Origin of the sequence: Vibrio sp. M250220, assembly GCF_036533795.1 — a bacterium.
Classification (GTDB): Bacteria; Pseudomonadota; Gammaproteobacteria; order Enterobacterales; family Vibrionaceae; genus Vibrio.
Genome location: NZ_JATABI010000001.1, coordinates 115,344 through 172,094, shown reverse-complemented (window position 1 = coordinate 172,094; position 56,751 = coordinate 115,344). Strand labels below are relative to the sequence as shown.

At 45.0% G+C, this 56,751-nt stretch carries 56 protein-coding genes, 2 tRNA genes and 4 pseudogenes (1 of these 62 cut by a window edge); 28 read left to right on the top strand and 34 right to left on the bottom strand.

Features of this window, described 5'->3' with window-relative positions; genetic code table 11:
- The coding region (locus tag QTN94_RS00810) for a hypothetical protein (RefSeq protein WP_331426555.1) at positions 1-221 on the top strand (221 nt) is incomplete at its 5' end.
- Between the two features lie 90 nt (positions 222-311).
- Here QTN94_RS00810 and QTN94_RS00805 read toward each other — a convergent pair.
- On the bottom strand, positions 312-1,616 hold the full coding sequence (locus QTN94_RS00805) for a hemolysin family protein (RefSeq protein ID WP_331426554.1): 1,305 nt from the start codon (positions 1,614-1,616) through the stop codon (positions 312-314).
- Between the two features lie 397 nt (positions 1,617-2,013).
- Between QTN94_RS00805 and QTN94_RS00800 the strand changes: the two are divergent.
- Positions 2,014-2,508, top strand: a pseudogene (locus QTN94_RS00800) (glycyl radical enzyme domain-containing protein).
- A gap of 34 nt (positions 2,509-2,542) precedes the next feature.
- Positions 2,543-3,046 carry a hypothetical protein gene (locus QTN94_RS00795; protein ID WP_331426553.1) on the top strand — a complete coding sequence of 168 codons (504 nt, stop codon included), beginning with the start codon at positions 2,543-2,545 and terminating at the stop codon, positions 3,044-3,046.
- Between the two features lie 65 nt (positions 3,047-3,111).
- Here QTN94_RS00795 and QTN94_RS00790 read toward each other — a convergent pair whose 3' ends face one another.
- The 3 genes from QTN94_RS00790 to QTN94_RS00780 form a co-directional block, all read right to left on the bottom strand.
- Positions 3,112-4,215: a phosphoribosylaminoimidazolesuccinocarboxamide synthase gene (locus QTN94_RS00790; protein WP_331426552.1), complete on the bottom strand. Its 1,104-nt coding sequence runs from the start codon at positions 4,213-4,215 to the stop codon at positions 3,112-3,114.
- 190 nt (positions 4,216-4,405) lie between these two features.
- Positions 4,406-4,801, bottom strand: coding sequence for a hypothetical protein (locus QTN94_RS00785; protein WP_331418276.1), 396 nt, complete (start codon positions 4,799-4,801; stop codon positions 4,406-4,408).
- Between the two features lie 255 nt (positions 4,802-5,056).
- Positions 5,057-5,773: a glycerophosphodiester phosphodiesterase family protein gene (locus QTN94_RS00780; RefSeq protein ID WP_138970891.1), complete on the bottom strand. Its 717-nt coding sequence runs from the start codon at positions 5,771-5,773 to the stop codon at positions 5,057-5,059.
- Between the two features lie 131 nt (positions 5,774-5,904).
- Here QTN94_RS00780 and QTN94_RS00775 point away from each other — a divergent pair, with 131 nt between their 5' ends.
- The 10 genes and pseudogenes from QTN94_RS00775 to QTN94_RS00730 all read left to right on the top strand — a co-directional run bounded on the left by QTN94_RS00775 (position 5,905) and on the right by QTN94_RS00730 (position 14,847).
- Positions 5,905-6,777, top strand: coding sequence for a DMT family transporter (locus tag QTN94_RS00775; RefSeq protein ID WP_331426551.1), 873 nt, complete (start codon positions 5,905-5,907; stop codon positions 6,775-6,777).
- 123 nt (positions 6,778-6,900) lie between these two features.
- Positions 6,901-7,866, top strand: coding sequence for a lactate/malate family dehydrogenase (locus QTN94_RS00770; RefSeq protein ID WP_331426550.1), 966 nt, complete (start codon positions 6,901-6,903; stop codon positions 7,864-7,866).
- A 172-nt stretch (positions 7,867-8,038) separates the two neighbouring features.
- On the top strand, positions 8,039-8,800 hold the full coding sequence (locus QTN94_RS00765; protein WP_331426549.1) for an MBL fold metallo-hydrolase: 762 nt from the start codon (positions 8,039-8,041) through the stop codon (positions 8,798-8,800).
- Between the two features lie 147 nt (positions 8,801-8,947).
- A pseudogene (locus QTN94_RS00760) lies at positions 8,948-9,817 on the top strand (TonB-dependent receptor); the annotation flags it as partial.
- 169 nt (positions 9,818-9,986) lie between these two features.
- Complete coding sequence (locus QTN94_RS00755) at positions 9,987-10,754, top strand: DUF3450 domain-containing protein (RefSeq protein WP_331418271.1); 768 nt, start codon at positions 9,987-9,989, stop codon at positions 10,752-10,754.
- Complete coding sequence (locus tag QTN94_RS00750) at positions 10,751-12,106, top strand: MotA/TolQ/ExbB proton channel family protein (protein ID WP_331426548.1); 1,356 nt, start codon at positions 10,751-10,753, stop codon at positions 12,104-12,106. Before QTN94_RS00755 ends, QTN94_RS00750 begins: the two co-directional genes overlap by 4 nt.
- Positions 12,106-12,663, top strand: coding sequence for a MotA/TolQ/ExbB proton channel family protein (locus QTN94_RS00745; protein ID WP_331426547.1), 558 nt, complete (start codon positions 12,106-12,108; stop codon positions 12,661-12,663). The genes QTN94_RS00750 and QTN94_RS00745 overlap by 1 nt, the downstream gene beginning before the upstream one ends.
- Positions 12,660-13,064, top strand: a complete 405-nt coding sequence (locus QTN94_RS00740) for an ExbD/TolR family protein (protein WP_138970901.1) — start codon at positions 12,660-12,662, stop codon at positions 13,062-13,064. The genes QTN94_RS00745 and QTN94_RS00740 overlap by 4 nt, the downstream gene beginning before the upstream one ends.
- Positions 13,064-13,681, top strand: coding sequence for an energy transducer TonB (locus tag QTN94_RS00735; protein WP_331426546.1), 618 nt, complete (start codon positions 13,064-13,066; stop codon positions 13,679-13,681). The genes QTN94_RS00740 and QTN94_RS00735 overlap by 1 nt, the downstream gene beginning before the upstream one ends.
- Positions 13,678-14,847, top strand: a complete 1,170-nt coding sequence (locus QTN94_RS00730) for a tetratricopeptide repeat protein (protein ID WP_331426545.1) — start codon at positions 13,678-13,680, stop codon at positions 14,845-14,847. Before QTN94_RS00735 ends, QTN94_RS00730 begins: the two co-directional genes overlap by 4 nt.
- 54 nt (positions 14,848-14,901) lie before the next feature.
- Here QTN94_RS00730 and QTN94_RS00725 read toward each other — a convergent pair whose 3' ends face one another.
- Complete coding sequence (locus tag QTN94_RS00725; RefSeq protein WP_138970904.1) at positions 14,902-15,126, bottom strand: hypothetical protein; 225 nt, start codon at positions 15,124-15,126, stop codon at positions 14,902-14,904.
- 346 nt (positions 15,127-15,472) lie between these two features.
- On the opposite strand from QTN94_RS00725, the gene QTN94_RS00720 reads away from it, so the two are divergent.
- From QTN94_RS00720 to QTN94_RS00700, 5 genes are all read left to right on the top strand, one after another.
- Positions 15,473-17,092: a sensor histidine kinase gene (locus QTN94_RS00720; protein WP_331426544.1), complete on the top strand. Its 1,620-nt coding sequence runs from the start codon at positions 15,473-15,475 to the stop codon at positions 17,090-17,092.
- Positions 17,089-17,772 carry a response regulator gene (locus QTN94_RS00715; RefSeq protein ID WP_138970906.1) on the top strand — a complete coding sequence of 228 codons (684 nt, stop codon included), beginning with the start codon at positions 17,089-17,091 and terminating at the stop codon, positions 17,770-17,772. The genes QTN94_RS00720 and QTN94_RS00715 overlap by 4 nt, the downstream gene beginning before the upstream one ends.
- Before the next feature lie 90 nt (positions 17,773-17,862).
- The gene (locus QTN94_RS00710) at positions 17,863-18,624 is read left to right on the top strand and encodes a substrate-binding periplasmic protein (RefSeq protein ID WP_331426543.1); all 762 of its coding nucleotides are present in this window, start codon (positions 17,863-17,865) and stop codon (positions 18,622-18,624) included.
- 8 nt (positions 18,625-18,632) lie between these two features.
- Positions 18,633-19,439, top strand: coding sequence for a hypothetical protein (locus tag QTN94_RS00705; protein ID WP_331426542.1), 807 nt, complete (start codon positions 18,633-18,635; stop codon positions 19,437-19,439).
- An 84-nt stretch (positions 19,440-19,523) separates the two neighbouring features.
- The gene (locus QTN94_RS00700) at positions 19,524-20,186 is read left to right on the top strand and encodes a DUF2726 domain-containing protein (protein WP_331418261.1); all 663 of its coding nucleotides are present in this window, start codon (positions 19,524-19,526) and stop codon (positions 20,184-20,186) included.
- Here the strand turns inward: QTN94_RS00700 and QTN94_RS00695 are convergent.
- Positions 20,183-21,166: a GGDEF domain-containing protein gene (locus tag QTN94_RS00695; protein ID WP_331426541.1), complete on the bottom strand. Its 984-nt coding sequence runs from the start codon at positions 21,164-21,166 to the stop codon at positions 20,183-20,185. The two genes, QTN94_RS00700 and QTN94_RS00695, sit on opposite strands and share 4 nt — an antisense overlap.
- Before the next feature lie 23 nt (positions 21,167-21,189).
- Between QTN94_RS00695 and QTN94_RS00690 the strand changes: the two are divergent.
- From QTN94_RS00690 to QTN94_RS00680, 3 genes and pseudogenes are all read left to right on the top strand, one after another.
- Positions 21,190-21,396: pseudogene (locus QTN94_RS00690) on the top strand (uroporphyrinogen-III C-methyltransferase); the annotation flags it as partial.
- 71 nt (positions 21,397-21,467) lie between these two features.
- Positions 21,468-21,950: a LabA-like NYN domain-containing protein gene (locus tag QTN94_RS00685; RefSeq protein ID WP_138970915.1), complete on the top strand. Its 483-nt coding sequence runs from the start codon at positions 21,468-21,470 to the stop codon at positions 21,948-21,950.
- 151 nt (positions 21,951-22,101) lie between these two features.
- Positions 22,102-22,998 (top strand): hypothetical protein, encoded by an 897-nt coding sequence (locus QTN94_RS00680; protein ID WP_331426540.1) that lies wholly within the window; start codon positions 22,102-22,104, stop codon positions 22,996-22,998.
- A gap of 88 nt (positions 22,999-23,086) precedes the next feature.
- On the opposite strand, the gene QTN94_RS00675 is transcribed toward QTN94_RS00680, so the two are convergent.
- Positions 23,087-23,923 (bottom strand): alpha/beta fold hydrolase, encoded by an 837-nt coding sequence (locus QTN94_RS00675; RefSeq protein WP_331426539.1) that lies wholly within the window; start codon positions 23,921-23,923, stop codon positions 23,087-23,089.
- A 70-nt stretch (positions 23,924-23,993) separates the two neighbouring features.
- On the opposite strand from QTN94_RS00675, the gene QTN94_RS00670 reads away from it, so the two are divergent.
- Entirely contained in the window at positions 23,994-24,188 is a 195-nt protein-coding gene (locus tag QTN94_RS00670) for a hypothetical protein (RefSeq protein WP_138970917.1), read from the top strand.
- Positions 24,189-24,247: 59 nt separating this feature from the next.
- Here QTN94_RS00670 and QTN94_RS00665 read toward each other — a convergent pair whose 3' ends face one another.
- The 21 genes from QTN94_RS00665 to QTN94_RS00565 form a co-directional block, all read right to left on the bottom strand.
- On the bottom strand, positions 24,248-24,448 hold the full coding sequence (locus QTN94_RS00665; RefSeq protein WP_331426538.1) for a DUF2986 domain-containing protein: 201 nt from the start codon (positions 24,446-24,448) through the stop codon (positions 24,248-24,250).
- A gap of 260 nt (positions 24,449-24,708) precedes the next feature.
- Positions 24,709-24,785 (bottom strand) — tRNA-Val (locus QTN94_RS00660).
- A 46-nt stretch (positions 24,786-24,831) separates the two neighbouring features.
- Positions 24,832-24,908, bottom strand: a tRNA-Val gene (locus QTN94_RS00655).
- A 156-nt stretch (positions 24,909-25,064) separates the two neighbouring features.
- Positions 25,065-25,703 (bottom strand): sugar transferase, encoded by a 639-nt coding sequence (locus tag QTN94_RS00650; RefSeq protein WP_331416334.1) that lies wholly within the window; start codon positions 25,701-25,703, stop codon positions 25,065-25,067.
- Positions 25,704-25,712: 9 nt separating this feature from the next.
- The gene (locus QTN94_RS00645) at positions 25,713-26,900 is read right to left on the bottom strand and encodes a glycosyltransferase family 2 protein (RefSeq protein ID WP_331426537.1); all 1,188 of its coding nucleotides are present in this window, start codon (positions 26,898-26,900) and stop codon (positions 25,713-25,715) included.
- Positions 26,897-27,991, bottom strand: a complete 1,095-nt coding sequence (locus QTN94_RS00640; protein ID WP_331426536.1) for a glycosyltransferase — start codon at positions 27,989-27,991, stop codon at positions 26,897-26,899. Before QTN94_RS00640 ends, QTN94_RS00645 begins: the two co-directional genes overlap by 4 nt.
- Positions 27,992-28,124: 133 nt before the next feature.
- Positions 28,125-29,561, bottom strand: a complete 1,437-nt coding sequence (locus tag QTN94_RS00635; RefSeq protein ID WP_331426535.1) for a GumC family protein — start codon at positions 29,559-29,561, stop codon at positions 28,125-28,127.
- Complete coding sequence (locus QTN94_RS00630) at positions 29,558-30,673, bottom strand: glycosyltransferase (protein ID WP_331426534.1); 1,116 nt, start codon at positions 30,671-30,673, stop codon at positions 29,558-29,560. The genes QTN94_RS00635 and QTN94_RS00630 overlap by 4 nt, the downstream gene beginning before the upstream one ends.
- Positions 30,666-31,397, bottom strand: coding sequence for an acyltransferase (locus QTN94_RS00625; protein ID WP_331426533.1), 732 nt, complete (start codon positions 31,395-31,397; stop codon positions 30,666-30,668). Before QTN94_RS00625 ends, QTN94_RS00630 begins: the two co-directional genes overlap by 8 nt.
- 73 nt (positions 31,398-31,470) lie before the next feature.
- Positions 31,471-32,835 carry an O-antigen ligase family protein gene (locus QTN94_RS00620; protein WP_443088772.1) on the bottom strand — a complete coding sequence of 455 codons (1,365 nt, stop codon included), beginning with the start codon at positions 32,833-32,835 and terminating at the stop codon, positions 31,471-31,473.
- Positions 32,836-32,867: 32 nt separating this feature from the next.
- Positions 32,868-34,295 carry a lipopolysaccharide biosynthesis protein gene (locus QTN94_RS00615; protein WP_331426531.1) on the bottom strand — a complete coding sequence of 476 codons (1,428 nt, stop codon included), beginning with the start codon at positions 34,293-34,295 and terminating at the stop codon, positions 32,868-32,870.
- 23 nt (positions 34,296-34,318) lie between these two features.
- Complete coding sequence (locus QTN94_RS00610; RefSeq protein WP_331426530.1) at positions 34,319-35,503, bottom strand: glycosyltransferase family 4 protein; 1,185 nt, start codon at positions 35,501-35,503, stop codon at positions 34,319-34,321.
- Positions 35,496-36,701 (bottom strand): glycosyltransferase, encoded by a 1,206-nt coding sequence (locus QTN94_RS00605; RefSeq protein ID WP_331426529.1) that lies wholly within the window; start codon positions 36,699-36,701, stop codon positions 35,496-35,498. Before QTN94_RS00605 ends, QTN94_RS00610 begins: the two co-directional genes overlap by 8 nt.
- 130 nt (positions 36,702-36,831) lie before the next feature.
- Positions 36,832-37,884, bottom strand: coding sequence for a glycosyltransferase family 4 protein (locus QTN94_RS00600; protein ID WP_331426528.1), 1,053 nt, complete (start codon positions 37,882-37,884; stop codon positions 36,832-36,834).
- Positions 37,865-39,319: a sigma-54-dependent transcriptional regulator gene (locus QTN94_RS00595; RefSeq protein ID WP_331426527.1), complete on the bottom strand. Its 1,455-nt coding sequence runs from the start codon at positions 39,317-39,319 to the stop codon at positions 37,865-37,867. Before QTN94_RS00595 ends, QTN94_RS00600 begins: the two co-directional genes overlap by 20 nt.
- A gap of 24 nt (positions 39,320-39,343) precedes the next feature.
- Positions 39,344-41,656: a HAMP domain-containing hybrid sensor histidine kinase/response regulator gene (locus tag QTN94_RS00590; protein ID WP_331426526.1), complete on the bottom strand. Its 2,313-nt coding sequence runs from the start codon at positions 41,654-41,656 to the stop codon at positions 39,344-39,346.
- Positions 41,657-41,667: 11 nt separating this feature from the next.
- Positions 41,668-42,468: a phosphate/phosphite/phosphonate ABC transporter substrate-binding protein gene (locus tag QTN94_RS00585; protein ID WP_331426525.1), complete on the bottom strand. Its 801-nt coding sequence runs from the start codon at positions 42,466-42,468 to the stop codon at positions 41,668-41,670.
- Between the two features lie 8 nt (positions 42,469-42,476).
- Positions 42,477-43,172 carry a CpsD/CapB family tyrosine-protein kinase gene (locus QTN94_RS00580; RefSeq protein ID WP_138970933.1) on the bottom strand — a complete coding sequence of 232 codons (696 nt, stop codon included), beginning with the start codon at positions 43,170-43,172 and terminating at the stop codon, positions 42,477-42,479.
- Entirely contained in the window at positions 43,172-45,265 is a 2,094-nt protein-coding gene (locus QTN94_RS00575; RefSeq protein ID WP_331426524.1) for an SLBB domain-containing protein, read from the bottom strand. Before QTN94_RS00575 ends, QTN94_RS00580 begins: the two co-directional genes overlap by 1 nt.
- The gene (locus QTN94_RS00570) at positions 45,252-46,091 is read right to left on the bottom strand and encodes an OmpA family protein (RefSeq protein WP_331426523.1); all 840 of its coding nucleotides are present in this window, start codon (positions 46,089-46,091) and stop codon (positions 45,252-45,254) included. The genes QTN94_RS00575 and QTN94_RS00570 overlap by 14 nt, the downstream gene beginning before the upstream one ends.
- A 34-nt stretch (positions 46,092-46,125) precedes the next feature.
- Positions 46,126-46,446 carry an STAS domain-containing protein gene (locus tag QTN94_RS00565; RefSeq protein ID WP_138970935.1) on the bottom strand — a complete coding sequence of 107 codons (321 nt, stop codon included), beginning with the start codon at positions 46,444-46,446 and terminating at the stop codon, positions 46,126-46,128.
- Between the two features lie 310 nt (positions 46,447-46,756).
- Here QTN94_RS00565 and QTN94_RS00560 point away from each other — a divergent pair, with 310 nt between their 5' ends.
- Positions 46,757-47,611: a DNA ligase gene (locus tag QTN94_RS00560; RefSeq protein WP_331426522.1), complete on the top strand. Its 855-nt coding sequence runs from the start codon at positions 46,757-46,759 to the stop codon at positions 47,609-47,611.
- A 33-nt stretch (positions 47,612-47,644) separates the two neighbouring features.
- On the opposite strand, the gene QTN94_RS00555 is transcribed toward QTN94_RS00560, so the two are convergent.
- A complete protein-coding gene (locus QTN94_RS00555) occupies positions 47,645-49,015 on the bottom strand; it encodes an MATE family efflux transporter (protein WP_331426521.1) in 1,371 nt (456 codons plus the stop codon).
- Between the two features lie 142 nt (positions 49,016-49,157).
- Between QTN94_RS00555 and QTN94_RS00550 the strand changes: the two genes are divergently transcribed.
- Positions 49,158-49,769: a riboflavin synthase subunit alpha gene (locus QTN94_RS00550; protein ID WP_331426559.1), complete on the top strand. Its 612-nt coding sequence runs from the start codon at positions 49,158-49,160 to the stop codon at positions 49,767-49,769.
- A 24-nt stretch (positions 49,770-49,793) separates the two neighbouring features.
- On the opposite strand, the gene QTN94_RS00545 is transcribed toward QTN94_RS00550, so the two are convergent.
- Together QTN94_RS00545 and QTN94_RS00540 are read right to left on the bottom strand one after the other, a co-directional pair.
- Positions 49,794-49,997 (bottom strand): CPXCG motif-containing cysteine-rich protein, encoded by a 204-nt coding sequence (locus tag QTN94_RS00545; protein ID WP_138970938.1) that lies wholly within the window; start codon positions 49,995-49,997, stop codon positions 49,794-49,796.
- Positions 49,998-50,245: 248 nt separating this feature from the next.
- Complete coding sequence (locus tag QTN94_RS00540) at positions 50,246-51,112, bottom strand: fructosamine kinase family protein (protein ID WP_331426520.1); 867 nt, start codon at positions 51,110-51,112, stop codon at positions 50,246-50,248.
- A gap of 357 nt (positions 51,113-51,469) precedes the next feature.
- On the opposite strand from QTN94_RS00540, the gene QTN94_RS00535 reads away from it, so the two are divergent.
- The gene (locus QTN94_RS00535; RefSeq protein WP_138970940.1) at positions 51,470-51,814 is read left to right on the top strand and encodes a DUF3802 family protein; all 345 of its coding nucleotides are present in this window, start codon (positions 51,470-51,472) and stop codon (positions 51,812-51,814) included.
- Between the two features lie 18 nt (positions 51,815-51,832).
- Here QTN94_RS00535 and QTN94_RS00530 read toward each other — a convergent pair whose 3' ends face one another.
- Positions 51,833-52,351, bottom strand: a complete 519-nt coding sequence (locus QTN94_RS00530; protein WP_331426519.1) for an NlpC/P60 family protein — start codon at positions 52,349-52,351, stop codon at positions 51,833-51,835.
- Between the two features lie 88 nt (positions 52,352-52,439).
- On the opposite strand from QTN94_RS00530, the pseudogene QTN94_RS00525 reads away from it, so the two are divergent.
- Positions 52,440-52,697 (top strand): annotated as a pseudogene (locus QTN94_RS00525) (methyl-accepting chemotaxis protein); the annotation flags it as partial.
- A gap of 45 nt (positions 52,698-52,742) precedes the next feature.
- On the opposite strand, the gene QTN94_RS00520 reads toward QTN94_RS00525, so the two are convergent.
- The gene (locus QTN94_RS00520) at positions 52,743-53,534 is read right to left on the bottom strand and encodes a sterol desaturase family protein (RefSeq protein ID WP_331416315.1); all 792 of its coding nucleotides are present in this window, start codon (positions 53,532-53,534) and stop codon (positions 52,743-52,745) included.
- A 71-nt stretch (positions 53,535-53,605) separates the two neighbouring features.
- On the opposite strand from QTN94_RS00520, the gene QTN94_RS00515 reads away from it, so the two are divergent.
- Positions 53,606-54,343 carry a tRNA-uridine aminocarboxypropyltransferase gene (locus tag QTN94_RS00515; RefSeq protein WP_331426518.1) on the top strand — a complete coding sequence of 246 codons (738 nt, stop codon included), beginning with the start codon at positions 53,606-53,608 and terminating at the stop codon, positions 54,341-54,343.
- Between the two features lie 144 nt (positions 54,344-54,487).
- Positions 54,488-55,396, top strand: coding sequence for an N-acetylglucosamine kinase (gene nagK, locus QTN94_RS00510; protein WP_331426517.1), 909 nt, complete (start codon positions 54,488-54,490; stop codon positions 55,394-55,396).
- A 30-nt stretch (positions 55,397-55,426) separates the two neighbouring features.
- Here the strand turns inward: nagK and QTN94_RS00505 are convergent, their stop codons facing one another.
- A protein-coding gene (locus tag QTN94_RS00505) for a sensor domain-containing phosphodiesterase (protein ID WP_331426516.1) crosses the window boundary here: on the bottom strand, positions 55,427-56,751 show its 3' portion. The gene runs 1,168 nt beyond the window's last position; 1,325 of the gene's 2,493 nt are visible here — the last part of the coding sequence; its start codon lies off the right edge, out of view; its stop codon occupies positions 55,427-55,429.

The window sequence follows — 56,751 nt, the reverse complement described above, 5'->3', positions numbered from 1 at the left end:
GGAGAAGTCCGGGCAATTACTCACTGATGAAGAGCTTGACTTCATCAGTGAGCTTTATAAGGATGAAGATTACTGTTAATCGTACGTTTGACTGGGGGAGAAGAAACCCACACCAAACCAAAAATGTTTTTGGTGAGTCACTCATTGTTCAAAAAAGCCTCAATAGACTCATTCACGCCAACAGCGGCTCACAGAACGCCATTCTCTCCCCAGTTGGGTAAACTATACCGATTTCACAGTTAAATTATGTCAAGGGTATTAGTACTACCTAACGGTGCCGTGCCTGTCCTTTTTACTTGCTCTTAACTTTGTTACTTCTCATCATCTTTCTGTTCCACACGAGTGACCAGCAGTTGGTCTACTTTATAGTCATCAATGTCAACGACCTCAAATTTGTAGCCTGAGAAGGTGACCGAGTCGGTACGACGAGGAATTTTTTTCAGCATAAACATCATAAAACCAGCGATGGTTTCGTAGTTTTGAGAGTGTGGTAATTCGTCAATTTGCAGCGTGCGCATCACATCGGTGATAGGCGTTACACCATCAACCAGCCAAGAGTGCTCATCGCGAGCGACAATTTGCTCTTCACCTTCGGCCAACACCCAGCTACCCATTACTGCGCTTTGTAAATCATTAAACGTCACGACGCCAAGCACTAGCGCGTATTCGTTCATCACCACAGAGAAGTCGACGCGATTGGTTTTAAAGTAATCCAATGCTTCGGATAAGCTCAACGTATCAGGGATGATAGGGCAGGTTTGCACCACGCTGCTGTTTTTTAAGTCCAAAGTTTGCTCGTTAATAAGGCGAATCAACAGCTCGGTTGAATTGACGAAGCCCTTAATCGCATCAAGTTGTCCATCACAAACAAGGAACTTGTGATGGGGGTTGTCGGCGATTTTACGTTTGAGCATGCTTTCATCGTCATCAAGAGAGAGAAAAGCGATGTTTTCGCGTGGCGTCATGGCTGAAGTAACAGCAATGGATTGCATCTGGAACACGCTTTCCATCATCTGTTGCTCATTTGTATCGAGTACGCCCGCTTCTGCGCCTGCATCCATAACCGCGTAAATATCATCACTGGTGATGTCGTCATTACGCTCCGCGGGAACGCGTAACAAGCGAAAAATCAGTGTCGCCAATCCGTTAAAGACTAATACGATAGGCTTGAGGATTAGAATGCACACCATTAGCGGCTTTACTAGGGTTAAAGCAACGGTTTCTGGCATGGCCATAGCGATACGTTTAGGCATCAGGTCGGCAAATAAAATAAACAGACTGGTAACTAAGGTAAAAGAGAGTACAAAGCTGGTCTGTGCGATCCACGCAGTAGGGATCCAACTGCTCAGCATGGCAGCGATATAGGGAGTGAACGCTGATTCACCGACGATGCCGCCCATGATGGCAACAGCGTTCAAGCCAATTTGCACCACGGTAAAAAAGTTACCTGGGTGCGTTTGTAGCCCAAGGATCAAAGTGGCTCGATGATCGCCATCGTCCGCAAGTTGGCGCAAGCGAATTTTTCGCGCTGCGGCCAAAGAGATTTCTGACATCGAAAAAAAACAGCTGATTAAGATCAGCGCCATAATAATGAAGAGGTTTTCAAGTAGACTCATGGAGGCTATCCGAATAGAAAGGTTGCGCCATTCTAGCCACAATTGACTACGAGATTGAGAAAACTTCCACGAATTCATTTTGTCGTGACGATAGGCAACTCAGTGCGTTATCCACATAGACTTATCCAACAGCAGTGAATGCTGGTGGAGCCTGAGAACTCCGCATAAAACCTCCTATTGGTATACAATGACTCATCCGACTATGATCGAAACTGTCGCAAAATCGAGTAATGACAATCTGGTTCTAAATTATGAGGGGATGACGAGTACGGAAGTTCAATGGAGGTGTGTTACTTACATTAATTTCCAAAATGGAAATATGTGATCAACGTGGTTTCAATAGTGGACATTCAACCGATTGAGATAAAATCCTTAAAAACAATAAGGATTTGCTAACATGTCAGATAGCTATAATGAGTTCCAAACACGTATCTACAACATAGTCACAGATGCGACTCTTTCCCCTAAACAGAAAAACCAGTTTCTCGCGCTTGAGGCCGAAGCGAGTTTGCCTTATATGGAAATCTCGCAGCAAGTAAGAGATGCAATGAAAGAGGGAGCATTGTGTGACATGTTTGAAGGGCATGCTCCATTCAAACCTCGCTATGTACTGCCTGATTAGGCCAAGTTCCTCCAACAGGGTTCACAATATCTAGAGCTAGAACCTGCAAGCGACTTTGATGATGCGCTAAACCTACTCACTATTGTTTATCATCATGTGCCATCAGTGACCAATATTCCCGTTTATCTTGGTCAGTTGGACGATGTGTTGTTGCCGTACGTTAGTGATCTAGACCCACTGCAAGTGTACACAAAGCTAAAACGCTTCTGGATAATGATGCCAATTGATAGGGAAGTAAGAAAATCATGCACAATAGTATCAGTAAACTAAAATGTTAACAGGGAAGTACAGAGGAGATAGAGGCATGTTTAAAGGACTAAGGTGGTTAGTGATATTAGTGACACTGGTAAGTTTTAATCTTTTTGCCGAAGAAGAGGTTGAAAACGGCGATGATAACAATCGCACCAAAACACCTCCAGAACTGAGTGTGATGGACACAGACGGTGATGGCAAAGTGTCAGCAGAAGAATTTAACCAGTACCGTGGAACTCGAGATGATGATGAGGTGGAAGAAGAGGAATCTGAAGACGATGGTACTGATGGTAGAAACAAACTCAGTGCCTTTGCATCGTTTGATAAAGACAAGGATGGGTTCGTCACCCAAGAAGAGCTAAATGCTCACGCTAAGTACTCTAACCCAGGAAATGGGACGGGAACGCTGAAAGGCAGCGACGATGAGTCAGAACAAGCGAGCCCAACATCTGGTAAAGGAAAAAGTGGCGATAAGGGCAACCACAATAGTGGTAAAGATAAGGGTGGCAAAGATAAAGGCAGTAAAGATAAAGGTGACAAAGGCAAAGACAAATAGTGTTTGCGCTGTGATCAAAAAGCCCCGCTCATTGCTGAGCGGGGCTTTTGTGTATGATGGCTTACCTAGTCGATCAGCCCGTAATCACGAGAAAGGATATCGATGATTTCCTGCTTCGGATTGTCACTTAGTTTGATCTCTTGACCAGTAATTTTAGCGGCAATGCTTAGATAAGTCGTTGAAATATCGATCAGTGATTCTAATGGTAACGCATTGTCACGAGCCAGAGCCTCACGTTCATCCATTCGCTCTTTGTTGAGCAAAATGTCTGGATCTGGGAAGTAATTAAGTAGGAATTGGCGGAAACCTTCTTTTGAGTTCTCGACGATTCGACCCTGATTGTACTCTTCCTCATCCCAAATTCGTGATGAATCGGGTGTACCAACTTCATCCATGTATATGAGCTTTTCGTTACCTGCTGCGTCAGTCACGTAGCCAAATTCGAATTTAGTGTCGACAAAAATCTGGTCGACTTCGGCAAGTGCATTGCTAATAACCACGAAACCTTCACGAAGTAACTTTTCGTAAAGTGCGATGTCTTCTGCTTTAGAGAAGTTAAAGGCAGCGAAGTTATCCTCGATATTTTTACGAGTAATATTAACATCGTCAGCTTCAGGTACACCTGAGATGCCTTTAAGAATGCCTTTTGTCGACGGTGTCATGAGCAAGTCAGGAAGCGGCTTATCTTTTTTTAGCCCCTCTGGTAGTTGAATTCCACAGAATTCACGCTCGCCTTTTTCGTATGCACGCCACATTGAGCCAGTGATATATTGGCGACAGATCGCCTCAATCATGATCGGTTTGGCTTTTTGGACAATCCAAACAAATGGGTGCGGAATATCAAGAATATGGCTGTCAGCAAGACCGTTGTCTTTAAACAACTTAAACCAGTGGTTGGAGATAGCGTTTAGAGCCGCTCCTTTACCAGGAACACCTTTTAATCCACCTTCAGCATGCCAGATACAATCAAAAGCAGAAATACGGTCACTGATCACCATGATAGCCAATGGTGCATCTGGGGCAACATCGTAGCCTTTCTCTTTAATAAGGCGTTTACTGTCTTCTTCCGTCAGCCAATAGACTGAACGGACTTTGCCACTGTGAACGGGTTTATCAGTACGAATTGGGAGATCATCGTTTACGGCAAGAACTTGATCAGCGAGACTCATTTCGACATTCCTATCTTTAGCAAGGTGGGCGACTGCCATTCGCGACAGCCGATATCCAACGCATCATACCAGAACTATTCTGTGCTGCCAGAGAAAAAGCAAACGTTTGCTTATTTTTTTATGTTGAAAGCAAAATGAGCTGAGATTAACAAAAAACAACCCCTCAGAGAGGGGCGATTGGCAGTGTTGATTAGTGAAAATGGTTCACTCTTCCTTCGACGAAGAAGACTTCACATTGATACTGACGAGCATGTTCACAAAGTAGGCTTTGCTCAACAGTAGAAAGATTGTTAGAGGCAACGACAGCACTGGCATTACCGGATTGGATCGCCTTAATGACGATTTCGAATTCAGACTGGGTCTGTGAAGGTTTCATCTGAATAATCTTTTTGCAGCTCACATGGCAAGAAGCGAACTGATCATAATTCGGGCGAGGGCACTCAGCAGTAAACAGAATCCATTGCTTTTGATTGGAAAGACCCGCTAGACGATTTAACGTCGTGTCATCAATGTTCATCGGCTGAGTCGGTTGAGCAAGAACATTATATTTTGAAAACGCTGAAGTCTGAGTTTGTGCCTGAATCATAATTACTGTTCCTTTATACATGCTGTATGCGTATACAGTAGTTTTAATCCGAATAAGAAGCAAGCATTTTTGTGGGATTTTTATACGATAAAAACAAAGCCATAGAGGGTGATTTTAGTTTATGTGATTGATATTTAATGGTTTTATTTGTTTTTTGGAATGCTTTTGGGCGTGAGGGCTAAAATGAAAATTGTGAGCTGACGCACTCACATAGCCAGTGTTATCCAGTGGTGGTGGATAACACTGTACAGGTTACTACTGAGGATTATGCGTGAGAAAGCGTTGAGGAAAGTCGCTAAAAATGGCGTCGAGCTTCGATAGATGACGCAATGATTTTGGATTGTTGACGGTATAGCTCCACACCTGAAATCCCTCTGCTTGGAGCCGATAAATCTTGCTGTTGTTAAGGAATTTATAGTTAACGTTGCAGCTAAAAGCAGAGACTTGCTTAAGTAAACGTTCCACTTTAGTCGTTACTCGATCACACAACACGGCGAGTCTGTACTCGGGAATAAGTTGGTGCAGACAACGCACAATGTCGTGGTTAAAGCTCGATAGGACAATGTCTTCAGTTGTGGCTTGGCTGCTGCCTAGCTCTTTAGCGAGGAGCTGACAAACTAGCATTGGATCGTGACGATCGATTTTGACCTCTAAATTAAGTTTTAGCTTGTTCTCTACAGCTAAATTGAGCAGTTCATTGAGTGTCATAATTGTCTGGTTGGCAAACTTGCGGTCGAACCAACGACCAAAATCAAATTGTTTGAGTTCATCCAATGTATAGCGATCAACGCGGCCACGACCGTTACTGCAACGGTTGATGGTGTGGTCATGACAGACAACTAGCTGGTTATCTTTGGTTGGTTGAATATCGACTTCTACCCATTTCAAACCAAGCGCGATGGCGGCTTCAATACTGCAACGTGTATTTTCAGGGAAATGTCCGGCGACACCTCGGTGTCCAACAATGATCATATCGAATAATCCTCAAATAGTTCAGAGTGATAGCTTAGTATGAAGTGGTGAAGATGAGTAGATAATTAATAGCTTCTGTTCAATAAATCTGACACTATCAAAACGATAATAACGAGAAAGAGAACTTGAATTTGAACGCTGAAAACAAAGCTGGCTGGATACTATTTGCAACAACAGCACTCGCAGGGCTGGGGTGGATTTTTTCCAAAGAGACGATTCAAGGTTTGCCGCCTTTTGGGTTCGTTGGCTTGCGTTTTCTCGTCGCGTCGGTTTGCTTACTTCCTCTATGTGTTAAGCGTTTTCGCCAATTGACGCTTGCTCTTATTGGGCAGGCGGTTGGAGGAGGGGTGATACTGTCTTTCGCGTTGCTGAGTTGGGTCTATGCGATTTCAATCAGTGAGACATTGGGCGAAGGGGCGTTTATCGTCAGCCTATCGATGATTATTGTCCCTATTATTGCTTGGGTTCTTTACCAAGATAGACCGAAACGAGCATTTTGGATTTCTATGCCTATAGCAGTAGCTGGCTTGGCGATGTTGTCGTTAACCAATGGTTGGAATAGCTCTGCGGGTCAGCTTTGGTTTTTGGCCAATGCGTGTTTACTTGCTCTGCATTTCAACGTTAACAGTCAGCTCGCCCACAAGGTGCCAGTGTTGTTGCTGACCTGTATCCAGCTATTTGTTACTGGCGTGATTGCACTGCTTATGTCGATGATGTTCGAAACTTTCCCTGAAAGTGTGGACGCTTCCATTTGGGGATGGTTTGCACTGAGCGCCTTGTTAGCAACCAGTTTGAGATACGTGATGCAAACTTTAGGTCAGAAAGGTTGTAATCCAGCCAACGCGGCGTTGATCATGCTCTTTGAGCCAATCTGGACTGTGGTTCTCAGTATTGTTTGGTATGGTGAGCAGTTGTCTGGGAATAAGTTGATCGGTTGTGGGCTGATCTTGACGTCGCTGATATTCTATCGCACAGATGGGCGGCTATTTAAGAGACGTGTCTAGTCTTTACGCGATATTTAGATTAAACATCTGATATTTATTTCATAGATAAAATTAAATTAGCATCATTGATGAAATTGTTAGTACAATCCAAAGTTATAGGACAGATCTAACAAGGAAAGATAAATGAAAATCGGTGTGATTGGTGCTGGTTCTGTAGGGGTAGGCGTATGTAACTACCTTCTGACACTAGGAAGTATCAGTGAGCTTGTACTGCTGGATAAAGACTTACAACGCGCAGAAGGCGAGGTCTTTGATTTTAGGCATACAGCCGCTTTGACGTTTTCAAAAAACACCCATTTAGTTCCGACGGATAACTACCTGACTCTCATTGGCGCTGATATCGTCGTGATTACCGCAGGTGCTCAGATCAAACAAGGACAAACACGTATCGATCTGGCTGAAATCAATACCCGCATTGGTGTTGAGATTGCCAAAGAAGTTGAACGCGTAGCGCCTAACGCGACTTTAATCGTGGTCAGTAATCCATGTGATGTCGTGGCTCACTTTATCGCCACCAATACCCATTTCCCGCGTTCTAAAGTGATCAGTAGTGGCTGTGTTATTGATACCGCCCGTTTGATGAGTATTGTCGGCAATCGTGTCAATCTCGATCCCAAGAACGTATTTGGCTATGTGCTGGGTGAGCATGGTAGCCACTGTTTTACACCCAAAAGTCTCATTTCTATCGCTGGTCAGCCCGCGGATTACTATTGTGATACCCACCATATTGAGCGGATCTGTGCTGACGAACTGCTAGAGTCGGTCAAGCAGGCAGGGTATGAGATTTTCAAACGTAAGCAAAATACCACTCACGGTATCTCCGCCAGCGTATTTCGAATCATACAAGCGTTGATGATTAACGAACGCTCTGTCTTGCCTGTTGCTACCTTGCTCAAGGGAGAATATGGCCTGAAAGACGTCGTGCTGAGTTTGCCAACGGTGGTGGGTAAAAATGGTGCAGAAGCGATCTTGCAACATCCGTTTAGTGACGAAGAGATGGAGACACTCAAGCAGATTGCCCAGCAAGTGAATACCGTCGTAGAGCAGGTGGCGAAGATGACTGCCTTATCAACCAGCAAAGCACACTGAGTCAAGGGCATTGATATGAGAGCGCGGTGTGAATGCCGCGCTTTTGTGTTTGTATTGTTCTAATTTGTTGGTCAAAGGCATCTGTGACGTCACATATTAGAGCTAATACTCTTTGCAATAGTGATAAGCCTGATAAGTTGAATGTAAATGCAATGTTAAATGTTTAGCGGCTATGAAGATCCATGCTTTAGATGGCTATATCCAAAAAATTTATCTGGTGGAGTATGAAAAAAAGCTGATGTTACTAGATGGTGCATCAAGAGCTGATATTTCGTATCTCAAACATTTTATTACTCATGAGTTGCAACGCCCGTTTAGTGATCTAGCCGCAGTGGTAGTGACACACATGCACCCAGACCATGCGGGCGCAGCGCATAAGCTACGATCGATTACAGGGTGTAAGATAGTGTCGGCAAAACGAGATCATCATTGGTATGGCGGGGTGAGCGGATTTGCAATGCATTTGACCGATATTATGCTGGCGCGTTGGGTTGCGCGACGTAAAAACAAACCGCGGAGAAATTTGTGGTATTCACGAAAGCTGATCGCCGATATTGAGCTTTCAGATGGTGAAATGATTCCTGGCTTTGAAGATTGGACCGTGCTCGAAACACCGGGGCACACCGATAGAGACCTTTCGCTGCATCACCAAGAGAAAGGAATTTTGTATGTCGCCGATCTGATGGTCGAAGTCAAAAAACATCTTATCTCACCGTTTCCCGTCTTCCATCCAAATAAATATCGGGCTTCGATTAAGCGTATCTACAATCTCCAGCCGAAAGTATTGCTGGTTGCGCATGGAGGGCAGGTCGAATTTACTGAGCCTGTCTATCAGCACTTGCTGAGTACGGCACCGAGAACGCCAACGACTCATTGGCGCACGACCAAAATTAAGCTTAGGAGCCTATTCTCGTCAGTCTTGAACCTTGGTTGACGTTAGATCCGACTATTCGCACAGCACTTCGCAACTAAGTGCCATTGTCTTCAATATGGCCTTAGTTTAGAATGCGAACCCTTTTCAATTGTACTGCTATTCTCATGTCGCGAATTTTAGTTGTCGATGATGATATCGAACTGTGTCACTTGCGGCTTTTATGCACAAGACCTGATGACGTTAAACGAGCAGTGGCAGTTACTTGCAGGCGTTCGTTTTGATCGTAAGGTTGCGGATGGCGTTGCTGAAGAGAATATTTCGCCTAAGTTTGCTGTTATCTATCATCCCGCAGACAACGGCAGTGTTTACACTTCATATGCCGAAAGCTTTGAACCACAAGGCGCGGTGGCAAGTGGTCGCCGCACTTACACCAACGATGGCGCTCTTTTAGACGCAGCAACGGGTGTCTCTTATGAAGTGGGTACTAAGTGGGAATTACTCGATAAGCGTCTATATCTATCTGGCGCGCTATTTGATATCACGCAACAGAATGTTGCTATGGATGTCGAAGATACTATCAATGCCGGCAATTACATCAAAACTCAAGACGGTGAACAGCAACACCGAGGCGCTGAATTGACGGCGCAGGGTATGGTAACAGAGCGAGTGTCACTGTTTGGCTCTGCCATGTATTTGGATGCTGAAATCAGTCAGCACGAGACCTATGCAGGTAACAAACCGAAAGATGTCCCTGAGTTTGCCGCTAGTTTATGGTCTAGCTATGCAGCTACTAACGAGCTAGATGTGAATTTGGGTATTATCTATCAAGGCGCTCGATATGGTGATGATGCCAATACTTTTAAGAAAGAGGGGTATACTCGAGTCGATATGGGGCTTGCCTACACCTATAAGTATGATGCAAACCTTGATATGGTGGCTCGTCTTAGCGTAGAAAACCTGTTTGACACCGATTATTTGGCCGGAGGTGGTGCAACCTCATCGAGCCATAACTACGCGGAAGATGTAGTGATTGGAGAAGGCCGAAACTATATGGCAACACTGCAAATTAAATACTAATCACAGCTGAGTATAATTCTGTGAACGAATCAGGGAGAGGGTAGTACCTTTCCCTATTCCTGTTTAAGTGCAACGATCATTGCAATTTTGCTTAATGACGCTACTATGAGCATCACCCTAAATGAGATTGCTTCTCAATTATATAATGACATCAGTAAAAACAGACGTTATGAATTCAGTTACGACAAGTTTGGTACTTAGTCTTACCCTCGCAGCAACAAGTACATTGGCTAGCGGTTTAGATACCGCGCAAGGCATTCAAAGCAAGACCAATTCGGCTTCTGCCAGCAGCCAAAAACGCATTGATAGCAGTGCTGAAAAAACACTGTTGCTTAAGGCAGAGATTGAGCAGTTGCAAGAAGAGGTCAAGAACCTCGAAGTCTATCGTCAGCATTTGACATCTTTGGTGAATAGCCAGCATCAAGAGGCAAGTAGCTTAGAGCGCCAGATTGAAGAAATTAAGGCGACACGTCAGGGGATTGTACCTTTGATGTATCAGATGATTGATGGACTGAAACAGATTGTCGCTCAAGATGTCCCAATAAAGTTAGATCAACGCAATGAGCGTCTCGCTAAGCTTGAATCTTTGATGACCCGGGCGGATGTCAGTGATGCTGAGAAGTATCGTCGTATTCTGGAAGCTTATCAAATCGAGATGGACTACGGAACAAAGCTGGGGCTTTATCAGGGGCAAGTGATTATCGATGGCGAAAAACGCCAGGCAGATGTGCTCTATGTTGGTCGTGTGTCTCTTGTTGCACGCAGCCTGAATGGCAAAAAATTCTGGTCTTGGAATCAAAATGACTCGAAGTGGTATGAAGTAGACGCTTCCCTAAAATCTGAACTAGATAGCGCGTTTAGTATGGCGGCGAAACAGGTTGCGCCAAGTTTGATCACTTTGCCGATATCACTGAAAGTTGCGGAGGCGAAGCAATGAGATTCCCAGCCCTAATAACTTTGCTGACCTTAACGGCCTTGCCAATCTATTCTTCGGCGAGTGATTTAGTCTCCGTCGCGAAGAATGAAGCGAAAGTTCAGCAACAGCACAATCAATTACGTGAATCTGGCTTTAAACAAACCGAGCAAGAACTGGCGCAGTTAAAGCAACAACTTTCAAAGCAGAAACAGGCACTGCAAGCGCATAACGACCAGTTAGCCGCTGATTTCAGTCGAAATGAACAGCAGTTAGCAGAATTGGAAGAGAAACTGCGTCTAGAAACAGGTAGCTTGGGCGAGGTGTTTGGTGTCGTGCGACAAAATGCCAAACAACTGCAATCGGAGTTATCTCAATCGGTCACTGGTGCAGGCGCACAGACGCATACCGCGGCAGTGAATGAGATCGTCGCTGCAATGCAGCTCCCTTCCTTACCGCAGTTGACCGAACTGTGGCTCGCGTTTAGTGAGCAGGTTGATGCTAGCCGAGAGATCGAATCTACGCTTGTGGCCTTTATCGACGGTGAAGGGATATCTCAGCAAACACAGGCGCTGCGCTTAGGGGCTTTTGGACTTGTTGGTCAGCAAGGCTACCTCAACTGGAACGGCAGTAAGCAGGTTGCGACAGCGTATATTCAACAACCGGAAAATGGGCCAACGCTAGATACGTTAGCAAACTTGAATAAAGGTCTACCGACAGCGCTAGTCATAGATCCTTCCCGTGGCGTGATGCTAGAGCAACTCGCATTGACCCCAAGTCTTATGGACAGACTTCAAGCGGGCGGTGCTGTGGGTAAAGTGATTCTCGGCTTGCTTGCTATTGGTTTGTTGATTGCTTTGGTTCGTGGTGTAAGTTTGTCTGTTGCTCGCCAAAAAATTCGAATTCAGTTTAAAAATCCTAACATGCCCACGGATAACCCACTTGGTCGTGTGTTGGCGGTTTATGGAAATGGCAAACACAAGACTGTTGAAGCTTTAGAGTTACGCTTGCTAGAAGCGGTGGTTGATGAACAGGCCAGTTTAGAGAAAGGCCTCTCAATGCTTAAATTGCTGGCGGCGTTGGCACCCATGCTCGGTCTATTAGGCACGGTGACAGGTATGATTGAAACCTTCCAAGTGATTACACAATTCGGCAATGGTGATCCAAAAGTAATGGCTGGCGGAATATCAATGGCATTGGTAACGACAGTGCTAGGCCTCATCGTAGCCATGCCGTTGTTGTTGGCACACAATATTTTGAGTGCTCAAGCGGAAGCCATCCGTAACATTCTTGAGAAGCAAGGGATCGCTTTAGTGGCCGAGCAGGCGGAACAGGATAATGTCGTGGTTGACGACAAGTTGGGGAATGCAGCGTAATGGACGCGCTATTTGCTCTATTGTCGGAGTTGATCACGACGCAATCTTGGCTAAGTGCTCTGCAACAATTTATGCAGCAGGGCGGCCAAGTGCTTTGGTGGTTAGCCTCAGTGGTGTTATTGAGCTGGATTTTACTGATAGAGCGTGTGGTGTTTTTGTGGTTTCAGTTTCCCAAGTTAAAAAAACAGTGGGTGGCTAAATGGCAATTGAGAACCGACCACGACTCTTGGTATGCGCGGTCTATCCGTGATGGTTGGTTATCTGAAGCGCATCGTCAGCTCCACCAACACCTAAATATCATCAAGGTGCTGGTGGCGATTTGCCCAATGTTGGGGTTGTTAGGCACCGTAACAGGAATGATTTCAGTATTTGATGTCATGGCCAATCAGGGCAGCAGTAATCCCAAATTGATGGCGTCTGGTATTTCACTAGCGACCTTGCCAACGATGGCGGGTATGGTTGCGGCTTTAACTGGCATGTTTGCTTACGCCCGTTTACAAAAAGCGTGTCAGATGAACGAAATTAAATTAGAAAAATCATTAAGGAGTCAACGATGAGACTCGGTCGACGTCAACAGAGACAAGAAGAAGCGCAGGTCGATCTGACATCAATGCTTGATATTGTATTTATCATGTTGATCTTCTTTATCGTTACCAGTTCATTTGTACGAGAATCAGGTGTAGAGGTCAATCGACCGACTGCATCAAACGTGGTGAGTCAGAAAGAAGTGGGGATCTTTGTCGCTATTACCTCGGCAAACGATATATATATCGACAAACGTGTTGTTGATGTAGAGCGAGTGCAGGCGACGCTTGAACACTTGATGTTGGACAAGCCGGACGCGTCACTGGTTATTCAGGCTGACGAACACGCGTACAGTGGTACCGTGGTTAAGGTCATGGATGCAGCCAAGAGCGCAGGTGTACGCAATATCGCATTAGCAGCGGAGAAGATCTAGTGATGCGATTGCTATTAGCGATACCGCTTGCGTTCGCGTGTGTGCTCGCGATATTCAGCGTGATGGCACTGATGGTAGACAGTGGTCAACGATCTGTCCCCGACACAAGCCAATCGCTCAGTTTTAACATGATCATGCTGGAGAATGAGCAAGACGTGCAGAGACGTCAACGCAGTGTCCCAGAACCGCCTAAAGCACCGCAGGTGCCGCAGCATATGCCGACTTCTCAAGCGAATGCCGAACAGACTCAATTATCTCCGGTTTCTCAACCTTCACTAGGTCTCAGTACCGCGATCGAAGGATTGGCGATTAGCGCCCCGAGTTTTGGCGATTTTGGGGTTAATCAACAGGCGATGCCACTCTATCGAGTTGAGCCTAGATATCCAAGCCAGGCGGCAAAGCGCCGCATTGAAGGTTATGTTGTGATTAAATTTACCATTGACCCAACAGGTAGACCGACGGATTTAGAGGTGCTAGATGCTAAGCCCAAGCGCATCTTTGAGCGAGTAGCTATCTCAGCACTAAAAAAATGGAAGTATCAGCCGAAGATTGTCGATGGCAAAGCCATATCGCAATTCGGTCAGACGGCTACAGTGGAGTTTAAAATAGCGCCATGATTAGACATCTATTCGTCGTTTTTCTTGTGTTGTTTTCCGTGAAGGGAACCGCCCAAGAGTTGAGTCAATATAGTGCAATTCGTGTACAAAAGGCGCACCAGTTGGCGCAAAATGACCAGCTCAAAGAGGCGATTAACGAACTTCAGCAGATCGACACATCAAGAGCTTATGACCAAGCATTTATCGCTCGTATGCAGGGTGTTTTTTTGTGGCAGGATGGTCAAGTGGATGCCGCGATTGGGCAGTTAACCAAGGCGGTAATGAGTGGACTGCTACAAGATGAACAGGCTTGGAAGACCCAGAAAATACTGGCAGATCTGCATCTTAGCCAGCAAAACTATCAACTGGCTCTCAAGCATTACTATTCGTTGGTTAAATCCGCTGCCGAGAAAACACCAATAGAAGATGTGTGGCTACGTATTGCTCAGTCTCATTATCAACTTGAACAGTGGAATAAGGTAATTCCGGCAGCGAATCACTATCTGAAGGCATCGGTCAGCGACCGAATTCAGCCACTATCACTCATTTTGGGCGCACAATTGCAGTTAAAACAGTGGTCACAGGCGATTCCAACGCTAAAACAGTTGATTGCTTTGCAACCTGAGAAGCTTAATTGGTGGCGACAGTTAGCGAGCTTGCAGATGCGAGTAGGGCAAGACAAAGAGGCTCTGGATACGCTCTCTCTGGCCAAGCTGAATCAGCTAGCATTAACGGAAAATGATCGCCGTATTCTCGCCCAGCTCTACGCTAAACGAGGTGTGCCGGAGCGTGCAGCGTTGGAAATTAGTGAGCTCGAAAACGCATCTATTGACGTAAAACTGTTGGCGGAACAGGCCGTCTATTGGCAATTGGCAAAGGAATGGAACAAAGCGATAGAGGTGTGGATGCAGGCCGCGCAGTTAGATAAAGACTATCATTGGAATGTTGCCCAGTTAATGGTACAGCAGGGATACTATCAACAAGCTCTGCCAGTACTAAACAAAGTCGAGGGGCATAAAGAACAAGTGGCGTTGGCTAAGACGCGTGTACTGTTCAAGTTAAATCGAGTCGAAGATGCCCTTATTGAGGCAAAACGCGCTGAGCAGATAGAGCCTTCATCGCAGGCAAAAAGTTGGATTCGATACCTCACTCAGGTGAGAAAAATGGCGGATTCGCCTTCGAGTTAAAGCAAACAAAAAAGGGAAGCGCAATGCTTCCCTTTTCCTTATCAACGAATGAGGCTATTTGTTGTTGGAGCAGACAAACTCAGCACGCCACAATAAGCGTTCGGACTGTTTCAAATTGGTCAATAGCTCCTGCCCGGACATTTGTGGATAAGCATGCATCACCGTCACATCCTCGCCTTGATCTGACTTTTGGTAAGCCCTGACATGAGTAAACGTGCTCGCTAGGTTGTTGGAGAGCATACTTCTTGATAAACAAATGCCGAAAATATCCCTTTTCATCGCCTTTTCCTCTGTCATACCTTCAGCCAAAATAGTTGTAGTATTTATGTGAAATTTGGCTGCCCAAACTAACGTTTTGCACAATGGCTGTGCTCAACAATTATACGAAAAATCTGACTGCATTGCGTAAAGAATGACCATGAATATTCATGATCTAGATCAATATTATACCAATTTCATATTTAAAAAATGCCTAACAACCCCAGGGCAAACGTTTTCTTTATGCGGCTTGGTGGCTTTATAACCACTGTCAATATTTTATCTTTGTGGGCTTCACATATTACTCATCCTCCAATCGTTGGCTTGTTATCCAAATGTTATCCTTTAGGTGTAAAAAGGAGTATTTATGAAATGGAGTAGCATCAGTTTTCGTAAACGAATGCTGATTATTATGACGCTATCTGGCTTAATCGAGTTGCTGTTACTCGTTGCAGCTGGCTTTGTCTATATTAAGCATGCCCAAGAAGATGAGATGGGGCAGAAAGCGTTGGGAATTGCTTCATTTCTTGCCGAATCTCCTTACGTAATTGAAATGATCGAAAATGGCCCAGACGAAGAAAGTCAGGAACGCTATCGAACGCTGACGACCTTAATTGGTGCTGCTTTTATTGTTGTCGGTAACAACGAAGGTGTCCGTTTAGTGCATCCGTTGGATGAGCGAATTGGTAAACCAATGAAAGGCGGGGATAACGATCGAGCTCTGATCGATGGACAATCTTACGTTTCGATCGCTAAAGGCTCGCTTGGTTATTCCGTCCGAGGAAAGTCGGCAGTATTCAATGCGCAAGGACAAATCATCGGTGTCGTCTCAGTCGGTTATCTAATCGACAGACTACAAGACCGAATAGAACCGTTTTTGATTTACCTGATCCTGATGGCATTTGCTGTTGTTGGCGCCAATGCGATTGTTTCGAGCTATGCGTCACGTCGCTTTCAGCGTGCGATTTTAGGCTTTGAGCCCGAAGAAATTGGGCGGTTGTATGTTGAGCTTGATGTTACTCTCGAAACCCTTAAAGAGGGAATTCTAACCATTGATGATAAGGGCAAGTTGCGGTCTATCAATAAGAGTGCGTGCCAAATATTAGGCCTCAGCAAAGAGCAGTCGCTTAACCAGCCATTAAGTGAAGTACTCCCAGGCAGTGACTTGCAAACCGTGTTGCAAACAGCTCGTACAGACCATGATATTAACCTCTACCTCAACAAGCAGCGTTTGATTGCCAACCGAAGTCCAATCATTGTTGATGGCAAAGTGGTGGGGGCGGTGTCGAGTTTTCGCTTGAGAGACGACCTGACCGAATTGACTGAGCAATTGGCTAAGACCAAAGAGTATGCAGAAATGTTGCGCTCTCAGACTCATGAGCATCGAAATAAGCTCAATACGATTAGCGGCATGGTTCAGATGGGAGAGCTGGAAGCCGTGCAATATTTGATCGGTCAGGAAACTGAGCACTATCAAGCATTGATCGAGTTTTTGCGAGAAACAGTCAAAGAGCCTCTGATTGCGGGTATGTTATTAGGCAAAACTGAACGTGCAAGAGAGCTTGGTCTGCGTTTAGTGGTTGAAGAAGGCTCTCGTCTCGAACCTTTACCAAAACGAATTAACCCAGAAGATCTGGTCACGATTCTTGGTAATTTAATCGACAATGCATTCGATGCGACGCGTGAAGCGATAACGAAAGAGACCTTATTTGCCCCCCATCGACGTACGATTGAAGTCTCAATTAGTGACTTTGGTAATGAAGTGATTTTAGAGGTAATCGACCAAGGATGTGGGTTGCCTGAAAACATGAGTGTAGAATCATTGGTAAGACTGGGCGTCTCGAGTAAAGATAAGGCAACACGAGGAGTGGGCTTATATCTCATCAATGAACTCGCAATTCGTTATCACGGCGAGTTGGAAATGGTCAACAATAAGCAACATGGAGCAAGGATCACGGTGTACCTACCTAAGGAAGAACAGATATGACCTCAGTAACGCGAGTAATGATCATCGAAGACGATCTCGCGATAGCGCAACTCCATCAACGCTACTTAGAGCAGATGGATGGCTATGAAGTAATTGGCATTGCAACGACAAAGCGAGAAGCGGGTCTTCAGTTAGAGGTATTAGCGCCTGACTTATTGTTGTTAGATGTTTACCTTCCCGACGGTACTGGGTTAGAGATTTTACATGAACTACGCAGCAACCATTTAAGCTGTGATGTCATTCTGATTACCGCTGCACGCGACGTTGAAACGTTACAACAGGCGATGCGTGGGGGCGTGGTCGACTACTTGCTCAAACCGGTCGTATTTCCGAGACTTGAAGTGGCACTCAAGAAATACATTTCGCAGAAGCATCAGTTGAATCACGCAAGTGACTTGGACCAAAACATCGTGGATAAGATGCTCCAATCGACACCTTCCAACGAGTCGCCTAAGAATCGTTTACCCAAGGGGATTGATGGGGTAACGCTCGAAAAAATCAAAACGCTATTTGTTGAACATGTTCATCTTACTGCGGATGAAGCTGGGGAACAGATTGGTGCGAGTCGCACCACTGCGAGACGCTATTTGGAGTACCTGATTAGTACAGGTGAACTAGAGGCGGATCTCAACTATGGTTCAGTTGGTCGACCAGAGCGCACCTACAAAAAAGCCAATTAGAGGCTCTACTGAATTGGGTGTTTCCTAGACGGAATCGTTATAGACCTCTACATTAATAAGTAGATTGTTATTAATTTGTAGGGGTCGTATATGCGACTTTTGACATGTTTTTTGATGGGTATGTCCTTTCTCGCTATTAGCGTAAACGGTAGAGAGCTCAATCAATTGAACTATCTCACCGAACAGTATCCTCCTTACAATTATCAGAACGATGGCGTAGTACAAGGTATTGCCGTTGATGTGTTGGCTGCCGCGAGCGCTCATATTGAAAGTCCTGTTGGTCTTGAGGCGATTCAGGTTCAGCCTTGGCCAAGGGCTTATCGCACTGCATTGATTAAACCTAATACTGTCCTTTTCTCAACCACGCGAACCAAATTGCGAGAGCATATCTTCCAATGGGCTGGACCCATAAGCACGACGAGGATTGTGGTATTAGCAAAACGCTCACGCAATATCGTCATCAACCAAACCATAGCGTTAGCTCAATATCGCATAGGGGTCATCCGAGATGATGTGGGTGAACAGCTGCTGTTGGAGTTGGGTGTACCGCGTGATTCCATGATTGAAAGCTCAGTACCGGATATGCTGGCGAGTCAACTAGCCAAAGATCGCATTGATTTATGGGCCTATGAAGAGAACGTTGCCAAATGGTGGCTAAAGAGCGCGGGTTACAGCACCGAGGAATATGAAGTGGTACACGCACTTCGTGAAGGTGAACTCTATTTTGCATTTAATCTGGAAGTGGACAGAAAACTTGTGTCTCAATTGCAAAAGGGAGTCGATGCGTTGAAAAAAACAGTGGGTGAAAGTGGTGTAAGCCGCTATCAAGAAATCTTAGACAAATACCGTTAGGCGATGATATGAAATTATTCGTTGTACTGTTATGCGCTCTTGCGCCGTTGACTTGGGCAAAAGAAACTATCACGCTCACTCTAGCCTCGCAAATTGATGGCGGGCATAGGTATTACCATGAACTTCTTTATGAAGCGCTGAGCAATGCGGGTTTTGAAGTTTTCATTGAAGAGCCCAGTGAACATATCCCGCAAAAGCGGGTGCTTAAGATGGTGGAAGCCAACCAGTTAAGTATGACTTGGCTAATCAGTACGGCGGAGCGAGATCGTCGTTATATCGCAGTTGATGTGCCCTTAACGAATGGGTTGATTGGCAAGCGAGTGCTGCTAATTCCGCCTAAACTACAGCCAGTATTTGATAAGGTGACCTCACTCGAAGAGCTACAAGGCATTGATAAGGTCGCCGGTATGGGGATCAATTGGTATGATGCCAAGGTATGGCAGAACAATGGTCTCAACGTCTACCTTCAGGATGGTGAATGGCGAGTTTTGTACAACCTCCTCACCACCGACGGTAAGGTGAACTACTTTCCTCGTGGTTTGAATGAGATCGTTACGGAGTCGCAGCAAAACCCCCACCTTGCAATAGAGCAACGTCTAATACTCGTTTACGAGCGCGACTTTAAGTTCTATCTCTCGCCTAATATGGCACCATATCGTCATAAGATTGAACAGGCATTACTCAATGCCAAACGCAGTGGTTTGATAGATCGCCTAGTTGAAAAATATTGGGGCGAAGATATTAAACAAATCAAACCAGAGCAAAGAGTAGTCATAAAGTTAGCCCTACCTGCCTCTGCCTCTCAAAAACGTTAACCACTTATTGCTGTCTGGGTATAATATCGAATAATTAAATATCAAAAATAAATATCCACTTTATATAGGGTTAGCAGAAACCAGATGGAAAGCGTTTTCATAGTTGTTGCCATATTGGTCATTTTCTTCGTCGTTATACAAAAGCGTTATCTTAAACAAGATGAGCTAAAAGACTGCTCGTATAAAAAGAAAGGCCCACTTCTTACAGGACAAGAGTCGGCGTTTTACAACGCATTGATTACGGCAGTAGGGCAGCATGGAGTGGTGATGAGCAAAGTGAACTTGTCCAATGTGATCGCCCCATTGGCGACGGACAAGAAACAGTGGTTTATTGCCAACAATCGCATCGCTAAAAGCTATTTTGACTACGTTGTGTGCGATCCTCGCACTCTTGAAGTTCGTGTCGTTATTGAATTAGACAATGGTAAAGAGTTGGATAAAGGTAAGGTTGAACGGCAAAAGCTCCTGATGCATGTGTGTAAGTCGGCTGGGATCCCTCTGATTGGCGCCAACATCAAACATAGCTATCAGGTGAGTAGATTGCGCCGATTACTTGCGGCACATATTGATCTGATTGAACCCGAAAAAGAGGTTCGTTTTTGTAAACGTTGCGGAAGTCCAATGGTGATTAAGACCGCCAGCCAGGGTGAACACAAAGGTCGACGTTTTTTCACCTGTAGCCGTCAACCACATTGTACGTACACTGAAAATTATAATGTTGTATTCGAAGAGGGACAGCAGAATTAGGGCTGTAAAAAACTGAGTTTAGAAGGAGAAAGGTTGCAAACTTTTACCTGATTGCGGCCATTCTTTTTAGCGTGATAGAGTTCTTTATCTGCTTCTCTGAGAACAGATTCTAAGTTGGCATAGTGGTTACATAGGTAAACACCAATGCTGGCGGTCAGCGCAATCGGTTCTGCTGGTGTATTAAAGCAATAACATTCGATGGCATTACGAATTTGTTCCGCTTTCATTTTTGCCAAATCCAATCCCGTGTCGTGCAAAGCGACGCAAAACTCTTCTCCCCCAATGCGATAGACCAGATGTACGTCACTCAGTGAATCGAGTAAGGCGGCGGTTTGCATCAACACTTTGTCACCCACATCATGACCATAGCGATCATTCACTGATTTTAAAAAGTCCAAGTCTAAGACAAGCAGAGACATAGGTAACTTTCTACTTTCATTGCGATACCGTTCAAAGTTGTGCGAGAGTGCGTGGCGGTTGTAAACGCCAGTCAGAGCATCACGTGAGGCGAGTTGCCATAAAGATGCTTCAGAGACTCTTCGCTTAACCTCAAGCACGTGTGCGGTTACCCATATCGCGAGAAACACTAAAGAGAAGTTAAGTACCAAATGAATCGAGCTGATCACATCCTCGCCCATAATACGATGCAGTACAATGGCTAACTGAGTTATAAAGCCAACACCAGTGGCGAGAAAGCCATAGCGACGACCAAGGATTAGGTAAAAGACGACAGGGAACAAACAAGCCCAAAGGAAAACCCCGTACTTAATGGGATAGTAATAAGTTGCAATTGAGGTTGAGGCAATCAAGCAATAAACATAAGCGGTAACAAGTGGCTTTGAGGTATATTTGCGATAGGTGAAGTAACCAACAACAAGAGATAGAACACCAAAAGACGCTTCATTGTAATGATGAAAACTATAGGTGCCAGAAGCGATATTAACGACAGTTAAAAAGGCAGACATGACGGCCAAAAGCATACTGAGCCAAAATAACACAGCTCGACGCAATTGCCGCGAAGCTGCTCGAAACGGGTTTAGATGAGCAGATGTCCTGCGCAATAATTGAAAATGGCACGCGCCGCGAACAGCGAGTCTTTACTGGGCCGCTCAAAGATTTAGCATCGCTGGCAGAGCAAGCAGTGAGCCCCGCACTGATTGTCGTGGGCAGTGTTACGTCTTTGCACGACAAACTGAAATGGTACAACTAGCCGTGATGACTGCTGCACTGATGCCCTGATTCTGTTAGAGTCAGGGCATCATTCTAAGCTCAAAAGTATCTATGGAAAAAGTGGCTATATTCGTAGACGTTCAAAACATCTACTACACCACGCGAGATAAATATCGCGCCAATTTTGATTACAACCAGTTTTGGTATATCGCCACAGAAGGTAGAGAGGTGATTGCAGCAAATGCCTATGCCATTGCTTCACATGATCCCAAACAGCGTCAGTTTCATCATATTCTCCGTGGCATTGGCTTTAACGTTAAACTCAAACCCTTTATCCAAAGAAATGATGGCAGTGCGAAAGGGGACTGGGACGTTGGATTAGCACTGGATGTTTATGAGACGGCATCGCAAGTAGATCGCGTTATTCTGCTGACTGGTGATGGTGACTTCGACGTGTTGGTGGATAGAATTCAGACTCGATTTGCGACGAAAGTAGACGTTTTTGGCGTACCAGGACTTACCGCGCAATCACTTATTGATGCCGCTGACCGCTATATCGCTATCGATAGAAATCTAATTATCACACGTAACTGACAACCAAACTGGCATGCTGAAACAAGATGATGGGTGGTTCAATATCCTACCCACTGGTTGCGACTGATTGTTCAAGGTTTGCACAGATTATGGTAGAGTTACCGACTCAACTGTAGGTAGCTTATTCATTGTTTTAGTTAGGTTTTGTTGTATGTTAAATCGAGCGGATCAGGTCACAATCAGCGTTTCAGAACAAAAGATCGAAACGTTAGATACACTACTGAAAACCATTGATACGGATATGGCTGTGTCTATGTCCTTTATTCGACGTGCTCAAGGGATGTCATTTCGCGACTTAGAGCAGCGAACAACAGGTATCAATGGCTCGACTCTAAAGCGTTACATGCAGCAAAGCTATCACTCTATCAGACCAATCCATGTCGTGGCAGCAATGTCGTGGGTCATGATGGTTCCGATGACCAGCTTTTATCTTGCCCTCAAAATGAAAGAGCATTACCGAGGAATGGATGACAAAGCCATCGAAGCTTTGTACTGCATTGGTCGACTTCCAGCCGAACAATTTCACCTTTACCTCGATCTCGTGACGAATATGATGAGTGAGGAGAATAAGCAACAGTTTCGATCTTTTCGTGCTGACGTTGAATCTCAGAGCGATCCTGATATTAACTACAATGAGTTGTTGCCGCCGCCAGTGTTAGATATTAATGCCTTTGCGATCGACTACTACCGCTCAGTTGCGATTACAGTTAAACGTTTTCGCTTAGAACACCAAATTCCTATTGATGTCATCTCGCGAGTTTTAGGCCTTTCAGAGTATCAATATCAGCAACTTGAAGATGTGAATAAAGTAAGAGATTTTTCGGTCGCGATAGGATTTAGGGTCAAACTGGGTTTTGAACTTAACTCGCACGTAAATTTCACCAGTGAAATGCGTTTATTCCCACAATTTCATCAATTACGTCAAATCCAGCATTTGCGTGACGCACTGATCGTAGAAGCATTGCGTTATTTAAAGGGTGAATGTAAGAAGCGTGCAGTAGAAATACTGACCACACTATCAAAGATCTATATAAAAAATGTGATCTAGTTCCTTCAAGTGGAAATAATCAACTCAAATTGCGCAGAGCCTTGAGTTGATTATATCTCACTAAAAAACAACAATGTTCACTAGTTATTTAGGTTAATGCTAACAGAGCTTGATCGAGCGCTATCGCTGAATTCGCTTGGGCTAACATTAGAGCGGCAACCTTGTCGGGATATTGCAAATGGACTAAATGGTCGGCGTTTTTTATCACCACAAGGCGACCATTTTTGAGTTGGTTTGCAAAGGATTGAGCGGTTTCCTTCGTGACATATGGATCAAACTCACCAACACATATTGTGCATGGTACAGAGATATTGGTCACATTGGACGGTGTATGAACCAGCAATCTAACGGAGTTCTCAAAGAACACGTCAATACGCTGTTGTGACATATTAGTGATGCTCCTGACTGTCGCCTTAATGATGGCTTTGTTACGTGGAATATCGCTGTTGTTTACAGTCAAAGACTCAGTAAATGACTGCGCAAAGCTCGTTGGGTTGTCCATCGCAGCCGCGATCATTTTCTTAGTCGCAAGACGTCCCGACGAAGGGATGCCTGGGACGCCTCCACAAATCGACATCGACAGCACATGCGGCCATATGTCGCACAGTTCTACCGCAACAGCTGTAGCATAAGAAAAGCCAATAATATGGGCATTTTTAACCCCTAAATACTCGATAAAATCGCGCAACATAATCGCTTGTGAACGTATACTGACTGTCGATTCAAGATTTTCTGTATGACCGGTTCCAGGAACCTCAATGGTTATACAGTTCAATTTTGTCGCAAAGAAGGTCGAGAAACTGTGGACACTTTCTATGTCCTGTAACGCGCCTAAAAGAAAAATAGCGTATTGGTCTGAACCTTCACAGTGGTGAAACGAATAGCGGTAGTGATTGCCATTTAAGATCGTTTTTATAGTTTCCATTTTAATGTCCTCGGTTGAATAAGGACTTAACTATAAACGATTGATTGATAACGTTATGGCTAGGAATCTAATGAATAATCATACTCTAGAACAGCATTTGGCTGATGCGGAACAACCAGTTAAAGATTTTATGGCTGAGCTGTTGGAAGCGCTAGGAAAGAAAGTCACTGACAACCAAGACCCCAAGTTAGCACTTCGCTACTTCGGAGCTAAACTGGAAATCAAGTTGGTTTCGTTTGATGGTGGCTATGAAGCGGGTCAGTGACCAAAGGGAACCACAAAAAAGCCAGTTGGGTAAACCCCACTGGCTTTTCTATTTGGAAATTAGTGTTGAGCGTGTTGTTCGCTTGCCGCTGATTCTTGCTCGACCAACGCCTCTTCATTGTTGAGGTTTGCCTCTTCTGCTTCTAGCTTAGCGCGCTCTGCTTTAGAAATGTAGCGAGGCTTATTGCTTTTGTGCAGCTTAGCGTTCATCTTTTTCTGTTTAGCTTTTAAGATACTATTGATCTTCTTTTTACGGTTCATGGTATCGCTCGGTCCTGAATAAGGCGCCGATCCTATCAAAAATCTGAACACAAATCACCAATATCAGTTTGGCTATTTGTGCTCTAGCGCGGTTCCACTAGGAGAACTTTCAGTGGTGTGAGTTTTGGAACCGACCCCAAATGGGTAGCTAAATGAAAGTCAAAATGACAAATAATTTTGATTCAAGATAAAGTAGAAACGTGAAATACAACAAAGCCCGCATTAAGCGGGCTTTGCGTTTTGTTCCTAAGAACTAAATTTGGTGGATCCGGGCGAACTCGAATCGCCGACCCCCGCCATGTCAAGGCGGTACTCTAACCAACTGAGCTACGGATCCAGGTTGTTCTCGGCATTGCTATTTGAATAACTATGCGTTTCAGGGATGGTGGGTCCGACCAGATTCGAACTGGTGACCCCTACCATGTCAAGGTAGTACTCTAACCAACTGAGCTACGGACCCATTCCTTAAGAACGAGACGGATGTTACCGAGAGTTATTCGATCGTGCAAGAGCATTTTTATCGATTTTAGCTCGTTTGCTTTATATCTAAGCGAATTGTCGTAGTTTTATCCGCATCAGATACGAAAATGTGCATTAAATCACACACATGCAACGACTATCGTCCTCGGCCATCAAACATAACAATGATGGTTTTTGTGATAATACTCATGTCCATTGCTAACCAAGATTTCATCGAACAGAGTGACAACGCGTAACTGTGGTCGTACCCGACTTTCCTACGCACATCATCAATACAAGTGTCATAACCTTGGTTAACCTGAGCCAATCCGGTAATACCTGGCATCACGCCATAGGTTCGGTCAGCGAAATAGGGAATGGCTGCTTCCAGCTTGTTGTAAAAACTTGGACGTTCCGGTCTTGGGCCTATCAAAGACATATCTCCAACAACCACGTTAAACAGCTGGGGGATTTCATCTAGGCGCGTTTTACGCAGAAAACGACCAACAGGCGTAATTCTTGGGTCGTTTTCTGTTGCCCAAACAGCCCCAGTTCGTTGCTCTGCGTCCTGATACATGGTGCGAAACTTAATGATTTCAAAGAAGACCATTTTTTCAGGAGTCGATTTACCAACACGAAGTTGTTTGTAGAAAACGGGACCCGGTGAGCTGACTTTTATTGCCACTGCAATGAAGGGGATAAAAGGCGATAAAAGGAGTAAACCAAAGATCGCACCAAATAGATCAAAAAGGCGTTTAGCTAACCAGATTGACATGTGTGTTGATACATTGCTCATAATATATCCTTATTGGTCTACACGAGACCATTTTCCTGATTCAAGACCGAGTAGGTAACGTAAGCCACCAATGAGGTTTGCACAGTGTCCTGCGACAATATAGAGCACCAACTTGCAGACTCTGTGGCTGAATATGTAGGGCAAGAAGTAACTGAGCAACGCCAGAGAATAGAGGGCGATTTGCCCCGTTAAGGCTGCCATAAATAGAGGGTTATCCATCAATACTATTGACGAAATTAGGCAAAGAATCAGCAGGTAAGGGGTGAGCAGGCGTAAGCCTTTTCCCGATGCAAAGGCAAAAGCGACACCACGGTAGCGTGGCATAAACATATCGGCCAATAGTATCGCTTGTTGCATGTTACCCGCGGAGATTCTTAATCGACGGTGGTAGTCATTTTGTTGGTTGGTTGCTTCCATTTCCAACGCCACCATTCTGGGCTCATATTTGGCTAAGTAACCTTGGCGAACAATCTCCATAGGAATGATGAAGTCGTCGTTGATCGTGTCCGTACCCATGCTTTTAAACAGATGGGTACGGAATAGATAAAACGCGCCGTGCGCACCGAGCGTAGACCCTAGGGAGGCCTCATGCATTTTGACTTTACTTTGGTACTGCCAGTAGCGATTCTCGCCTTCATTGTGATGGTTAAATAGTTGGTAGTGACCGTTAACAACACCAACTTGGCAATCATGAAAATGACGATTAGCTAACCACAACGCATCAATAGAGATTAGGGCGGATACGTCGCTAAGCGCAGTAATATCAGTAGATATCGTCGACATTTGTTGATTGATGACGGACACTTTACCGCGATTTTCGTTAAACACACGAATTTCAAAGTGTGTATCAGCGCAGATAGCTTCTTGAATCGTCTGCTCAGCAATTAAGGCGGTGTTGTCTGTGCAACCATCGCAAGCGATAATCACGTTGTAACGACTTTTAGGATAATCGAGTGACGACAGATTGCGAATCTTATCTGCAATCCACTGTTCTTCGTTATAGGCTGGCACGAGAATAGTGATCGACGCACAATCTTGGTCACTCGTCACTGGTCTATAGCCTCGGGAAGCGTGTTTAATCGCCTTGAGCGGATGATGTTTTGAATACCACGAGAGTAATACTGGATATCCGACATGGTGATAGATAATCAAACTACTCGAGATGAAAAACAGAGTGCTCAATAGAAGTTCCATCATGCGCTTTTCTCCACAGCTAGTTGGTCATAGGCTTTGACCATTTGGCGTATATCATTGTTATTAAGAACAAACTCCCTTGGCGAGTACGTACGATGTCTGTCCAATAAGTTATTTAATAGAGCCTCTGCCAGTGCATTTGGGCTATTACTTTCGACCGCTGAACCTGTTATAGGACAAAGGGTTTCGCTGCAAGCACCCACATCGGAGGCAACGGTAACAATGCCGCATGCTTGTGCTTCAAGCGTGGAAAGAGGGTAGCCTTCACTCCTAGATGGAAGGCAGAACAGATCTAAAGATTGGTAAAAGCGACACATGTCGTCGACGAGGCCGAGTAAAATTACACGTTGGCTAATCCCGAGCCTCTCTGCTTGTTGTTCAAGTGCCTCTTTTTGCGAACCCGCTCCGGCAATCACCAGATATAGGTTATTGGGCAGCAACACCATGGCATCAAGCAGTATGTCGTGACCCTTAACATGTTCGAGGCGTCCAGCACTGCCAATGATGGTCGAAGAAAGGGGAAGGCCTAGTGCCTGACGGGCGAGGTGCTTTGATCCTGGTTTAAAACGCTGACAATCAATGCCGTTATTGATCACAGATACGTCGTGATAGTTAAGTCGTTCAAGTAATTGATCTCTCACCAATTTCGCATCGGCGACGACAGAGGGTTTGGCGATAGCGAGAGCCAATTTTTGTAATGAACAGTGCTTTGGGTTGGATAAGTGCCAAGCATCGTGTTCGGTGTGGATGCGGGCTTTGACGTTAGCAAGACGTGCTGCAATCGCTCCGTAAATGATTGGCCCAATATGGTGAGTGTGTACAGTGGTCGGTTTTAATGTGCGAAATAGCTTATATAGACGATGTAATGTCGTAAAACTGAACCCTGCCGGTTTATCAAGAAACACGAGGTGATCTTCGACTTCTCCTAACCGAGGCCAGTGAGAAATCGCCTCTTCCTTTGAACCTTCTAGGCTAACAATCAATACATGGTGCTCAGGGTTGGAAAACGTCATCATGTTGAGTGCCAGTGATTCGAGCCCTCCAGGGGCAAGATGTTGAACGACATGAATGACGTTTTGGGTATGGTTATTCATGCTATCTCCTGACATGATTTAATTACCTTACTAGTAGTTAGCATAGGATGTGCCAACTATTTAATTGTTATTTATCAGATGGTTAGTTGCTTTTATTGCGTGATTTTCATAGTGAAAATCAAATTACATTTCACTATGAGTGGTAAGGTTTGATTTTGGGAAGTTGAGTCAGCAAAGGTGCTTTAGTAATTGACTCTATCTCTGATTTACGGCGCACCGACGAATCGAAAAGTTCGATTAATGTCGCGACACCGGATCCGAGTGCTGTTCCTGCGACAAAACCTGCAATGACAAAAATGATGATCGGTAAGTTAGCGGGGCGACTGGGTGTAAAAGGAAGGTCGATGATTTTAACCCTTTTGTTTTGCTCAAAAACACCGAGTGACCCTGTCAATTGAGCCATTTCGTAGCGTTGAAGCAGTTCATCATAAAGCTGACGTTTGATTTCCGCGTTGCGAACTAAACGGTGCATAGTTTTTGCGTTGTCACCAAACTTATTCGCTTCTTGTTCCAGTTGAACAATCATGTTGTTGAGGCTTTTTGTTTCTTCTTTGAGAGACTCATAACGTCCTCTCACCAGTTGTAGACTGTGGAGTTGGGTGACGAGTAGAGGCTGAATCTCACCCAGTTCTCTCAATTGGCTACTGCTGGCAATATCCCATAGTTGATCACTACTGATGTTTGGCTGCTCCATTTTCAGTAAGATTGTTCTTTCATTCTCAAGACGGCGCAGCTCGCGCTCTTTACCTTGCACCGCGCTGTGGCTTTCCGTGTATTTGGCTTTTAACAACGTCAGTTCACTGCGGATTTCAATGATTTGATCTTCGATTTTACCTACCACAGGATTGGTTTTTGATAGCTGTTGATCGAGCGAACCTAAACTGCGTTCGACACCAGCAAGCTCTGCACTTTTTTCCGCATAGCTTTGCTTTAGTGCCGCTAAGCGAGCGAGCGATTGCGTCTGCATTTCAGGTGTTACGGAGGCAAAACGGTTTCTAAAGTCTGCGAGTTCATTCTCAGCTTGATCCAATTCCACACGACGCTTTTCAATGTGTATTGCTAGGAATTCAGACGAGTCCTTAATTGATGAACGCTCAGGCGCAAGTAACTGTTCGATGAAATGCTCACTGATTGATTCAAGCATCTCTTTCATACCAGACGGTGAAAGCGCTGTGAGAGATATTTGTAAGAAATCCTTACCTGGTTGGCTGACCGTTAGACTATTCGATAGTTTGTTGATGACATGATCTTTTTGGGCATCTGACATCGAATCGTTGATCAATCCATGCTCGTTGGCCACCGCAGTTAGAACATGGCGACTTTTCAACAGAGTACTCAATGCATTCAGACGTTCTTTAAGCATGGTAGAGACAGCAATGTCCTCTAAGAAAGGGTTCATTTTTGCGGTTTCTTGTATCAGCATAGAGGTATGTGAAACGTAATTGGTCGGAGCCATTTTGCCAACGAAATAACCGATAAATGGCAATATCAGCATAGGAACGACGATGACATATCTTTGTCGCCACGCGCCATTGAGAATAACGATGAGACGAAGTTTCAGGTCGTTCATAGAGCCTCCAACATAGCGTTAAGTTTGTTGGTGCGAGCATCCCAACTTTCGGTGCTGATATTCACAACATCGAGACGTGGCTGCTGAATCGCAACACGTTTAAGTGCGAGTGAAAACTGTTCCGAGTTTGTGATTACGTCAACATGCTGTTGATATGGTACCAGGGCAGGGAACGGAGTGCTGATCACACGGCTACCTGCTGCTAGATACTCGAGAAGTTTCAACGGACTACAGGATCTGATCTGTTGATTAGCGACAAAAGGCAACAGGCTCACGTCCCAGTGCTGGCTATAGCTGGGCAGGAGGTGATGTGGGCGAGGCCCGAGGTAATGAACATTATCAAGCTTAGGTAGCGGGTTGTAGTCGAGCTCAAGAGGACCGATAAACACAAACTGCCAGTCGGGATTGTCTCGAAAAACTCGTTCTAACAGTTGGTAGTCGAGCCAGTTAGATATACTGCCATAGAAGCCTGCGATTCGTTGTCGTCTTGGCGGTAGATCCTTTGCGCGAACGGCCGGTGTGCTGAACAGCGCGGTATCGACGCCATGCGGTAGATAGTGAGTCTTAGTTTGAGGAAACTTGGTCAGCAGTTTCGCGCTGGCGGCGAGTATTAAATCGGCTTGTTCAACCAACTTCAGCTCATGCTGTGCGACAACACGGTGATCTACGCCTGCCAAGGAGGAAAAATCGTCGCCGCAGTAGTAAACCACCGCAGATTCGCCCAGAGAGCCACAAAGATCGGCGGTGGTTGGCAATGAGCTCCACAGGATGGGGTTGTCGAGTTTAAGTGCCTTGATGACGGGAAGCAGTTGAATGCAGATCATCATTTTTGCAATGCGACGAGCCAAATAAGAACGCGGTGCCGGAATGGTGCGTAAATTAACCACCGTTATATTGTCAGGTAAGGTGTGACCAACAGTGAAACCCCCTTTACTTTTACCCAACAGTTTGGCGATGGCTCGCTTTAAATCATGTCGAGTCAACCTAGGTTGGCGCAATCCTATTGAATTGACCCAGAGAACCTTCCTTTGTTTGGCTAAACGTACGATTAAATGTTGGGTGCTCGAAGGCAGGCCACCAAAATCTTCACCAAACACAATTAAATCACGCATGGTCAACCTCCTGACTGTTCAGGTAGCGAACAATTTTGGCTGGGTTTCCTACGGCAACCACCATGGGAGGGAGACTTTTGGTCACTACACTACCGGTGCCAACCACAGTGCCGTGCCCAATAGTGACATTTGGGCATACCGTAACATTGGTGCCTAGCCAAACATCGTGCTCAAGTACGATATCGCCAATATCTCTGCACTCATCACCATGGCCTTGAGCCCGCAATTCTGGGTCAAGTGAATGGCCAGAATAACCAAACAGAAATGCTCGACCAGCGATACGGACGTTATCCCCAATGACCACGCGTGTAGCTACGGCGATGGTGCTTTGCCAACCGATGTCGACATTGCTGCCGATAAGCAATTGCGGATTGTTGGATTGTGGTCTGGCGCTGAAGGTGGTTTGACCTGAAATACGGCAATCATCGCCGATGGTGATCGATAGCGGGCCAGAGATGAAAGGGACACCACCAAACAAATAGAGACTCTTACCATGCCGCTTGAGACGGCCTTTGAACGCAGGAGTGTGAATTATCACGCGTATAAGGCTGAGATAGAAACCAGTTAGAGCTTGATACAAGAAGTAACACAGTCTGTTCCACCACAGTGGGGTTGGAATATCGAAAGCTCGAACTGTTTTCAATATGAGAAACAATTTGCGATAAGACGGATTTTCGTGGTGTTGAAGCCACACCTTAAAGTGATTAATGCGTTGTGCCAACATAATCTATCCCTACATTATTTGAATTATGCAGGGATCATTACACTAAGCGTGCCATAATTAATTGTTAATAAAATCAGTGGTTTAAATATTTATTCTCTGATTGGGAAGGTGTTTTCTCAAATTGAGAATGCTTTTGGCTAATTCGTGATAGCGCAATACACAAAGCGGCTAGGATATAAATTGGCCACGTAAAGCCTTGGGTGAGAAAGGTTCCGGAAACAATGGTACCAATAATACCGGCATACACTGATAAAGCGGTCGCCTTTAGATAGGGTGAAACGGGTTCGGTGCTGGAGTCTAAGATCGTCATGGTCGCTCGGCTCGTTTTTATCAGCGATACGATCATGATGATAAAAACCAGCAATCCTAAAAACCCCGTTTCTGCTAAAACACCAAACCAAGTACTATGAACCGCATGGTTGAGCCCATCCCAGTGTGGACTGTAGAAAAAATAATTGGCGTAAAAGTTATTCAGACCAACACCCGTTAGTGGATGATCTAATGCCATCTTAAATGCCGCCTCCCATGCATATAAACGTCCCATTGCGGAGGCATCGATACCCTGTTCTGCGGCACCACCTGATTGGCGATCGGATATACCAGCGACTGTGAACAGTATCATCATCGCGATGATACCAATAATGATCAGCAGAGTTTTCGAGCGAACTAATCGTAAACCAAAGATACCAAACACCGCGAGGGAACCGAGCAACCCACCACGACTTTGAGTTGCAATAACTGCCGCCATAGCAAGGACCAAACCTATGCTGCCGAGAATGCGAGAAAAGCCTAATTGTTTGGTGGTCGCGAAGCTAATCGCGAATGCGAGCGGAAACATCAGTACCAGAGAGAGATCATTAGGGTCGCCTAACATTGAGCCGAGTTCGCGGCCGATGGTCACCCTTGTCCCTTCGACCAGACCGACCCCATTGATCGAATTTGATAACGCCACGACAGCGATTAACGACCCGGCTAAAATGATCAGCGTAGCGATTCTTTTAACGGATTCTTCACTGTTAACCAACCATGCTATCGCCAAAGTCATGATGATGATTTTCCAGTAAATATTTTTGAAATAGGTAATAGCAAGTCCAGGATTTGATGACAAAATGGCACCGATGATGACAAGCAGCCAAAAAATGGCCAGCCAAGTAAAGCTCGGGTGCCAAAAGGTGGTCAGTTGTCTGCTAATCAAACTGTGCCAAATCAAAGCCGCCAAAGCGCCGACAGAGAGTAATAATGGAATCTTCAATGAATAGAGAGCTGGTATCGCTTCGTGAATTCGGAAAAATGAGAACAACACGAACAGGCTGACTAGCCAAAATGTCTGATTGAGCACAAACAGAACGCCAAGTGGAGCAAAGCAAAGTACAATCACAATGGCAGGGTGAGGGACAAACATCCATATTGCTGCAAGAGTGAAGCACAGTAGTGACATCCACATGATCGCTTTGATGTGCTTGTATCGGCTCATTGGGTTTTACCTAAGTATGTTTGCATTGCGATAAACACGGTTTTAATTGAGATAATTGTGACTAATTGGCAGCGAATCGCGTAAGCAATCAGAGCAAGCGGCTGAAGAACTAACATCAGTACTGATACTTCTAAATGTTGGTGGTAGCGGCTGGTAACAATGAAGCTAATGGTTAAAAGCACCAAACCCGTCAATGCTGATAACTGATAGTTAAGATAGAAGAGTTTTTGGCTATGATACAAGGTCAGCACGAAGCGAGTCACTTGACCAATCACCAGTGATAGCAAGATTCCATACAGCCCATGCTCAAGCGTCACAATGCATGTGCCGAGTGCCACCAACGTCGCAAAAATATTAATGTAGAGTAACTGCGGAGTCTGTTTACGATACAAAACGCCAAAATTACACAATTCGACTAACTCCTTAAACAGCATCATGATAATGGTTAGGCTGACGTAGCCGATGGCTGGCTGGTAGTTAGCAGGGAGAGCCAACTCGATGAAAATCTGACTAAGCCAAGAGACGCTGATGGCGATAAGACAAAGAAGTAAAACGCCACGCTGGGTGACTTTAGCTGTGTAGTCAGTACCATGTATTTGCATAGATTCGAAACGTTTTGGCATCCACCACATGTGAAAAGGTTGAATTAATATTCCGACACCTAAAGCGAATTTGGCGGCAATAGCATACATGCCTAACGTTTCAAGATCAGTCGCACCTGCGATTAACCATCTTTCGGCACCGCTTAAACCAAACGCGACAACCGCTGACAACATTAACGGCATCGAGTAATAGAGGTATTGTCGTAAATGAGTGGTTTTAGGTAAGCGAAATGGGAATCGTAGGTAAAAGTGAAGAAAGAGAAACTGGGCAAAAGTACAGAGTACATTGAGTGCGAAAATGGTTGTTACGTCAGGGGAATGGGTTAGCACGGCAACCAGTAACGCAACCTGAATCACGACTGTTGTTGTACACACTTTAAAAAATAGATCCGCCTGATTATGCAGACGTAACCAAGCGAGACATATCGCCAGTGGCGCTTCGTAGCAGAGCACCAACAGAATGAGACCAAGCTGATTGGTGTCAAATAGATCGAGTTTAAAAGGAGAAACCATGTAGAAAAACAGGACGACGATGCTTAGAAAAACAGAAAGGGATAGAGACGCACTATATAACTTGGCTGCCTTTATTCTGCGTAATCTAGCGTGGCGGATTGGCCCAATAAATCGGTAGAGATTTTCATGCATTGCCAATCCAACAACCAAGCTGAAAAATACAGTGGTAATCCCCAACAGTTCAAGATGGCCTAGCTCGTTTGGTGACAAGTAGTGAGCCATTAACGGCAAGGTAAACAGTGAGACACCTTTCATCAGAAACAAGCTCACAGCATACAAACTAATGTTCTTTATATGACCGTTGGACATAGCAATCTCCTGATTTGCACTGTTTAGCTATTCTGAATGACACGCGCCATGGTCAGTGCCAAATCGCCATTGATATACTGAGCAAATTTCTTATAGCGAATCTCTGCACGATAGTGCTTGGCCAATAAACGAGCGTTTTGCCGACAACGATGAAAAACCTCTTGATCACTGACGGCGTAGAGCAAAGCATTCGCCAGCGAATCGACATCGCCTGGTTGGTACTTGATGCAGTCGTGGTTATGAATCAGCTGTTGGTCCCAATAAGCGCCATCTTGAGGAATAAGCACACACATGCCAGCGGCAAGCGCTTCAAGGATGGAAAGTCCAAAAGGTTCGTTTTGACTGGTTGAGATAAATATATTGGATTGACTGCGTATCTCATCTAGGTTTTGTGGATCTTCAAACCACTGAGTGTTGCTTAGATTTATTGGCGCGTTCGATACGGGTAAACAGGTATCGACTGGACGGATAAAACAGATGTTTAACGCAATCGGTCTATAATGGGTGGTGAGTTTGATGGCGTCGACTAAGAGGTCGAGACCTTTCCATTTCAATAGCGATGCGGCCCAAAAGCAAACTGGCAACTGAGTTTGGCAAGGTGTCGGCCATCTAGATTGAGGTAAGCCATTGGCAAATGAGTGGTAATGTTGAGCACATAGATAAGACTCCGCTAGCGCTGATGCATCCGCAATGTTCGTTTTGTGGCGCAAGTAACTCTGTAACGCGGCTTTTAAGCTTTCTCTCGCTGAGGGTAAGTAAAATACCGCATTGGCTTGAGTCAAACAGTACCCAATAGAGCGCGAAAGCCCAACACTACCATGAACGAACTGGATGATTTCGTAAACAACAACACGCCTAAGCAGATAAATCGCCATATCAATACCCGGGCCAGATGCGCCAACCACTTTTGTTATTCCGCGATAACGTAATAGAGTCATAAACAAGAGCAGCAGCAAATAGAGTTGGTTGAACCAATATAAAGGCCCTTGATGAATTTTCATCAGTGCCGACACAGCGCGAATAGGGGTAATAATGACATCATGTTTGGCGTAAAACTCGCTGTTGAGCCAAAATTCCGGTTGGATGGTCAAGACAACAAATTGATTCCCGTTTACTCGACATATATTGAGTGCATCGCTGGTTGCGATTTTAGAACCGCCTTTAAACGGGATAGGGTCAAACACCAAGGTAAAATTAGACTTAACCATGTTGGCCTCCTAAAGATACGCGATTCGATAAGTAGGTCTTTAGTGGTGAAAGAGAGGTGAATAGGCCGCGTGCTTGATTATTTTTTTGCGCAAGAATGGTGTTGTAAACTTGTTCAATCTGCGGACACGTTACCGATAAATCATGGCTTTTAATGATATGGCGGTAGGCGTTGGCAGCTATGCGATGGCACAACTTAGGACTGTTAATCAAAATCCGCATTGCACTCGCGATTGGGCCAATTCCATGGTTAGGATATAGCACTCCGGTTTTACCGTGGCTGATAAACTCAGGAATACCGCCTTCAAATGGTGCGACAATGGGCAGTTTAGCCAATCCAGCTTCTGCAACCACTAACCCAAAGGCTTCACTGCGTGCACCACTGATAAAAGCGTCACAACCTTTAAGCCAGCCAACAACGTTTCTTTGCTCACCAACAAAGTGTACCTGCATCGCAAGATGTAGGTATTCAGCTTGCTCTTGAAGCTTATTTTTAAGAGGACCATCGCCGATAACCACTAGACGTGTATCGGGGTATTCAAGGGTTACGTGACGAAGTGCGGTGAGAATTCGATCGATCCCTTTGCGGTGAATTAACGAGCCGACAGTGGCAAAAATAAAATCGTGTTGCGGAATACCGAGTTCACGTCGAACATCAACTTCGGATTGGGCTAACAAAGCGTGCGTGTCAATACCGTTGTGCACAACGTTAACGCGTTCAACGGGATAGCCATCATTGATCAAAGCTTGTGAAACATACTTGCTGACCGAAATAATATGAGGCGATAGATGAAGACCTAGGGTAAGACGCTCTCTGATCTGGTAAGGGCAGTGAAGTTGAGTGACCAAAGGGATATTCTTGATCCTTGCCGCAACCACCATCCATTGACAAGGTGCGCCACTATTGACATGAATAAGGTCGATCTTTTCTCGATCAATGAGCTCGCAACCGTGCTCTACCAACGCCATCCAGCTCATCAAATTGAAACGTGGGGCTTTCCATCCCAGTAACAACCGAAATTGACTCAGTTCTGTGGTGACGTTGAGTTGGTCGAGTTGCTCTGCCAATGTACGATTGTTAGTCCACACCAAGGGCTGGAAGTGAGTCGGATTTAGAAACTTAATCAAATCGAGCAAGCATTGCTCACTGCCACGAATCCAGTCATCACCATAGTGTACAAACAGAATTTTTTTCGCCATAGCCAATCCCTTTTGCTGCCGTAAGAATAAAGGTCGATAGCAGATGTAACGCAAACGGGATGCCACAAATTGATGGTTTATAAGTTATTGTTTTATAGTTATTTTTAGAAATGAGAAAGGTAAGGGTCGCTCATTTCTCAATTTGAGAATCAGTTTGAAACTGTTTGGGAAAGTAGAGCTCTAGCATTTGAGGGATGATAGCCGAAGGTGAAAAGTGCTGTTCAACGGTCGCGACGGCATTGCGCTGTAGTGCGTTTCTGCGCTGCGAGTCGAGTGAGACAAAATCTTGCAATTGCTGGTTGAGTTCTTCCATAGAGTTAACCAGAAAACCATTGTGTTGGTGACGAATCAACTTATCGAGGTTGCCGACACTGAGTGCAAGGACGGGTATACCACGCGCCATAGCTTCAAGAGCCGCCATTGGAAGGCCTTCGAACCGAGAGCAAATGACCAACAAGCCAACATTTGGCCATATACTAGACATGTCACTCTGGTGACCGTGAAAGCGAACATTGATTGGGGCACAGGTGGTGAGTGCCGTTTCCATCGGCCCTGAACCATAAACATCAAAGTTTAACTCGTTATTAAGCCGTGCGATTTCAACAAATCGATCAGGCGCTTTCTCTTCACTTAATCGCCCGACAAAAGCAATCTGTTGTCCAGTACTGATGGCTAGCTGGTGGTTATCGATAAAGTTGTTGAAGCAAACAGACCGGCTTGGCAACTTAGCCATGATTGCATGACTGACGGCGAGAGAGTGGGTAGAGAGAAAGCTGCTATATCGGTCGATCAAGTCATAAAGCCATACTTTTCCTTTAGGTGTCTCGCCGGCATGATAAGTAGTGATCTGTGCAACACCAGTTAAGAGATGCAGCAGTTTACATATGATGCTGGCTTTATAGCCATGGGCGTGTACGACGGCGGGGCGCTGAGCTTGAATCTGGTCGCGTAATTGAAACACAAAGTGCTGTTTATCGCGATCAAGATAATCAACGCTTACGTTCGCTTGCTCTAATTGTTGTTTCAATTGGTTGTGATGAGGATAACGGCGCAGAAGCCAAACTTGAACGTGAATGTTAAAGAGCTTGAGCCCTTTCGCGAGCTCAAGCACATGCGTTTCTATACCCCCGAAGGTTTGACTATCAATCACCAACCAAACTTGATCAGACGAGTTGCTGCTCAACCTCAGACTCCCAAGCTTGTTTTTTTCGGTACACAGTTGAAGGACTAAGTTCGAGCAGCACCGCCGCATTGAGCACATTGCCGTCACAGTAATCGATCGCTTGTTGGATAGCCTCTCTTTCTATCTGCCACATAGGACGTATATTGTGATCCGACTTTGCGACTTGTGGTGTGGCACCCGTCAACTGAGAGATGGAGTCAGCATCATGTCGCAGTCTGACTGGCTCAGAGACCGCAGCAGTCGGTGAGTTTGTCTGGTGCCTTTTGTTTTTGATCAGTTGCTCCGGAAGATGTTCGTATCTCAAATGACTGTCGTCGTTCAACACGACAATATTGCGAATAGTATTTTGCAACTGGCGAACATTGCCGGGCCAGTTGTAACGTTTCAGCGCAGATTCCGCTTCTCGATGGATTGAAGAGAACTTCTTGCCATCTTCTTTGGCGTACACTTTGAGAAAATGGGTCGCTAAGGTAATGATGTCGTTACCACGATCTCGCAAAGGTGGCATTTCAACGGGAACCACATGAACGCGATAATAGAGGTCTTCCCTAAATCTGCCTTGCTCGACTTCTTGCAAAGGATCGCGGTTTGTTGCGCAGATAATGCGAACATCAACCTTGATCTCTTTGGTTGCACCGAGCGGAGTGAATGTTCCGGTTTGCAGAAAGCGGAGAAGCTTTTTCTGCATTTCCAGTTCCATCTCACAGAGCTCATCGAGAAATAAGGTTCCACCATGGGCTTGAGATGCCGCCCCTTTACGATCCGCTGTTGCACCTGTAAAAGCACCTTTTACGTGGCCGAATATCTCACTTTCCATCAGATCTTTGGGGATAGCACCACAATTGATGGCGACAAAGGGTTTATCGCGGCGCTTGCTCTCTTGATGAATGGCTTCCGCACATACCTCTTTACCTGTACCGCTCTCACCGATAATAAAAACACTCGCAGAAGTCGGTGCGACAGAGTCGATGATCTTATAGATCCCTTGCATGGGAAGGCTTGAACCGATGAAACCATGAAAACGATTGCGGTCGAATTTAGCTTCAATATCTTCGACGAGTGTCTCCAGTTTTACCTGCTGTAAATGCAGGGCAATTGAAGTCTTTAAACGGTCGGCATTAATTGGTTTTTCTAAGAAGTCTTTTGCGCCTTTTTGCAGCAAACTAACCGCCACATCAACGGAGCCATGTGCGGTAGCAATCACCACAGACGTAGGGATCTGCTGCTCGTTGATCCAGTCTAAGATATCTTCGCCATCCATGTCGGGTAGCTTTAAATCAAGTATCACTAGATGAGGGACATTACGCTCTATGAAAGCGATCGCTTCTTTACCCGTTTCAACATGGAAAAGGTCGTAATTTTCATCCTTAACGTACTGCTTATACAGAATAGCCAGTGATGTGGAATCTTCTATTAATAATACTTTTGGTTTCATAGGCGATTTCCTATCGATAAACAGTTAAGGTTGCATCGGTTGTGAAAAGCCTTGCTGCTTACGAATTTCTAGTGCGGCTAGTGATTGTTCAGCAAGGTGTTGCAACTCAGATTTAAGTTTGAAGGCTTGGTGTCCTTGTCCATCTATACATAGATGTTCAATTTTACGCGCAAAATTAGACAGTGTACGGTTGCCCAAAGCCAGTGAAGAACTGCCTAAGGTGTGTGTTTCAAACTCAACCGTGTGTGAGTCTTCTCGATCAATGGCTTGGTATATTTTTTCAAGCCGTTGATGTGACTCTTCAAGATAGTGGTCAATCAATAACGGGATGACATCTGCACTTGTGTCTTCAATCATCTGTTGAAGGATTTGTTCATCGACAAGTTCCAAATTAACCTCTTCTAATATTGATGAATCAACGGTTTTAATGTTAGCTCGATATGACTCTAATTGCCTATTTTCTGTGTTTGAAGTGTGAGCAGATCCTGATTCCGTATTGTGTTCTTCATTTAAGAATAGATTAATTTTTTCAATTAGTTGTGATGCTCTTAGAGGTTTTGATAAGTAATCATCCATACCGGAGGCAAGAAACTTCTCTCTGTCTCCCGCTAGGGAGTGTGCCGTAAGGGCAATAATAGGAAGTTGCGAGGTAATGTCATCATCGAGTTCGCGGATTGCTTTGCATGCCTGCATACCGTCCATCTCTGGCATAGAGATGTCCATAAAGATGATGTCGTACTGATATTGCTTGACCATCTCTACTGCTTGAACACCGTTTTCAGCAATATCGATAGTGAGGCCGATACGCTTAAACATCTCTCTGATGACCAATTGGTTCGCTCTGTTGTCTTCCGCAACCAAAATACGAGCATTAGTGTATTGCAAAGTAGGGCGGCTTTCAGTGGTATCCGGTGACGAGATTAGCTGATCAGCGACAGGTAAGCAGATATCAAAGGTGAATGTACTGCCAATGTGAGGCTGGCTGTCTACACGGACTTCTCCATCCATTAGATTGCAAAGCCGTCGGCAAATTGCCAGACCAAGTCCGGAACCTTCTTTGCTACGAGAGTATGATTGGTCAACCATAGTGAACTCATCAAACAGATAATCGATCGCATTTTGGTTGATACCAATCCCTGTATCTTGTATCTGACAGATGAGTTTTATCTTGTCTTCAGAGACCTTCTCCGCGCTTACTTTAACGGTGACGCTTCCTTCATGGGTAAACTTAATCGCATTACCAATTAGATTCAGTAAAATCTGTTTGACTCGGTTAATATCACCACGAACCTTACTGGGTACGTGGCCTTCAATATAGCAGTGTAAGACTAAATTTTGTGCTTTCGCTGTAGGAGTGAATGAATCGACAACACTCTCTACACACTGGCGAAAATCAAAGGGCTGATCCTCAAGGATCAGGGTATTTGACTCCATTCGTGTGAAATCGAGAATATCGTTAATGACGGACAGTAAAAAGTGGCCTGATTCAATCGCTGTCGAGACAAGTTTTCTCTGCTCCTTACTCAGTTTGGTCTCTTCGAGTATGTTGAGAATACCCAGTACACCATTCATTGGGGTTCTAATCTCATGCGACATAGAGGCAAGGAAACGACTTTTCGAGTCATTGGCAAGCTCCGCGCCTTCGCGGGCGGCGTGAAGCAACTTATATTCTTGTTCCAGCTTGGCGGACATGTCATCAAATGCACGAGATACGTCACCGATTTCGTCTTTCGATTGTGAATTAAGTTGAAAGCCAGGGCCCGATTGCTCAATGGTGTTGACCGCCGAAGCAATGCGAGTCAATCCTCGTGTTAAATAGGTACCTAAGGCGAAAGAGAAAAGGGCAACTAACACTACTTCCATGGTTGCAATGCCGACAATGGATCGTTGTGCATCATTCAACATCATCATGATAGGTTCGACTTGAAAGCCGATATCGACATAACCGTAGACTTTGCCGTTGACCTCAATCGGGCTACGCAAGTCGAAGATTCCATCATCAACACTTTCAAGACTGGTATCATTTTGCATCGCACGTTGTAAGATCTGTTTGTCACCAGCGCAGGCCATCTCTTTGCCATCACGCAACACTCTAACGTAGGCCACATCTTCCAACGTCATGAATTCATCGACGAGGCTTTCCAGAGTGGCGATGTCTGTGGACAGAACGGCATCTTTGGCCGCTTGAGTAAACATGGTTGCGCTAGAGTTGGCTCTCTGTATGAGCTGCTTCTCATTTGAGTTGGAAAGAAAGCTCATTGCACTGAGGACGAGAGCGATCAGCACAATGATTTCTATGATGGCGATTCCAAGGATTGTTTTTGAACGTAAAGTCATGCGCTTCCCCACTAATCCAAAATCGTGATGTTTAGCTTACGAACGTCATTCCAATCTTCATCTTGAGCAGCAACAAAACCTTTTAAGCTTAGTGTCTGTAGTTGAGCTTGTCCGACGCTACTTGAATCCAATGACATTAAGGCTTTTTGCAAGGCAGAGACCTGTTGCTGGCTTAAACGTGGGTGGGTGGCAATCGCATGTGGTGTATAAGACTCTGTTCTCCAGATGACTTTAAGTTGAGACTTGACGACTTCTGGCAGTGAGTTAAAGGTTCGCATTACACCGCCACCAGCGGGATAAAAGCCTTTAGCCACACCGAGATAGACTGAGTCGTGTGAGGAGACGTAGTTGACCTGATAACTGATTCCCGCTTTATTTAGATCGCTTTGAGTTAAAATGGTGGCTGCAAAAGCGGCAGGAGAAGGAAAAGCGAGCTTAGAGTTGTTGAGCTGTGTGAGGCTTTCAATAGGGTCTTTTTTTTTCGCGACAATAATACCTTGAATGAATTTGTCTTTTGCTTTGGCTATCGCACGATATCCTGGAGTCTGACTAAAAACCGTGTAGTGATAAGGGTTCATATACGCGATGTCATACTTCCCTTCTGCCAAACGTTGCTCGAAGGTAGGAATGTCTGGAGCGGTACTAAATACCACATCGATTCCCGTTTGCTCACTGAGGTAGTTCATTATCGGCGTCCACTGTTCAGCCAATCGACTGGCAGATTGCTGTGGAACGATGCCGAAACTAAGGGTTTGAGCTAGACATGTTACGGATAAGGTTAGGGCGGAAATAAACACGACTAGACGTTTCATGCTAACTCCTACGCTGACTGTGCCAGAAATTCGTTGGTCAAAATTTTGCTTGCTATACGCTCACGCCAACGACGTGGAATAAAGGTAAAGCGGTTTAACTCGCGGACTATTTCTTCGGCCAAAGTGGCTTGGTCTCTCATATTAAGAATAGAACCCAGCAGAGAAATTGACGCGCAATTGAGCATTTCAGTCGCTTTGGCTAACTGACCCGACGACGTTTTTCCACCCATAACAACAAGGACGGTCTGATCACAAGCCCCCGCGACGACTTGGGCGGGTATATTGCCGCGATTTATGTGTAACAAAGGGGAAGTGTCGCAAATGACTCGATCAAATTGTTGCAGCCACTCGGATACCGCGTTAGTAAGGTAGGTCGGGTCTTTGTATGCCAGAAGCGCAGATTGACTGCTAGGGACAGGTAACCCCGTAAACAGTTGATGCGTATCGTTGTGTTCAACCAAAAATCCAACTTGCTCAGTAAACTGAGGCATCGAATCGATCGATTCAAATGCTGGATGGAAGGTATTTAAATCAACGACTAATGTTTTATGGCCAGCCAATAAGTAACGCTCCGCAAGTGCAGATACAATGGATGTGACACCGTCACCTGATTGACAGGCGGTAAGACAGAGAGAGCGGCAACCATTCATCTCCGCTGCAAGATAGATTTGCTCAATCTCGGTATGGGTTGAAGGAATAATCATCACAACGCTCCTATTAACACTATGGTGGTGGTTAAGCGCAGAATATCTTCCAAGCCAACACGGGCTTTTTCCAAGATGCTTTCGCTACGGTCAGGAACATAGATGGTGTCACCGGCACGAAGGACAGGCAGTTGATATATGTTGGCCGTTTTACTGAAGTTCACCAAATCAAATGTTCGCGCCTGACCCTGACAGCAGGACATATTTACGATAGAAATCTTTTCAAGGTAAGCTCGGTCAGACGGGCCGCCTGCTTCTGCAAGTATGTCGAGCACGGTCATATTGTCATCGAAAACGTAACGTCCAGGTTTGTTTACCGCGCCAAGGACACGCACGGTGGACTCTTTCGAACGATCCAGCCAGATTTTATCTTTCTCGGGAATGTAGATGGTGTCGCCCATGGTCACGTTAGGTAATAGGCTTTCGTCGCCCGTTTCGAAGTAAAGAGAAAGGTTCAGCTTGCTCACTTTTGAGTAACTTTTGTCTCTATGGGTGATGCGGATGTTATGGATGTCAGCATCTTTGGTTGGGCCATCGGCGGCGGAAAGAATGTCGAGGAAATGCATATCTTTGGTGAAGCGATAGCGTCCAGGCGCGTTGACCTGACCGAAGACGTAAATCGACGCATCCGAACTTTGACGAACCCATTGTGACTTATTATCCGATGGGTCTTGAGGCAGGTCATGAATACGAATAATGGACCCTGCTGTAATGCTCGGCAATTCACTGCTTGGTGCTCCACTCAAAATATAGGCATCGAGGTCGAACACATGGAGTTTATTGTCACTGGTGACAACCTCGATTTTTGAAGTATCAGCGCGTAATGTTGGGCCGCCTACGTGAGAGAGTAGATCCATTAGGTCCATTTCATCAGACCATTCGACACGACCGGGACGAACCACTTCTCCGATGATGCGTACTGCGCGATTCGGCGCTATCTTGAGCCAAGATTTTTCGTTCATGTCGGTTTTCTCGGGGACAAAGATTGCGTCACCAGCACTGATTTTCGGAGGGTTGCGTCCTGATAGACCTTCAGTAAAAGCGGTTAGGTCGAATTTGACGACCGTACCATTGGCTTTAATGACGCGAATCTGACGGGATTCAGCGTAGCGTGTTGGCCCGCCAGCATTGGCGAGAATATCCATAAAAGAGGCATTTTTTTTACCTTCATAGGCACCAGGACTAGCGACTTCCCCCATGATATAGACAACATTAGCACCCGACTTAATTTCCTCTTCTTGCTTGGGTACAAAGATAGTCGTTCCCGGAGTTAGGGTAGGCAGCAGAGAAACATCACCACTATCTAAATAGGATTTAAGGTTGAATAGTTTAGGGGTGTTGTCCGAAATCACTCGGATTTGTTCTACCGAAGCATAGCGAGTGACGCCACCTGCTCGCATAATGATATCAACCAAATCCGTATTGGCTTTGTAGCCGAATGAGCCTGGAGCGTTGACTTCGCCAAACACTTTGATCGCAGTTCGTCCATCAGCGCTGTCGCCAGCGTTTGCGAGTTTGGTTGCGTCAAACTCTTGTTCGATATTCCCGACGAGCGGTGAGGCGGGAACGAAAATCGTGTCCAGTGAATCGAGCTCTGGAAGCAGTGACGAATTACCAGTATCAAGGAAGTTTTTATAATTGAAGGTGATTTTATCGTTGCCGCGTTTTATGAATAGATCGTTCAACTGAGCGCCTGCACGTAATCCACCGGCTGCGTGCAGTGCCATCTGAATATCCGCGCTCTTAGGTAAGGTGTATTCACCGGGTGACTTTACGTACCCTTGGACAGAAACGAGGATTTGTTGTTCGGCGATGTAAACTGTCGCAGAGGACAGATCGCGATAGACTTTCTCCAACGCTTGTTTGACGGCCGACTCAAGTTGAGGCTCAGTATAGCCAGCAACATAAAGGGCACCCACTTCAGGCAAGGTGATTCTGCCACGCTTATCGACTTGAAATCCTTTGTTTAGAGAGGTTTCGCCTGGCAGATTAACTTGGATTAAGTCGCCGATATCAACACGCTCTTCACTCGCGTTGACCAAAGTAGCAAGTGACAGTAACAAGGTGACGAACAGAAGATTAATTTGTTTCATAGTAGCCTCCTTGCATCGGTGACTCAGTGCGTTCCTGCTTGTCGACCACCTCAATGCTTACTCGGCGATTAGTAAGACGAACGCCCTCAGATTCTCCCTGATATAGAGGAAGGGTATCGCCTACGGAATGGGTTTTAATACGTTCTGGACTCAGGCCAAAAATGATCAAATATCTCTTAACTTGTTGTGCTCTGCCCATAGCAAGTTTTTGATTGTAACCCACGTCACCCACCGAATCTGAATGACCCGTGACGGAGAGCGTTAAACTTGTATGCTCTTCCAGTAAGTTCGCTGCGCGAGCTAAATGCCCCATATATTTAGGGTTCACCTCTGTAGAGTTGAATGCAAACTGATTATCCACATTGAGTAGACTGTAGAGCTTGTCGATGATGGCCAAACGTTGCTGAAAGGCGTTCTCATCCATTGGTGGAACACATTTCGCTTGAGAGGTTACGTAGTCCAATTGCAGTTCTAACTCATTAAGACGTTTGCGTTGGATGACGATATCATTGGCTGCGTCGAGAAGAAGGCCGCCTTCCAGTTCACGAGCAATGCGATTCTGTTTCTTTAGTGCCTGAACCACAGCGGCTGGAAAACACCAACGTGCACCTTCTCGAATGAGTGAATCAAGCTGAAGTTTGGTCAACTGCCAGTCGAAGCGTAAACCGTGTTCTGGACCAAGAGGCTCATCGGGCATGACAGGAGTGAAACTCGATTGAATATAATCTTCTGCAATACCGCCACGACCACTTTCAGGGTAGCTGGAACAGCCAATCACTGAACTGACAGTGACAGCTAGGGCTATGTGTTTGAGAGAAAAGTTCATGCCAACGTCCTTTGTTAGTGAGTTATTGTTATTTTTAGTGAGTTTGAGAATTGACCGGAATCGCCTGACTGATGCGCAGCAGGTTAATGATTTCCAGTGGCTGCCCTGAAGCGTTTTCGATGCGCATGTTGCGATGGCGTTCAATAAGGCGCTTGTAGAGATACACGATAGCGCCGACACCAGAGGAGTCGAGAAACTGGACGTGGCTGAAGTCGATCTCCACATCGCGGCCAGAGTCTTCAGCAATAATCTGATCGATGTGTGGTTGAGCGAAACGGCTGCCGTCAGCATCTAAGTTTCCGTTGATGATGAGTGTATCTATGGTTTCACTGGCTTGAATTTTACGTAGTTCCATGACGCATACTCCTATGTTGGTTGCATAGAGTGGAGCAGGTTACGTGCCAAAAAAATAACCATTAATAATCATGTGCTTAACGTTTTTCTTTGTGAGTTTCTCAATATGAGAAATCGTTTTTCTCAATTTGAAAGTTATAAGAGTGAGGCTAAAACATCAGGTTTAACTAGTTTGTTTCCAGCGAAATGTAACTGTGATTACTAACAACTATCTTTTAGACAGCGATGACTCTGAATCCGTAATATTGAACCTAGAAACGCTCCAGATAGTGGCAATAATTGAGGCAACAATTGAGCTAGGAGCCGTCGCTATGCAGTTAAGATGTTCGTTGGTCGCAATCAGCGTGATCGCAATATTAAACTCGCCTGTATACGCAAAAGAGAAAGACATGCGACCTGAGCCTGTGGTGTTGGCGAGCAACTATAGTGATGAAATCGATTTAGAGCAGTATTGGCAAAGTGAGAAACTTGATGGCATTCGTGCGGTTTGGGATGGTTCCACTCTCCGTACTCGACGTGGAAACCCAATCGCTGCACCAACGTGGTTTACAAAGTCTCTCCCCAATTTTCCTTTGGAAGGGGAGTTGTGGGCAGGTAGAGGAAACTTTCACATTGTTCAACAAACGGTGTTGGATCAATTACCCAAACAAGTGGCTTGGTCATTGATCCGCTACATGCTATTTGACATTCCTTATAGCGATCAGAGCTATCTGAAACGCTATGACGCCTTACAGAGTTTAGTCAATACGCTGGATACAGAACATATCCAATTGATTGAGCATACACCAATAGAAAGTCAGGCGACATTGTTTGACAATCTTGAGCGTGTAGCGGCACTTAAAGGTGAAGGTTTAATGTTGAGGAATATTCATCATGCCTATCACGCAGGGCGAAGCCAAGATCTAATCAAGCTTAAGAAACAGCAGGATGGAGAGGCGGTCGTTGTTGGTTATAAGCCAGGCAAAGGCAAGTTTTCCAATATGATGGGAGCACTGTTAGTCGAATTACCCAATGGACAACGGTTCTATATTGGAAACGGATTCAGTGACGAGCAGCGTAATTTCCCTCCACCATTGGGTAGTCGCATTACCTATCAGTTCAATGGCTACACTCAAAATGGCGTGCCTAAGTTTGCTCGATTTCTTAGAGCCGCAATAGATCAATAAAAAACAGGCCAGTCAATTGACTGGCCTGTCGCGTTATTTAGATGCGAGTTCTAATTGATGAGCATCATCGAGTCGATGCATCCAACGTAGGCGTAATCCGAGCATGATCGCTGCCGAAGATAGACCAATAATAAAGCCCATCCAGAAGCCGTGAGCGCCCATTGGTTCTACAATCCAGTCTGTCATAGCGAGTATGTAGCCTAGTGGTAAGCCCAATACCCAGTACGCAATAAAGGTACGGTTGAATATTGCTGCCATATCCTTGTAGCCACGAAGAGCACCAGCCGCGACAACTTGTACCGCATCGGTCACCTGATAAACCGCTGCCAGCAATAATAGCTGCAACGCAAGCTCGATCACTGCTCGGTTGTCGGTGTAGAGCAGGGCGACTTGTTCTCTGAACAAGACGGTGAATAGTGCCGTAAACAGTGAGCTTGCTACCGCAACGATAAGGCCAACACGAGATGCGATGGTAGCCCCCTCAACGTTAGATTCCCCAAGTCTGTGTCCGACGCGGATACTGGTTGCAGCACCAATACTCATTGGGATCATAAACACTAATGATGAGAAATTAATCGCGACTTGGTGAGCTGCGACGACAAGTGGCCCTAATGGTGCCACCAACAGAGCGACAACAGCGAATAGGGTCACTTCAAAAAACATGGCGGCGGCGACGGGGAATCCCAGTTTAAATAGACGTATCAATGGCTTTATTTGTGGACGATGAAACTGTGCAAATAACTGAACGTGTGCCAATCGATTGGACGTCAGCACATAGAAAAGCAATAAGGCAAACATAATCCAATAAACAATGGCTGTAGCGACACCACAGCCAACCCCACCAAGAGCAGGGGCGCCAAACTTGCCATAAACAAATATCCAGTTGAGCGGAATATTGATCAGGAGTCCAATAAAACCAATCACCATCGCTGGCTTAGTCAATGACATACCATCGGTTAAGCTTCGAAGCACTTGGAACAGCAAAAATGCAGGGACGGCGAAGATAACAGCGTGCATGTAACCAATCGTTTTGCTCGCCATCAGAGGCTCGACGTCCATTAGACCGAGGATACCTTTGGTTTGCAGCAAGACTAATGAAATCGGGATAGACAGCAAAAGTGCCATCGCAAGTCCCTGATGGATTTCGAATGGTACTTTGTGCTGTCTACCTGAACCATTGAGCTGTGCCACAACAGGGACTAAAGCCATTAGAAGACCAACACCAAATAGAATCGACGGTAGCCAAATACTCGCAGCAATGGATACCGCTGCCATATCTGTTGCGCTGACGCCACCCGCCATTACGGTATCGACAAAGCCCATTCCTGTTTGAGCCACGGAAGCAATCAGAACAGGTGTAGCCAGTTTTACCAGTGTGTTAGCTTCGGTTTTATAGCGATGCAATGAAAAATACTCCAACAAACTGTTTGAAAAACCTGAGTGAATAGGCAAAGGAATGCTGCGCACTCAAGCACAGAGAAAATGATTGTCTGCGATGATAAAGAAATGTCACACTAAGCACCATGAAAAACTGACGGAATTAATCATGTTTACCGGAATCGTTCAGGGAATGGCGAAAGTTGTTGCCATCGAAAAGAAAGAAAAGTTTCAAACACATACCGTTGAATTCACTGGGTCAATGAATCAGGGTCTTGAGATAGGTGCATCTGTGGCACACAATGGGTGCTGTCTTACGGTAACGAAAGTGGATGGAGAGCTTGTTGATTTTGATTTGATGCAGGCGACGTTAGCGTTGACCAACCTTGGAGATCTGGCTGTCGGAGATCGGGTTAATATTGAGAGAGCCGCTAAGTTTGGTGATGAAATTGGCGGACACTCCATGTCAGGTCACATCTCGCTAATGGGTGAAGTGGTTGATGTGATAGGCACACCAAATAATCGAACTCTATGGTTCGAAATTCCTCAAGAGATGATTAAGTATGTGTTGGCTAAAGGCTATATTGGCCTCGATGGTTGTTCGTTGACCATAGGTGAGGTTGAAGGTGCGCGGTTCTCCGTTCATCTCATCCCAGAGACGTTGCATAGAACTCTGTTCGGAAGCCGTAAGATTGGTGATAAAATTAACGTTGAATTTGATCCACAGACACAAGCCATTGTGGATACCGTTGAAAGAGTATTAGCGAGTAAATCGTTATAAAAAAAAGCGCCGTTTGGCGCTTTTTTAAAATACTTGTTCATCGTCGGCATCAACGAACAAGTCAATCGTATCCATTTGCTCATTGACCGTCATGTTGAGGTGGATTGCATGGCAGCAAGCAGGACAATCATCGTAAAACTCTTGGCTACCATTCGACGCATCAAGCGTAATACTAATGGTATGACCGCAATGGGGACAAGCAACCCTTTTTTCTGTGTAGCTATGCATAACTCTTTTCCTTACATCTATATCGAAAACAGCGCCTAACTGACTCCCACTGAAAGTAAGAATTTCCCTGTAGACGATATAATCTTATGCTTAGAAGTTTCTGTTAGGCAGAAATTAAGTACAAAATTTGACTTAGCTACGAAAAGGCAAAGGTTGTCGAAACACACATCACTATTGATCGACTAAATGTTTGACAATTCAACAACCGTAAACCTTCTTAAGTGATTGTTAAATAAACACATTCACCATTAATATGAAAGAATTTTTCTTATCATTTTTTCTGATTGATCCAAGTAGTGTCCACCAAATTGATTGTAATGATTGAGTAAATGATAAAGGTTGTAGATGTCTTTCCGTTCGCTGTAACTGATGTCGAGCGGCAGAATACTTTCATAGCCTTGATAAAACTCTGGTTGGAATCCACCAAACAGCTCAGTCATAGCGATATCACATTCACGATCACCCCAGTAACTGGCTGGGTCATAACAAATCGGGCCGAAGACAGAACTTGCCACATTACCATGCCAAAGATCGCCGTGAAGTAGGGAAGGTTTAGGCTGATGATTGGCGAGTCTGGTCTGAATTAACTGGGTAAAGTCGTTGATATCGACCAAGTTAATTCCTTTCTCTTGCATTAATTGCAGTTGCCAACCAATTCGTTGTTCAGCAAAGAAACGGGACCATTTCCTATCCCACTTGTTAGGCTGGATCGTCGCACCAATAAAGTTGTCCTGATCAAAGCCGTATTCCTGCTGCTCGCCCCACTGGTGAAGTGCGGCGATCTGCTGTCCAAAGAGATAACTATTTTTGCTGTCATCTAATGGTTTGGTTGGGAGGTAGTTGAGTATAATGAAGGCGTTATCTTTGGTGGTACCCGCTAAAACCAGTTCGGGAACAGAAACTGTTCGGCTTTCGCGCAACATGTGAATACATTCAGCTTCAGCTTCAAAGTTAGGCAAAGAACCACGCTGATTAACTTTAACGAAATAGCGTTGTTCTCCGTCCGAAATCATATAGCATTCGTTGATTTCACCACCGTGAACTTTGCATTTTTCGCTTATTTCGTAAGCGAACATCAAGGTTTCAGAAAGCTGTTTTGATATGGCTTGCCACATAACATTTCCTAAGTCAGATGTATTTAACTACAGTGTAGAAGATGATGGCGTTGAATACTGATTCATAGTGCAAAAAATTCAACGATTTAGACAATCTGACCTGTCAAATTCGCAAAGTGTGAAGTGTGTCCCTCATCGCATTCTTCGCTATAAAATATGCTATTAATAATACGTGAGTATTATTTGACTCTGCTTCAACTTTCTTAGTTACAGCAAGTTATGTCTAATGGGGTAGGCTACTATAGCCAGAACTGAACATGTAATCAGCAACTGAACGGACACGAGTTGTGAAAACACATTGAAATGTCTTAGTATTAAAGATGGATATCGACGACATGACAATAATGGAGATGAACTGTGGTTGTTGAAACCGATGGTTACCTAGCTCTAATCGAGCACTTAGCTTTCAATCTTGATGTGTTTGCTTCTGAAGAAGGAGACACAGGAACAGAGAGCGTCGAAGATGTCGTTACCGATATGGTTGCGAGTAACATCATGGCTATCTTTGAGCAAAACCCAGAACTCCACTCTAGCGTCCGCTTCCAGTTACTTAAAGAAGCTGATTCAGTAGTGGAAGACCTCGGGGAGGTTCTTGCTGGAGTATGGGGCAAGCCTGCGACAAACGAACAAATTAGCTTCTTGGACGAATACATTGCTTTGGTTAAGAATTTGTTCGACTCCGCTGTTGCGAAATACGATTAACCCCAATTTGTTGTACGACTAATTGATTTCAGGCGAGAGGCTAACTCGTCTGAAATGCCAGTACTTGCTAGCCCAATATGGGTTGTCGAGTCTCGATATGACGACCCCTTTTGATGTTGACGCGTGCATAAACTGCTTGCCGCCAATATAAACGCCAACATGTCGAGTGTTGGGTGCAGTTTTAAAAAATACCAAATCACCAATTGTCGCTTGAGAGTAGGCGATTTCCGTTCCCACCTTAACTTGATCTAGTGTCGTTCGTGGTAACTGTATTCCCATCGCTTGTTGAAACGCAGTTTGCACGAATGCCGAACAATCCACCCCATTTAATGACGACCCACCTAAGCGGTAGGGAACACCTTCCCACTGGTCATAAACTTTAATCAAAGACTCTCTGATCGCCAACTGAGAAGCATTGGGCGCTAAATAAGTTGCCGACGCGGGCTGACTTTCTTGTTGAGGAGAACTGCTACAAGCCGTGAGTAATGTTGTCAGGATTATTGCGTTCAGGGATAGGTGAAGTGAATAGCGATACATAATTATAACTCTAGTCTGCAATCTAACCGTAACAATCTCGCCATAATATCCTCGCCAGAAACGTCGGTATCAGGATCTTATCTTCATTATGGAAACGATGAAAAAAAGCACATTTTCACTGTCCCTTATTCAGACAATCAGTGCGGTATTTTTTACCATCACCTTACTCGTCATTTTACTTTCTGTCACTAGTATTAAGGGTTTAGAAAATATTAGACAACGTTTTTCAGAACTTTCCCAACAAGCTTTGCCACTGGCGATGACCAATGCTGAACTTACGCAAAACATTTTAGAGCAGGTTAAGCAGTTAAGCTATGCAACTGGAACTCAGAGCATCGAGTCACTATGTTGCACAAGTATTCGGTTTAGACTCCTACTGGTGTGCCGTATCTTAGTGATTTCTGAAAGGTTGCGAGAGCATCTTGTCAATTCGTTGCTCTTGCGCTGAACGGAACGTGGTGATGCCAATTTCGACATCATCATGCCCTAACTTTGGTTGGGCTCGATAGGTGGTAAATATCCGATCCCACACCGATAAAAAGAAGCCAAAGTTAGAATGGGTCTCTTGGGTAATGGTAGAGTGGTGTACGCGGTGCATATCAGGCGTAACCACCCACTTTCTTAACCATTTATCCCATTTTTGTGACAAATAAGCGTTACTGTGATTAAACATCGCACTGGCATTGAGAATGATCTCGAAAACCAGTACAGCGATAGGTGGTACGCCAAGTACTAATATGAGCGCAATTTTAATCCACATTGAAAGAAGGATCTCAATGGGGTGGAAACGAGAGCCGGTCGTGACATCTATGTCCTGATCAGAATGATGCATTCGGTGTAATCGCCACAGAAGCGGTACCCGATGAAAAACCAAATGTTGTAGATATATCGCTAAGTCGAGAACGATGACCGCAATAAGTAACACCATTGGTTGAGAAAGCGCAAAAAACTGATTAAACAGCCCGATTTGATGAGATTGAGCATAGTAGGCCGCTTCAATAGCGACGATGGGCATCAATAGGGTTAGGCATAATGAGTTGAAAGCGACTAAGCCTAGATTGTTAAGCCATCTGTAGAGTTTATTCTGTGTTAAACGTTTTCGTGGCGTCACCCATTCCCAAAGACCGCAAAGCACAAGGACGCCAACGAAAAAGCTTAATCGAATCATTTCTGGATTTTGCATTGATACTATTCCTTGCAACTGTTATTTGGGTGAGTAAACTTGCTCAACTTTGACATTATCTACACTGCGCTATGAGAATCCACGCCTTTCATCACTTGTACCAGCAACGCCTCGAACGTTCAACCAAGCCCTTTAATGCGCGAGGTAGTAAAGTCGCGCGTTGTCAGTACTGCCAAGTCGCACAGCAAGATTGTTTGTGTCAGCACCAACCGACAGCGAGCACAGAGGTGGCGGTGTTGTTGTTACTCTCAGAGAACGAAGTATTCAAGCCGAGTAACACTGGACGCTTAATTTTAGATACGGTGGCAGACGGGCATGCATATCAATGGAGCAGAACTGAGCCTGAAGCGGCAATGTTAGAATTGCTCAACAGCCCAGACTACCAACCGATTCTGGTCTTTCCTGAGCAGTATGTTGAGGATCACTCAAGGCTGGTCGCGAATACGACCACTAGCAGCGACTTGGCTCGCAAACCCTTGTTGGTTTTTCTTGATGGGAGTTGGCGTGAAGCTCGACGCATGTTCAACAAGTCGCCATATTTGAGTCAACTACCCGTTTTATCGATTAGCCCTCAGCGAGTCTCGCAATATATGATGCGTCGTTCGTACAATGATCAACATCTCGCAACGGCGGAAGTGGCGGCACTGGTATTCAAACAATTAGGCCATCAACAATTGCATCAAACATTGACCATGTGGTTTGAGGTGTTTCGAGAGTCATATCTCAACAGCAAAACACGTAACAGAAGAGACGACACTAAACCGGCATTGAACGAGTACATCATGTCGAGAAACGAGAAATCACTCTAAATAATCAATTCTGGTTGGGCAGAGACTGTTCCGTTGAGCACAACGCAAAGCTAAATTGGTTCTGTATCACAGTTTGTAGGCTTAGCTATATGGATAATGGTGCGATTATACGTTTTCTGATTGATTTTTTCTGGGAGAGATAAGATGTACTACGGCTTTGACGTTGGTGGCACTAAGATTGAATTTGGTGCGTTCAATGAAAAACTGGAGCGAGTGGCTACCGAGCGAGTACCAACGCCAACGGACGACTACGAATTATTGGTTGAAACCATTGCTGCTTTGGTTGCAAAGTACGACCAAGAGTTTGGCTGTGAAGGTAAAATTGGTCTTGGTTTACCAGGTATGGAAGATGCTGATGACGCGACTGTACTGACAGTAAACGTGCCTGCGGCTAAAGGCAAACCGCTCCGTTTTGACCTAGAGCGTAAAATTGGCCGTAGTGTAAAAATCGAGAACGATGCAAACTGTTTCGCACTGTCAGAAGCATGGGATGAAGAACTCAAAGACTCTCCATCAGTTATGGGTCTGATTCTAGGCACAGGTTTCGGTGGCGGACTTATTTATGATGGCGCGGTGTTTTCGGGACGCAACCACGTAGCTGGTGAGTTGGGTCATATGCGTCTACCGATTGATGCTTGGTTCCACCTTGGTGACAACGCGCCACTATTAGGCTGTGGTTGTGGTAAGAAAGGCTGTCTAGATAGCTACTTATCAGGACGTGGTTTTGAACTTATTTATGCGCATTACTTTGGTGAAGAGAAAAAAGCGATCGACATCATCAAAGCGTATGAGCAGGGGGAAGAAAAAGCGTGTGTACATGTTGAGCGCTTTATGGAGTTGCTTGCGATCTGTTTTGCAAATATCTTCACGGCTAACGACCCACACGTTGTTGCTTTAGGTGGTGGTCTATCAAACTTCGAATTGATTTATCAAGAGATGCCTAAGCGTGTACCGAAATACTTACTTTCGGTAGCAAAATGCCCGAAAATCATTAAAGCGAAGCATGGTGATTCGGGTGGCGTACGCGGTGCAGCGTTCCTCAACATCAAATAGTAAAAAAACGGGACCATTTGGTCCCGTTTGTTATTCGCCTTGGTTGATCCGTTTGATCTCTGCTTCAATCTCCTCAAACGGTTGAGGTTTACTGATTAAGTAGCCCTGAATGTAGCGACATCCTAATTCTTGAAGCAGAGTCAGTTGTTGTTCATCTTCAACACCTTCCGCGATCACTTCTAGCCCAAGTTGGCGCGCTAACAGGTTTACCGATTTAATTAACACCGCATTGTTGAGATTGGTTGAAATATCTCGGACAAAAGAGCGATCGATTTTTAGGATATCAATCGAATTCTTCATTAAGTTTGAGAATGATGCATAGCCAGTACCAAAGTCATCCAACGCGATTTTAACGCCTTTCATGCGTAACACACTGAGTAGATCCTGAACATGTGGTTTATCTTCAAGAGGGATTGACTCGGTGACCTCGATAATGATGTCCTTCTCAGACAAACCTGACTGACCAATGATGTTCAAGATCGAACAGTTGGATGGGTCTTCTTCGCTTAGTTCATCGATAGATCGGTTAATCGATATCAAAATATTTTCATAGCCGCGAGATTTTAAACGTTGCAGATCCTGACAGGACTTCTCCAACACAATTTCGCCAAGCTGGAAAATATAGCCAAGATTTTCAGCGATAGGGATGAACTCGAATGGAGAGATAATCTCACCGTCTTCGGTCCAGCGTGCAAGAGCTTCGAGTTTGACTACCTTTTTATTGTTCAAATCGTAAATTGGCTGATAGTGAACATCAATGCGTTTTTCGTCGATGGCTTTCTTGAGTCGTGCACCAAGCGAATACTGTCTTGCCACTCGTTTTTCCAACTGAGTGGAATAGATAGAGGTCGACGGAATAGGATCGCTCTTGGCTTCTCTTAGCGCATAGTAGGCCTGTTTTATCGGGTGTGTTTTGCTTTCAAACTCACTGATATTTGAGCAACCGATATTCACCGCGAGTTCAATTTCATGATTATCTATCACGACGCTTGTTTCGATCTTGGCGCGAACAAAGCTAACGAATTTATTGACCCCCTCGAGAGTGTCTTGAGTAAAGCTCAGTGCAAACTGATCTGGGCCATATCGACAGATGTTAATCTGATTGGTATCAAAATTGGTCGCCAGAGCATGACCAACATGGACGAGAACTTTATTACCAACGGATTCTCCGTACATATTATTGATTGACGAAAAACGTTTAAGATCGAGAATGATGACTGTTTGATTGTTGGTCTTTGATAAGGCATTAATAAAGCTTTCTCGAGTTTGTAGCCCCGTAAAATCGTGTTCGTTTTTATAGTTGTTGAGTTCACTTTCAATTGATTTTAACTTACTAAGATCTTCGAATGTCGCGA

Coding starts and splice junctions, on each gene's coding strand:
- QTN94_RS00645 (WP_331426537.1), bottom strand. CDS start 26,900: ATGATGGAACTTCTATTGAGCACTCTGTTTTTCATCTCGAGTAGTTTG.
- QTN94_RS00675 (WP_331426539.1), bottom strand. CDS start 23,923: ATGGAAACTATAAAAACGATCTTAAATGGCAATCACTACCGCTATTCG.
- QTN94_RS00705 (WP_331426542.1), top strand. CDS start 18,633: ATGAAATTATTCGTTGTACTGTTATGCGCTCTTGCGCCGTTGACTTGG.
- QTN94_RS00700 (WP_331418261.1), top strand. CDS start 19,524: ATGGAAAGCGTTTTCATAGTTGTTGCCATATTGGTCATTTTCTTCGTC.
- QTN94_RS00575 (WP_331426524.1), bottom strand. CDS start 45,265: ATGAAACAAATTAATCTTCTGTTCGTCACCTTGTTACTGTCACTTGCT.
- QTN94_RS00605 (WP_331426529.1), bottom strand. CDS start 36,701: ATGGCGAAAAAAATTCTGTTTGTACACTATGGTGATGACTGGATTCGT.
- QTN94_RS00565 (WP_138970935.1), bottom strand. CDS start 46,446: ATGGAACTACGTAAAATTCAAGCCAGTGAAACCATAGATACACTCATC.
- QTN94_RS00685 (WP_138970915.1), top strand. CDS start 21,468: ATGGAAAAAGTGGCTATATTCGTAGACGTTCAAAACATCTACTACACC.
- QTN94_RS00670 (WP_138970917.1), top strand. CDS start 23,994: ATGAATAATCATACTCTAGAACAGCATTTGGCTGATGCGGAACAACCA.
- QTN94_RS00570 (WP_331426523.1), bottom strand. CDS start 46,091: ATGAACTTTTCTCTCAAACACATAGCCCTAGCTGTCACTGTCAGTTCA.
- QTN94_RS00630 (WP_331426534.1), bottom strand. CDS start 30,673: ATGCGTGATTTAATTGTGTTTGGTGAAGATTTTGGTGGCCTGCCTTCG.
- QTN94_RS00745 (WP_331426547.1), top strand. CDS start 12,106: ATGGACGCGCTATTTGCTCTATTGTCGGAGTTGATCACGACGCAATCT.
- QTN94_RS00620 (WP_443088772.1), bottom strand. CDS start 32,835: ATGTCACTACTGTGCTTCACTCTTGCAGCAATATGGATGTTTGTCCCT.
- QTN94_RS00715 (WP_138970906.1), top strand. CDS start 17,089: ATGACCTCAGTAACGCGAGTAATGATCATCGAAGACGATCTCGCGATA.
- QTN94_RS00740 (WP_138970901.1), top strand. CDS start 12,660: ATGAGACTCGGTCGACGTCAACAGAGACAAGAAGAAGCGCAGGTCGAT.
- QTN94_RS00780 (WP_138970891.1), bottom strand. CDS start 5,773: ATGATCATTGTTGGACACCGAGGTGTCGCCGGACATTTCCCTGAAAAT.
- QTN94_RS00650 (WP_331416334.1), bottom strand. CDS start 25,703: ATGAGCAATGTATCAACACACATGTCAATCTGGTTAGCTAAACGCCTT.
- QTN94_RS00795 (WP_331426553.1), top strand. CDS start 2,543: ATGTTTAAAGGACTAAGGTGGTTAGTGATATTAGTGACACTGGTAAGT.
- QTN94_RS00625 (WP_331426533.1), bottom strand. CDS start 31,397: ATGTTGGCACAACGCATTAATCACTTTAAGGTGTGGCTTCAACACCAC.
- QTN94_RS00785 (WP_331418276.1), bottom strand. CDS start 4,801: ATGATTCAGGCACAAACTCAGACTTCAGCGTTTTCAAAATATAATGTT.
- QTN94_RS00560 (WP_331426522.1), top strand. CDS start 46,757: ATGCAGTTAAGATGTTCGTTGGTCGCAATCAGCGTGATCGCAATATTA.
- QTN94_RS00695 (WP_331426541.1), bottom strand. CDS start 21,166: ATGCTTTTGGCCGTCATGTCTGCCTTTTTAACTGTCGTTAATATCGCT.
- QTN94_RS00750 (WP_331426548.1), top strand. CDS start 10,751: ATGAGATTCCCAGCCCTAATAACTTTGCTGACCTTAACGGCCTTGCCA.
- QTN94_RS00590 (WP_331426526.1), bottom strand. CDS start 41,656: ATGACTTTACGTTCAAAAACAATCCTTGGAATCGCCATCATAGAAATC.
- QTN94_RS00595 (WP_331426527.1), bottom strand. CDS start 39,319: ATGAAACCAAAAGTATTATTAATAGAAGATTCCACATCACTGGCTATT.
- QTN94_RS00710 (WP_331426543.1), top strand. CDS start 17,863: ATGCGACTTTTGACATGTTTTTTGATGGGTATGTCCTTTCTCGCTATT.
- QTN94_RS00790 (WP_331426552.1), bottom strand. CDS start 4,215: ATGAGTCTCGCTGATCAAGTTCTTGCCGTAAACGATGATCTCCCAATT.
- QTN94_RS00530 (WP_331426519.1), bottom strand. CDS start 52,351: ATGTATCGCTATTCACTTCACCTATCCCTGAACGCAATAATCCTGACA.
- QTN94_RS00640 (WP_331426536.1), bottom strand. CDS start 27,991: ATGAATAACCATACCCAAAACGTCATTCATGTCGTTCAACATCTTGCC.
- QTN94_RS00520 (WP_331416315.1), bottom strand. CDS start 53,534: ATGCAAAATCCAGAAATGATTCGATTAAGCTTTTTCGTTGGCGTCCTT.
- QTN94_RS00545 (WP_138970938.1), bottom strand. CDS start 49,997: ATGCATAGCTACACAGAAAAAAGGGTTGCTTGTCCCCATTGCGGTCAT.
- QTN94_RS00580 (WP_138970933.1), bottom strand. CDS start 43,172: ATGATTATTCCTTCAACCCATACCGAGATTGAGCAAATCTATCTTGCA.
- QTN94_RS00615 (WP_331426531.1), bottom strand. CDS start 34,295: ATGTCCAACGGTCATATAAAGAACATTAGTTTGTATGCTGTGAGCTTG.
- QTN94_RS00610 (WP_331426530.1), bottom strand. CDS start 35,503: ATGGTTAAGTCTAATTTTACCTTGGTGTTTGACCCTATCCCGTTTAAA.
- QTN94_RS00770 (WP_331426550.1), top strand. CDS start 6,901: ATGAAAATCGGTGTGATTGGTGCTGGTTCTGTAGGGGTAGGCGTATGT.
- QTN94_RS00805 (WP_331426554.1), bottom strand. CDS start 1,616: ATGAGTCTACTTGAAAACCTCTTCATTATTATGGCGCTGATCTTAATC.
- QTN94_RS00680 (WP_331426540.1), top strand. CDS start 22,102: ATGTTAAATCGAGCGGATCAGGTCACAATCAGCGTTTCAGAACAAAAG.
- QTN94_RS00765 (WP_331426549.1), top strand. CDS start 8,039: ATGAAGATCCATGCTTTAGATGGCTATATCCAAAAAATTTATCTGGTG.
- QTN94_RS00515 (WP_331426518.1), top strand. CDS start 53,606: ATGAGAATCCACGCCTTTCATCACTTGTACCAGCAACGCCTCGAACGT.
- QTN94_RS00720 (WP_331426544.1), top strand. CDS start 15,473: ATGAAATGGAGTAGCATCAGTTTTCGTAAACGAATGCTGATTATTATG.
- QTN94_RS00635 (WP_331426535.1), bottom strand. CDS start 29,561: ATGAACGACCTGAAACTTCGTCTCATCGTTATTCTCAATGGCGCGTGG.
- QTN94_RS00755 (WP_331418271.1), top strand. CDS start 9,987: ATGAATTCAGTTACGACAAGTTTGGTACTTAGTCTTACCCTCGCAGCA.
- QTN94_RS00585 (WP_331426525.1), bottom strand. CDS start 42,468: ATGAAACGTCTAGTCGTGTTTATTTCCGCCCTAACCTTATCCGTAACA.
- QTN94_RS00550 (WP_331426559.1), top strand. CDS start 49,158: ATGTTTACCGGAATCGTTCAGGGAATGGCGAAAGTTGTTGCCATCGAA.
- QTN94_RS00665 (WP_331426538.1), bottom strand. CDS start 24,448: ATGAACCGTAAAAAGAAGATCAATAGTATCTTAAAAGCTAAACAGAAA.
- QTN94_RS00725 (WP_138970904.1), bottom strand. CDS start 15,126: ATGAAAAGGGATATTTTCGGCATTTGTTTATCAAGAAGTATGCTCTCC.
- nagK (WP_331426517.1), top strand. CDS start 54,488: ATGTACTACGGCTTTGACGTTGGTGGCACTAAGATTGAATTTGGTGCG.
- QTN94_RS00540 (WP_331426520.1), bottom strand. CDS start 51,112: ATGTGGCAAGCCATATCAAAACAGCTTTCTGAAACCTTGATGTTCGCT.
- QTN94_RS00730 (WP_331426545.1), top strand. CDS start 13,678: ATGATTAGACATCTATTCGTCGTTTTTCTTGTGTTGTTTTCCGTGAAG.